59 protein-coding genes (2 of these 59 only partly in view) are annotated in these 55,093 nt (G+C 60.4%); 22 read left to right on the top strand and 37 right to left on the bottom strand.

Annotation, left to right across the window (positions count from 1 at the left end; translation table 11 throughout):
- Window positions 1-1,009 carry the 5' end (the start) of a catalase HPII gene (katE, locus tag AACY36_RS13700; protein WP_370467901.1) on the bottom strand. It extends 1,154 nt beyond the left edge of the window, so 1,009 of the gene's 2,163 nt are visible here — the first part of the coding sequence; its start codon is at window positions 1,007-1,009; the stop codon falls past the left edge of the window.
- Between the two features lie 245 nt (window positions 1,010-1,254).
- Here katE and AACY36_RS13695 point away from each other — a divergent pair, with 245 nt between their 5' ends.
- From AACY36_RS13695 to AACY36_RS13685, 3 genes are read left to right on the top strand one after another with little or no spacing between them, the layout of a single operon-like run.
- Complete coding sequence (locus AACY36_RS13695) at window positions 1,255-2,262, top strand: methionine ABC transporter ATP-binding protein (RefSeq protein ID WP_339419196.1); 1,008 nt, start codon at window positions 1,255-1,257, stop codon at window positions 2,260-2,262.
- Entirely contained in the window at window positions 2,262-2,936 is a 675-nt protein-coding gene (locus tag AACY36_RS13690) for a methionine ABC transporter permease (RefSeq protein ID WP_339419197.1), read from the top strand. Before AACY36_RS13695 ends, AACY36_RS13690 begins: the two co-directional genes overlap by 1 nt.
- 49 nt (window positions 2,937-2,985) lie before the next feature.
- The gene (locus tag AACY36_RS13685) at window positions 2,986-3,756 is read left to right on the top strand and encodes a MetQ/NlpA family ABC transporter substrate-binding protein (RefSeq protein WP_339419198.1); all 771 of its coding nucleotides are present in this window, start codon (window positions 2,986-2,988) and stop codon (window positions 3,754-3,756) included.
- 161 nt (window positions 3,757-3,917) lie between these two features.
- Here the strand turns inward: AACY36_RS13685 and AACY36_RS13680 are convergent, their stop codons facing one another.
- From AACY36_RS13680 to AACY36_RS13660, 5 genes are read right to left on the bottom strand one after another with little or no spacing between them, the layout of a single operon-like run.
- A complete protein-coding gene (locus AACY36_RS13680; protein ID WP_339419199.1) occupies window positions 3,918-4,553 on the bottom strand; it encodes an SCO family protein in 636 nt (211 codons plus the stop codon).
- Window positions 4,550-5,449, bottom strand: coding sequence for a heme o synthase (gene cyoE, locus AACY36_RS13675; protein WP_339419201.1), 900 nt, complete (start codon window positions 5,447-5,449; stop codon window positions 4,550-4,552). Before cyoE ends, AACY36_RS13680 begins: the two co-directional genes overlap by 4 nt.
- The gene (locus tag AACY36_RS13670; protein WP_339419202.1) at window positions 5,437-6,516 is read right to left on the bottom strand and encodes a COX15/CtaA family protein; all 1,080 of its coding nucleotides are present in this window, start codon (window positions 6,514-6,516) and stop codon (window positions 5,437-5,439) included. The genes cyoE and AACY36_RS13670 overlap by 13 nt, the downstream gene beginning before the upstream one ends.
- 10 nt (window positions 6,517-6,526) lie before the next feature.
- A complete protein-coding gene (locus AACY36_RS13665; RefSeq protein ID WP_339419203.1) occupies window positions 6,527-7,111 on the bottom strand; it encodes a hypothetical protein in 585 nt (194 codons plus the stop codon).
- Window positions 7,077-7,841: an SURF1 family protein gene (locus AACY36_RS13660; RefSeq protein ID WP_339497236.1), complete on the bottom strand. Its 765-nt coding sequence runs from the start codon at window positions 7,839-7,841 to the stop codon at window positions 7,077-7,079. Before AACY36_RS13660 ends, AACY36_RS13665 begins: the two co-directional genes overlap by 35 nt.
- 28 nt (window positions 7,842-7,869) lie before the next feature.
- Here AACY36_RS13660 and AACY36_RS13655 point away from each other — a divergent pair, with 28 nt between their 5' ends.
- The gene (locus AACY36_RS13655; protein WP_339427752.1) at window positions 7,870-8,073 is read left to right on the top strand and encodes a twin transmembrane helix small protein; all 204 of its coding nucleotides are present in this window, start codon (window positions 7,870-7,872) and stop codon (window positions 8,071-8,073) included.
- 6 nt (window positions 8,074-8,079) lie between these two features.
- On the opposite strand, the gene AACY36_RS13650 is transcribed toward AACY36_RS13655, so the two are convergent.
- The 4 genes from AACY36_RS13650 to coxB all read right to left on the bottom strand — a co-directional run bounded on the left by AACY36_RS13650 (window position 8,080) and on the right by coxB (window position 12,465).
- A complete protein-coding gene (locus AACY36_RS13650; RefSeq protein WP_339436881.1) occupies window positions 8,080-8,967 on the bottom strand; it encodes a cytochrome c oxidase subunit 3 in 888 nt (295 codons plus the stop codon).
- A gap of 35 nt (window positions 8,968-9,002) precedes the next feature.
- Window positions 9,003-9,554 carry a cytochrome c oxidase assembly protein gene (locus AACY36_RS13645; protein ID WP_339419209.1) on the bottom strand — a complete coding sequence of 184 codons (552 nt, stop codon included), beginning with the start codon at window positions 9,552-9,554 and terminating at the stop codon, window positions 9,003-9,005.
- A 138-nt stretch (window positions 9,555-9,692) separates the two neighbouring features.
- Entirely contained in the window at window positions 9,693-11,279 is a 1,587-nt protein-coding gene (gene ctaD, locus AACY36_RS13640) for a cytochrome c oxidase subunit I (RefSeq protein ID WP_065875623.1), read from the bottom strand.
- Window positions 11,280-11,337: 58 nt separating this feature from the next.
- On the bottom strand, window positions 11,338-12,465 hold the full coding sequence (gene coxB, locus AACY36_RS13635) for a cytochrome c oxidase subunit II (RefSeq protein ID WP_339497234.1): 1,128 nt from the start codon (window positions 12,463-12,465) through the stop codon (window positions 11,338-11,340).
- A gap of 368 nt (window positions 12,466-12,833) precedes the next feature.
- Between coxB and AACY36_RS13630 the strand changes: the two genes are divergently transcribed.
- Complete coding sequence (locus tag AACY36_RS13630) at window positions 12,834-13,481, top strand: hypothetical protein (RefSeq protein WP_339419213.1); 648 nt, start codon at window positions 12,834-12,836, stop codon at window positions 13,479-13,481.
- Window positions 13,482-13,606: 125 nt separating this feature from the next.
- Here AACY36_RS13630 and AACY36_RS13625 read toward each other — a convergent pair whose 3' ends face one another.
- The 8 genes from AACY36_RS13625 to prlC all read right to left on the bottom strand — a co-directional run bounded on the left by AACY36_RS13625 (window position 13,607) and on the right by prlC (window position 23,789).
- Complete coding sequence (locus tag AACY36_RS13625; protein WP_339419215.1) at window positions 13,607-15,154, bottom strand: SulP family inorganic anion transporter; 1,548 nt, start codon at window positions 15,152-15,154, stop codon at window positions 13,607-13,609.
- Window positions 15,155-15,239: 85 nt separating this feature from the next.
- On the bottom strand, window positions 15,240-15,971 hold the full coding sequence (locus AACY36_RS13620; RefSeq protein WP_339419217.1) for a carbonic anhydrase: 732 nt from the start codon (window positions 15,969-15,971) through the stop codon (window positions 15,240-15,242).
- 227 nt (window positions 15,972-16,198) lie between these two features.
- Window positions 16,199-17,257 (bottom strand): PA0069 family radical SAM protein, encoded by a 1,059-nt coding sequence (locus tag AACY36_RS13615; protein WP_339419219.1) that lies wholly within the window; start codon window positions 17,255-17,257, stop codon window positions 16,199-16,201.
- A gap of 81 nt (window positions 17,258-17,338) precedes the next feature.
- The gene (locus AACY36_RS13610) at window positions 17,339-18,637 is read right to left on the bottom strand and encodes a cytochrome c (RefSeq protein WP_339419221.1); all 1,299 of its coding nucleotides are present in this window, start codon (window positions 18,635-18,637) and stop codon (window positions 17,339-17,341) included.
- A 12-nt stretch (window positions 18,638-18,649) separates the two neighbouring features.
- A complete protein-coding gene (locus AACY36_RS13605) occupies window positions 18,650-20,434 on the bottom strand; it encodes a GMC family oxidoreductase (protein WP_339419223.1) in 1,785 nt (594 codons plus the stop codon).
- 2 nt (window positions 20,435-20,436) lie between these two features.
- The gene (locus AACY36_RS13600) at window positions 20,437-21,189 is read right to left on the bottom strand and encodes a gluconate 2-dehydrogenase subunit 3 family protein (protein WP_339427747.1); all 753 of its coding nucleotides are present in this window, start codon (window positions 21,187-21,189) and stop codon (window positions 20,437-20,439) included.
- A 276-nt stretch (window positions 21,190-21,465) separates the two neighbouring features.
- Window positions 21,466-21,741, bottom strand: a complete 276-nt coding sequence (locus tag AACY36_RS13595; protein ID WP_339419227.1) for a YheV family putative zinc ribbon protein — start codon at window positions 21,739-21,741, stop codon at window positions 21,466-21,468.
- Window positions 21,738-23,789, bottom strand: coding sequence for an oligopeptidase A (gene prlC, locus AACY36_RS13590; protein WP_339419229.1), 2,052 nt, complete (start codon window positions 23,787-23,789; stop codon window positions 21,738-21,740). The genes AACY36_RS13595 and prlC overlap by 4 nt, the downstream gene beginning before the upstream one ends.
- Window positions 23,790-23,890: 101 nt before the next feature.
- Between prlC and AACY36_RS13585 the strand changes: the two genes are divergently transcribed.
- Together AACY36_RS13585 and AACY36_RS13580 are read left to right on the top strand one after the other, a co-directional pair.
- On the top strand, window positions 23,891-24,433 hold the full coding sequence (locus AACY36_RS13585) for a gamma carbonic anhydrase family protein (protein WP_339419231.1): 543 nt from the start codon (window positions 23,891-23,893) through the stop codon (window positions 24,431-24,433).
- Entirely contained in the window at window positions 24,430-25,089 is a 660-nt protein-coding gene (locus AACY36_RS13580; protein WP_339497232.1) for an HAD family hydrolase, read from the top strand. Before AACY36_RS13585 ends, AACY36_RS13580 begins: the two co-directional genes overlap by 4 nt.
- A gap of 86 nt (window positions 25,090-25,175) precedes the next feature.
- On the opposite strand, the gene AACY36_RS13575 is transcribed toward AACY36_RS13580, so the two are convergent.
- Window positions 25,176-26,219 carry an aminopeptidase gene (locus AACY36_RS13575; protein ID WP_339427745.1) on the bottom strand — a complete coding sequence of 348 codons (1,044 nt, stop codon included), beginning with the start codon at window positions 26,217-26,219 and terminating at the stop codon, window positions 25,176-25,178.
- Window positions 26,220-26,361: 142 nt separating this feature from the next.
- On the opposite strand from AACY36_RS13575, the gene AACY36_RS13570 reads away from it, so the two are divergent.
- Complete coding sequence (locus AACY36_RS13570; RefSeq protein WP_339419235.1) at window positions 26,362-26,784, top strand: PA0061/PA0062 family lipoprotein; 423 nt, start codon at window positions 26,362-26,364, stop codon at window positions 26,782-26,784.
- Here the strand turns inward: AACY36_RS13570 and AACY36_RS13565 are convergent, their stop codons facing one another.
- Both AACY36_RS13565 and AACY36_RS13560 read right to left on the bottom strand, forming a co-directional pair.
- On the bottom strand, window positions 26,785-27,024 hold the full coding sequence (locus tag AACY36_RS13565; RefSeq protein WP_339419237.1) for a DUF1161 domain-containing protein: 240 nt from the start codon (window positions 27,022-27,024) through the stop codon (window positions 26,785-26,787).
- Window positions 27,025-27,192: 168 nt separating this feature from the next.
- A complete protein-coding gene (locus AACY36_RS13560) occupies window positions 27,193-27,624 on the bottom strand; it encodes an OsmC family protein (protein WP_065875609.1) in 432 nt (143 codons plus the stop codon).
- A 217-nt stretch (window positions 27,625-27,841) separates the two neighbouring features.
- Between AACY36_RS13560 and AACY36_RS13555 the strand changes: the two genes are divergently transcribed.
- The gene (locus AACY36_RS13555; RefSeq protein ID WP_339497230.1) at window positions 27,842-28,843 is read left to right on the top strand and encodes an LLM class flavin-dependent oxidoreductase; all 1,002 of its coding nucleotides are present in this window, start codon (window positions 27,842-27,844) and stop codon (window positions 28,841-28,843) included.
- A 58-nt stretch (window positions 28,844-28,901) separates the two neighbouring features.
- On the opposite strand, the gene AACY36_RS13550 is transcribed toward AACY36_RS13555, so the two are convergent.
- Entirely contained in the window at window positions 28,902-29,126 is a 225-nt protein-coding gene (locus tag AACY36_RS13550; RefSeq protein WP_049710777.1) for a DUF1161 domain-containing protein, read from the bottom strand.
- A gap of 113 nt (window positions 29,127-29,239) precedes the next feature.
- A complete protein-coding gene (locus AACY36_RS13545) occupies window positions 29,240-29,455 on the bottom strand; it encodes a dodecin (protein ID WP_049710778.1) in 216 nt (71 codons plus the stop codon).
- Between the two features lie 155 nt (window positions 29,456-29,610).
- Here AACY36_RS13545 and AACY36_RS13540 point away from each other — a divergent pair, with 155 nt between their 5' ends.
- Complete coding sequence (locus tag AACY36_RS13540) at window positions 29,611-29,937, top strand: DUF883 family protein (protein ID WP_032885107.1); 327 nt, start codon at window positions 29,611-29,613, stop codon at window positions 29,935-29,937.
- On the opposite strand, the gene AACY36_RS13535 is transcribed toward AACY36_RS13540, so the two are convergent.
- On the bottom strand, window positions 29,934-30,830 hold the full coding sequence (locus tag AACY36_RS13535) for a LysR family transcriptional regulator (RefSeq protein ID WP_339419242.1): 897 nt from the start codon (window positions 30,828-30,830) through the stop codon (window positions 29,934-29,936). The two genes, AACY36_RS13540 and AACY36_RS13535, sit on opposite strands and share 4 nt — an antisense overlap.
- Window positions 30,831-30,941: 111 nt before the next feature.
- Here AACY36_RS13535 and trpB point away from each other — a divergent pair, with 111 nt between their 5' ends.
- From trpB to AACY36_RS13520, 3 genes are all read left to right on the top strand, one after another.
- Window positions 30,942-32,168: a tryptophan synthase subunit beta gene (gene trpB, locus AACY36_RS13530; RefSeq protein ID WP_339419243.1), complete on the top strand. Its 1,227-nt coding sequence runs from the start codon at window positions 30,942-30,944 to the stop codon at window positions 32,166-32,168.
- Entirely contained in the window at window positions 32,168-32,977 is an 810-nt protein-coding gene (gene trpA / locus AACY36_RS13525) for a tryptophan synthase subunit alpha (RefSeq protein ID WP_339419245.1), read from the top strand. Before trpB ends, trpA begins: the two co-directional genes overlap by 1 nt.
- Before the next feature lie 136 nt (window positions 32,978-33,113).
- Window positions 33,114-33,554: an anti-virulence regulator CigR family protein gene (locus AACY36_RS13520; RefSeq protein WP_339497229.1), complete on the top strand. Its 441-nt coding sequence runs from the start codon at window positions 33,114-33,116 to the stop codon at window positions 33,552-33,554.
- 146 nt (window positions 33,555-33,700) lie between these two features.
- Here the strand turns inward: AACY36_RS13520 and AACY36_RS13515 are convergent, their stop codons facing one another.
- The 6 genes from AACY36_RS13515 to AACY36_RS13490 form a co-directional block, all read right to left on the bottom strand.
- Window positions 33,701-35,011, bottom strand: coding sequence for an MFS transporter (locus tag AACY36_RS13515; protein WP_339419248.1), 1,311 nt, complete (start codon window positions 35,009-35,011; stop codon window positions 33,701-33,703).
- Window positions 35,012-35,135: 124 nt separating this feature from the next.
- Window positions 35,136-36,284: a galactonate dehydratase gene (gene dgoD, locus AACY36_RS13510; protein ID WP_339419250.1), complete on the bottom strand. Its 1,149-nt coding sequence runs from the start codon at window positions 36,282-36,284 to the stop codon at window positions 35,136-35,138.
- Window positions 36,285-36,332: 48 nt separating this feature from the next.
- Complete coding sequence (locus tag AACY36_RS13505) at window positions 36,333-36,953, bottom strand: 2-dehydro-3-deoxy-6-phosphogalactonate aldolase (RefSeq protein ID WP_339419252.1); 621 nt, start codon at window positions 36,951-36,953, stop codon at window positions 36,333-36,335.
- Between the two features lies 1 nt (window position 36,954).
- Window positions 36,955-37,914 carry a 2-dehydro-3-deoxygalactonokinase gene (locus AACY36_RS13500; RefSeq protein ID WP_339497228.1) on the bottom strand — a complete coding sequence of 320 codons (960 nt, stop codon included), beginning with the start codon at window positions 37,912-37,914 and terminating at the stop codon, window positions 36,955-36,957.
- A gap of 164 nt (window positions 37,915-38,078) precedes the next feature.
- A complete protein-coding gene (locus tag AACY36_RS13495; protein WP_339419256.1) occupies window positions 38,079-38,405 on the bottom strand; it encodes a DOPA 4,5-dioxygenase family protein in 327 nt (108 codons plus the stop codon).
- Between the two features lie 31 nt (window positions 38,406-38,436).
- Entirely contained in the window at window positions 38,437-39,387 is a 951-nt protein-coding gene (locus tag AACY36_RS13490) for a choline sulfate utilization transcriptional regulator (protein ID WP_339419258.1), read from the bottom strand.
- A 103-nt stretch (window positions 39,388-39,490) separates the two neighbouring features.
- On the opposite strand from AACY36_RS13490, the gene betC reads away from it, so the two are divergent.
- The 3 genes from betC (at window position 39,491) to AACY36_RS13475 (ending at window position 43,604) form a co-directional block, all read left to right on the top strand.
- Window positions 39,491-41,008 (top strand): choline-sulfatase, encoded by a 1,518-nt coding sequence (betC, locus tag AACY36_RS13485; RefSeq protein WP_339419260.1) that lies wholly within the window; start codon window positions 39,491-39,493, stop codon window positions 41,006-41,008.
- Between the two features lie 14 nt (window positions 41,009-41,022).
- A complete protein-coding gene (gene choX / locus AACY36_RS13480) occupies window positions 41,023-41,937 on the top strand; it encodes a choline ABC transporter substrate-binding protein (protein ID WP_339419262.1) in 915 nt (304 codons plus the stop codon).
- 98 nt (window positions 41,938-42,035) lie between these two features.
- Entirely contained in the window at window positions 42,036-43,604 is a 1,569-nt protein-coding gene (locus tag AACY36_RS13475; protein WP_339419264.1) for a SulP family inorganic anion transporter, read from the top strand.
- A 39-nt stretch (window positions 43,605-43,643) separates the two neighbouring features.
- Here AACY36_RS13475 and aroE read toward each other — a convergent pair whose 3' ends face one another.
- Together aroE and hemF are read right to left on the bottom strand one after the other, a co-directional pair.
- Window positions 43,644-44,462, bottom strand: a complete 819-nt coding sequence (aroE, locus tag AACY36_RS13470; RefSeq protein WP_339419266.1) for a shikimate dehydrogenase — start codon at window positions 44,460-44,462, stop codon at window positions 43,644-43,646.
- Window positions 44,462-45,394, bottom strand: a complete 933-nt coding sequence (gene hemF, locus AACY36_RS13465) for an oxygen-dependent coproporphyrinogen oxidase (protein WP_339419267.1) — start codon at window positions 45,392-45,394, stop codon at window positions 44,462-44,464. The genes aroE and hemF overlap by 1 nt, the downstream gene beginning before the upstream one ends.
- 159 nt (window positions 45,395-45,553) lie before the next feature.
- Between hemF and AACY36_RS13460 the strand changes: the two genes are divergently transcribed.
- Window positions 45,554-46,531, top strand: a complete 978-nt coding sequence (locus tag AACY36_RS13460) for a quinone oxidoreductase family protein (protein ID WP_339419269.1) — start codon at window positions 45,554-45,556, stop codon at window positions 46,529-46,531.
- Window positions 46,532-46,598: 67 nt separating this feature from the next.
- Here the strand turns inward: AACY36_RS13460 and AACY36_RS13455 are convergent, their stop codons facing one another.
- The 3 genes from AACY36_RS13455 to AACY36_RS13445 all read right to left on the bottom strand — a co-directional run bounded on the left by AACY36_RS13455 (window position 46,599) and on the right by AACY36_RS13445 (window position 49,145).
- The gene (locus AACY36_RS13455) at window positions 46,599-47,156 is read right to left on the bottom strand and encodes an L-threonylcarbamoyladenylate synthase (protein ID WP_012721468.1); all 558 of its coding nucleotides are present in this window, start codon (window positions 47,154-47,156) and stop codon (window positions 46,599-46,601) included.
- 54 nt (window positions 47,157-47,210) lie between these two features.
- Window positions 47,211-48,305, bottom strand: coding sequence for a DNA-processing protein DprA (gene dprA, locus AACY36_RS13450; protein WP_339419270.1), 1,095 nt, complete (start codon window positions 48,303-48,305; stop codon window positions 47,211-47,213).
- Window positions 48,306-48,368: 63 nt separating this feature from the next.
- Window positions 48,369-49,145, bottom strand: coding sequence for a peptidoglycan-binding protein (locus AACY36_RS13445; RefSeq protein WP_339419271.1), 777 nt, complete (start codon window positions 49,143-49,145; stop codon window positions 48,369-48,371).
- A gap of 135 nt (window positions 49,146-49,280) precedes the next feature.
- Between AACY36_RS13445 and def the strand changes: the two genes are divergently transcribed.
- The 5 genes from def (at window position 49,281) to AACY36_RS13420 (ending at window position 53,842) form a co-directional block, all read left to right on the top strand.
- Entirely contained in the window at window positions 49,281-49,787 is a 507-nt protein-coding gene (gene def, locus AACY36_RS13440; RefSeq protein WP_339419273.1) for a peptide deformylase, read from the top strand.
- A gap of 69 nt (window positions 49,788-49,856) precedes the next feature.
- Entirely contained in the window at window positions 49,857-50,810 is a 954-nt protein-coding gene (fmt, locus tag AACY36_RS13435; protein ID WP_339419275.1) for a methionyl-tRNA formyltransferase, read from the top strand.
- Complete coding sequence (gene rsmB / locus AACY36_RS13430; protein WP_339419277.1) at window positions 50,807-52,117, top strand: 16S rRNA (cytosine(967)-C(5))-methyltransferase RsmB; 1,311 nt, start codon at window positions 50,807-50,809, stop codon at window positions 52,115-52,117. The genes fmt and rsmB overlap by 4 nt, the downstream gene beginning before the upstream one ends.
- A gap of 21 nt (window positions 52,118-52,138) precedes the next feature.
- On the top strand, window positions 52,139-53,512 hold the full coding sequence (gene trkA / locus AACY36_RS13425; protein ID WP_339419278.1) for a Trk system potassium transporter TrkA: 1,374 nt from the start codon (window positions 52,139-52,141) through the stop codon (window positions 53,510-53,512).
- Between the two features lie 18 nt (window positions 53,513-53,530).
- Window positions 53,531-53,842: a hypothetical protein gene (locus tag AACY36_RS13420; protein WP_339419279.1), complete on the top strand. Its 312-nt coding sequence runs from the start codon at window positions 53,531-53,533 to the stop codon at window positions 53,840-53,842.
- Window positions 53,843-53,913: 71 nt separating this feature from the next.
- On the opposite strand, the gene AACY36_RS13415 is transcribed toward AACY36_RS13420, so the two are convergent.
- Window positions 53,914-54,801, bottom strand: a complete 888-nt coding sequence (locus AACY36_RS13415) for a lysophospholipid acyltransferase (protein WP_339419280.1) — start codon at window positions 54,799-54,801, stop codon at window positions 53,914-53,916.
- Between the two features lie 40 nt (window positions 54,802-54,841).
- Window positions 54,842-55,093, bottom strand: the 3' end of a protein-coding gene (locus AACY36_RS13410; RefSeq protein ID WP_339419281.1) for a DNA-3-methyladenine glycosylase I. 306 nt of this gene lie beyond the right edge of the window; only the last 252 of its 558 coding nucleotides appear in the window; the start codon falls outside the window, past its right edge — the gene reads right to left on this strand; its stop codon occupies window positions 54,842-54,844.

Here is a 55,093-nt window from a genome sequence, read left to right as displayed (position 1 = left end):
GCACCAGCTCCTCAGGAATCAGCTTGGTCGGGTCGAGAATGTCGAAGTCAAACGCATGCTCCTTATCCTCAGGAATCACCTGCACGCCCAATTCCCACTCAGGGTAATCGCCCATCTCAATGGCTTCCCAGAGATCGCGGCGGTGGTAGTCGGTGTCTTTACCGGCGAGCTTTTGCGCTTCATCCCACACCAGCGAGCAAGTACCCGCGGTAGGACGCCAGTGGAATTTGACGAAGTTGGATTTACCCTCAGCATTCACCAAGCGGAAGGTGTGCACACCAAAACCCTGCATGCTGCGCAGGCTTTTTGGAATGGCGCGGTCAGACATTGCCCAGATCACCATGTGGGCAGATTCAGGCTGCAACGAGACGAAGTCCCAGAACGTATCGTGAGCCGAGCCGCCTGTAGGAATCTCGTTGTGAGGCTCTGGCTTAACGGCGTGCACAAAGTCAGGGAACTTGATCGCGTCCTGAATGAAAAACACCGGCATGTTGTTGCCCACCAGGTCGAAGTTGCCTTCTTCGGTGAAGAACTTCACGGCAAAACCCCGTACATCTCGCACCGTATCGCCAGAGCCGCGCGGCCCCTGCACAGTCGAAAACCGGGTAAATACCGGCGTCTTGTGGCCTGGGTCACGCAGGAACCCGGCCTTGGTCAGCGCCGAATGGTTCTCATACGTCTGGAAATAGCCATGAGCGCCAGTGCCACGGGCATGCACGATGCGCTCCGGGATGCGCTCATGGTCAAAGTGCGTGATTTTTTCACGCATGATGAAGTCTTCCAGCAGCGACGGGCCACGGGAGCCGACTTTCAACGTGTTCTGGTTATCGGAAATCTTGACGCCTTGGTTGGTACGCAGGGCCTGGCCGGTCGCATCGGAACGGAATTCCTCCAAGGCCTGCAGCTTGGCGTTGGTGTTGCCACGGTCCAGGGTATCGGTGCCCGCGAGCTCACTCTTCGACGGGGTGGCTGGCTTCTTGGTACTCATCAGACAAAACTCCTTATTCAAAGTGGCCAGAGCGATCCCCGGCTCGTTTGAGCAAAAACCCCAGGCACGGCACCTGGGATATCGCGTTGCTTAAGTAGTGACTGATGAGGTTTTGGGCCGTTCCTTTTTTATGACCTTTGATCGCGTTATTGCCAAATCGCTGGTTGAATGCGAAATAAATGCTAAGAAACGCTATACGGACAGGCTAAAATGCGCGCCCGGCTAACCGCTGATCCCTTTTCCATGCGCCCCACAAGGTTCGCTACGTGATCGAGTTTCATAACGTCCATAAAACCTACCGCGTCGCCGGTAAGGATATTCCCGCACTGCATGCCACCAGCCTGAGTGTCGAAAACGGCCAGGTGTTCGGCCTGATTGGCCACTCCGGTGCAGGCAAAAGCACACTGCTGCGCCTGATCAACCGCCTGGAAGAACCGAGTGGCGGCCAGATCACGGTTGATGGCGAAGAAGTCACCGCCCTGGACGCCAACGGCCTGCGCCGTTTCCGCCAGCAGGTCGGGATGATCTTCCAGCACTTCAACCTGCTCGCGTCCAAGACCGTTGCCGACAACGTGGCGCTGCCTCTGACCCTGGCCGGCGAATTGTCGCGCAAGGAAATCGACCAGCGCGTCGCCGAATTGCTCGCCCGTGTCGGCCTGTCAGACCACGCCAAGAAGTACCCGGCGCAGTTGTCCGGCGGCCAGAAGCAACGCGTCGGCATCGCTCGTGCCTTGGCGACCAAGCCAAAGATCCTGCTGTGCGACGAAGCCACCAGCGCCCTCGACCCGCAAACCACCGCTTCGGTGTTGCAACTGCTGGCCGAGATCAACCGCGAGTTGAAGCTGACCATCGTGCTGATCACCCATGAAATGGACGTGATCCGCCGCGTCTGCGACCAGGTGGCGGTAATGGACGCCGGCGTGATCGTCGAGCAAGGCTCGGTCTCCGATGTGTTCCTGCACCCCAAGCACCCGACCACCAAGCGCTTCGTACAAGAATCCGAGCAGGTCGACGAAGGTGAACAGCGCGATGATTTCGCCCACGTCCCAGGCCGCATCGTGCGCCTGACGTTCCAGGGTGAATCGACCTACGCGCCGTTGCTGGGTACCGTCGCCCGCGAAACGGGTGTGGACTACAGCATCCTTGCCGGGCGTATCGACCGCATCAAAGACATTCCCTACGGGCAATTGACCCTGGCCATTACCGGCGGTGACATGGAAGCGGCCTTCGCCCGCTTCACCGCAGCCGATGTGCACATGGAGGTCCTGCGCTAATGGACGTTTTACTGCATTACTTCGACAAAGTTGACTGGGCTGACATCTGGGTTGCCACCGGCGACACCATGCTGATGCTCAGTACCTCGCTGCTGTTCACCGTGCTGGTGGGCCTGCCGCTGGGCGTTCTGCTGTTTCTCTTCAGCCCTCGACAGTTGCTGGAGCAGAAGAACACCTACGCAGTACTGGCATTCGTGGTCAACGCCATACGCTCTCTGCCATTTATCATTCTGCTGATTGTGATGATCCCTACGACGATCTTTATCACAGGCACATCGCTTGGCGTGGCCGGGGCCATTCCACCGCTGGTGGTAGGAGCTTCGACGTTCTTCGCACGGCTGGTGGAAACCGCCCTACGCGAAGTGGACCGCGGCATCATCGAGGCGACTCAAGCAATGGGCGCCACCACCCGGCAGATCATCATCAAGGCGCTTTTGCCGGAGGCTAAGCCCGGTATCATTGCTGCAATCACAGTCACTGCGATCGCACTGGTAGGCTACACCGCGATGGCCGGTGTAGTGGGCGCCGGAGGCTTGGGTGACCTGGCCATTCGTTATGGATACCAGCGTTTTCAGGACGACGTCATGGTCGTCACCGTGGTGATGTTGATTGTGCTGGTACAAATTCTGCAGACCATCGGCGATAAGCTGGTGACGCACTATTCTCGAAAATAACGGCCATTGCCGGCCCCCGCCGGCTATGCCCGAACAAGGAGCTTGCTGGATGAAAAAACTACTGGTTGCTTTCGCCGCCGTTGCCGCGTTTTCCGCCCACGCCGAGACCATTACGGTCGCCGCTTCGCCGGTCCCGCACGCGGAAATCCTGGAATTCGTGAAACCTGCCCTGGCTAAAGAAGGCGTGGACCTGCAGGTCAAAGTCTTCACCGACTACGTGCAGCCGAACGTACAGGTGGCTGAAAAGCGCCTGGACGCCAACTTCTTCCAGCATCAGCCGTACCTGGATGAGTTCAACAAAACCAAGGGCACTCACCTGGTGAGCGTAGCCGGTGTACACCTGGAACCCCTGGGCGCTTACTCCAGCAAATACAAAAAACTGGACGAGTTGCCTGATGGTGCCAACGTGGTGATCCCGAACGACGCCACCAACGGCGGCCGTGCGCTGTTGCTGCTGGCCAAGCACAACCTGATCACCCTGAAGGATCCGACAGACATCCTGTCGACCATCAAAGACATCACCGCCAACCCGAAAAACCTGAAGTTTCGCGAACTCGAAGCCGCCACCCTGCCGCGCGTGCTGACCCAGGTTGACCTGGCGCTGATCAACACGAACTACGCGCTGGAAGCCAAGCTGGACCCGTCCAAGGACGCGCTGGTCATCGAAGGCAGCGACTCGCCTTACGTGAACATCCTGGTCACCCGCGAAGACAACAAAGACTCGGACGCCGTGAAGAAGCTGGTCGCAGCCCTGCACACGCCTGAAGTGAAGAAATTCATCGAAGAGAAGTACAAAGGCGCGATCAAGCCGGCGTTCTGACCTGACTCGATCTCCCAAACACTGGAGATCAAAAAATGTGGGAGCGGGCTTGCTCGCGAATGCGGTGGACCAGTCAACATCTTCGTCGACTGATACCCCGCATTCGCGAGCAAGCCCACTCCCACATTTGTTTTATGGTGTTGGCTGGGTTGGCGTCCGGCCTATTTGCGCTGTAGCAACACCGGCAGTTGCACCACCAGCTTCTGATTGTTCAACGGCGCCCGGATAAACCCACGCTGCGTCCCATCCGGTCCGATCAGCGCCAGGTTGCCGCTGTGGTCGACGGTGTAGTTCGGCTTGCTGGTATCCGCCGGAATGAACGGAATGCTCACCGCATTTGAAACCTTCTGCACATCCTCCACATTCGCGCCGGTCAGGCCCTGGAACTGCGGGTCGAAGTAGCCCAGGTACTGCTTGAGCTGAGTCGGCGTGTCGCGGTGCGGGTCGACGCTGACCAGGATCACCTGCAACTTATCCACAACGTCCTTGGGCAGTTCGCTTTTGATCTGGCGCAGCTGGGCGAGGGTCGTCGGACAGATGTCCGGGCAAAAGGTGTAGCCGAAGAACAGCAGGCTCCACTTGCCCTTCAACTCATTAACCTGCACCGGTTGGCCTTCCTGATTGGTCATGGTCACCGGCGGTAGCTGGCGGCTTTGCGGCAGCAGGATGATACCGGCGTCGATCAAAGCGGTGGGGTCGCCCTGGCCTTTGCCCGAGAGCACTTTGTTGACGGTCAGGCCCATGATCAATGCCACCAGGGCCACCAGGATGAAGACAGTTTTTTGAGTTCGAGTCATAGGTTCAACAGTAGGTAGTGGTCTACGAGCAGGGCGATGAACAGCAGCAGCAAGTACCAGATAGAGTACTTGAACGTGTTGATCGCCGCGTGCGGCCGAGCGCCACGGTACAACACCCAGGCCCATTGCAGAAAGCGCCCGCCCAATATCAGCGCGCACGCAAGGTACAACACGCCGCTCATATGGATCACATAGGGCATCAGGCTCACCGCCAGCAGGGCGAAGGTATAGAGCAGGATGTGCACCTTGGTGTAGTGCTCGCCATGGGTGACCGGCAGCATGGGGATATCGGCCTTGGCGTATTCCTCCTTGCGGTGGATGGCCAGCGCCCAGAAGTGCGGCGGGGTCCAGGCGAAGATGATCAGCACCAGCAGCAGCGGTTCGGCACTGACATGGCCGGTGACAGCGACCCAGCCCAATAATGGCGGCGCAGCACCGGCGAGGCCGCCGATGACGATATTTTGAGGCGTCGCACGCTTCAGGAAACCGGTGTAAATCACTGCGTACCCCAGCAGCGAAGCCAAGGTCAGCCATGCCGCCAATGGGTTGGTAAAGGCCAGCAATAGCGCCAATCCCGCAACAGCCAGGAACAATGCAAAGGCCAAAGCAGCCAACGGCGACACACGCCCCTGCGCCAGCGGCCGCTTATGGGTGCGCGCCATCACCGCATCAATCCGCCGGTCCACCACGTGGTTCACCACCGCCGCGCCACCGGCACACAGGGCAATGCCCAGGTTGCCGAACACCAGCACTGTCCACGGCACACCCGCGCGCGTTGCGAGAAACATCCCCACCAGCGAGGTGATAAGCATCAGCACCACCACTTTCGGCTTGGTCAGCTCCAGGTAGTCACGCCAGATCGCCTGGCCGTGACGCGCGCCGCTCAAGGTCGCCATGGCATCTCTCCTTTAAGGGTGATGAGGCCCGATACGTGTTTGCGCGGGATAAAACGCCAGCCGAACGGCCGTTGATTACGCACCCGGACCAGGCTGGTGCGGGCGTGGTAATTGACCAGCACCAGGCTCAGCAACAACACGGCGCCTCCTGCGTTATGGCCTACAGCTATTGCCAGCGGCAGCCCGAACGCCACATTGCTCAGGCCCAGGCAGATTTGTGCAGCCAGGGCGATCAGCAACAAACCCGCTAGCCGCGTCATGCCGACCGCGCGCAGTTGCCAGGCCAGGCCAAGCAATACCAGGCTGACGATCACGGCGCCGATGCGGTGGGTCAAGTGAATAGCCGTGCGCGCTTCGCTGTCCAACTGCCCGCCAAGGTAATTAGGGCCAATATGCTGGGTAAGATGAAAGCCATTGGCAAAATCCGCCGCCGGCCACCATTCGCCATGGCACGTTGGCAGATCAACACAGGCCACGGCCGCGTAGTTGGAGCTGACCCAGCCGCCCAGCGCAATCTGCCCGATCACCAGCACCAAGCCTGCCGTCGCCCAATATTGCAGGCGCTTGGGGACAATCAACGCAGGCAGCACGCCCGACAATCGCAGGGTCAGCAGAAACAGCAGGCTCAAGGTCGCAAAGCCCCCGAGCAAATGCCCCGTCACCACCTGCGGCCACAGCTTCAACGTGACCGTCCACATGCCAAACGCCGCCTGTGCAAACACTACCGCCAATAGAAACAGCGGCAATTTCACCGGCTGACCGGGATCACGCCGATGGCTCCACGAGCGCGCCGCGAGCAGCAAGATCAGTAGGCCCAAAGTGCCTGCGAAGTAGCGGTGAATCATCTCGCTCCAGCCCTTGTCCGCCTCAACCGGTGTATCGGGGAAATGCAGTTCGGCATGGGCCAGCTGAGTCTCGCTTTGCGGCACGCTGATAAAACCGTAACAGCCGGGCCAGTCCGGGCACCCCAGTCCAGCATGGGTCAGGCGGGTATAAGCGCCCAGCAGCACGACGATCAGCGCCAGCAAGGTGGCAAACAACGCGAGGCGAAATCCAGGTTTGGCCATGACGATGCCCTTATCCGATATTCGACAGTTTCAGCAGATGGCGCAGGTCGTTGAGCACGTCCTTGCCCTTGACCTTGGCGTCATAGCGCAGCACCAGGTTGCCGTGGGGATCGACGATCCACAGCTGTGCATCGCCCGGCGCGCCGGCGTCCTTGGTGAAGGTCGCCAGGTCCAGCGGGTAACGCTGCAGTTGCGGATATTGCGCCTTGAGCTTGGCCTCGTAGTCGGTGGTGACCGGCTGCGCACTGGCCAAGGCGTGGCTGGCACGGGAGGCGTCGCGGCCGAGGCCGATCTGCAACTGGCGCGCGAGGTACACCAGTTGCTGGCAATCTGCGGCACAGGCAGCGGGCGCGGTGACCAGCAGTTGCCAACGCTGTTCATCAGCTTGCACGCCAATATCGGCGCGGGTCTGGCCGTTGCCGATTATCTCGCCATGGTAGCTGCGGCTTTCCGGCACCCAGAACTGCAATTTGTACATGAAGGTCGCCAGCGCCATCGGGCCGATTACCATCATCAGGATCAGCAACAGCTGCCAACGGCCTTTGCGCCGATCAGGCACGTCAGACATGTTGAGTGGATTCATGGCCGCTCCCATGGGGCTTCTCCTTTTTGTTGTGCCATCCGAGGTAGAGGTAAAGCGCCAGCAGGGCCAGCGACATGGCGAACCACTGCACGGCATAAGCCAGGTGTTTTTCGGGCCCCATGGCCACGATGGGCCAGGTGGTTTCGTAGGTGCCGGGGCCTGCTTCGGCCCGTAGCTCGTAGGCGAAACCACTGCGCCCCAGTTCAGCCCACAGCGCGGCCGGATGCAGGGCGGTCAGCAAGCGCGGCCATTGCGCGCTCGTCGGGTCAGCATGCAGTTGGAAGGTTTCGCCGGGGGCGACGTAAACCCAGGCATCCAGGTTCAAGGGCTGCTCAGGGGTGGCAAAGACGGGCGGCGTGCGCCGATCCGGCCAAGGCAGCCAGCCGCGATTGAGCAAGAGCCACAGGCCGCTGGCCTGGTCGTGGAAGGGTTGCAGCAGCTCTACGCCGGCCTTGCCGTCACGCAGGCGGTTATCGAGAAACACACTGTGTTCGGCGTCGAATTGCCCGCGCAGGCGCACACGACGAAAAGCCGGGTCAGCCAGTTCGTTAAGCTGTGCACTGCTGATCGGATCAGCCGCGCGCCGCTCGGCATAACTGTCCACCATCAGCTGTTTTTCATGGCCTCGGGACAATTGCCAGAACCCCAGGCCCACCATCAACCGCAGCAGCACCAACACCACCAGCGTCGGCGCAATCCCGGGGCGAAAGCTTTTTATGGCGCTGGCTATACTTGTTTTCATTGCCCGCCCATCCAATTGGAGCCAGACCATGCTCAAAGCCGCTATTGCCCTGATGCTGATCGCGACTGTCGTGAGCCTGTTCAGTGGCTTGTTCTATCTGGTCAAGGACGAGGGCAACTCCAACCGCCTCGTCACTGCCCTGACCGTGCGCGTGGTACTGGCCGTGATCACCGTGGCGCTGATCGCCTGGGGCTTTTTTAGCGGCCAGCTGGTTTCTCATGCGCCGTGGTAAGGCGCCTCACAGCACATAGACGAAGAAAAACAGCCCGATCCACACCACGTCCACAAAGTGCCAATACCAACTCGCCGCTTCGAAGCCGAACTGGTGCTCGGCATTGAAATGCCCCTTCAGGATGCGCATCAGCATCACGAACAGAATGATGGTGCCGATGGTGACGTGCGCACCATGAAAGCCGGTGAGCATGAAGAAGGTCGCGCCGTACACGCCCGAACCGAGCGTGAGCCCCAACTCTTTATAAGCGTGGATATATTCCTCGGCCTGGAACCCAAGAAATGCAAGGCCCAGCAGCACGGTGATCGCCAGCCAAATCTTCAGCGCGCCGCGATGGCCTTTGCGCAAGGCATGGTGGGCGATGGTGATGGTCACGCTGGAACTCACGAGCAGAATGGTATTGACCAGTGGCAGGCCCCAAGGACTGATGGTGCCTTCCGGCGCCGGATACATTTTCGGGTCTGGGTTGTTGAGCAAAGGCCAGGCAAATTCGAAGTTCGGCCACAGCATATGCGCGATGCCCTTGTGGCCTTCCCCGCCCAGCCACGGGCCGGACATGTGCCGCACGTAAAACAGCGCACCGAAGAACGCGATAAAAAACATCACTTCGGAAAAGATGAACCAGCTCATGCCCCATCGGAACGAGCGGTCCATCTGCGAACTGTACAAACCGGCGCGGCTTTCCTTGATCACCGCGCCGAACCAGCCAAACATCATGTAGGCCAACAGTAGGCCACCGACGAAAAAGATCCACGGGCCGTAGGATTCCGGGCGCGCCGCCTTCAAGTCGTTAAACCACACACCCAAGCCATACACAGTGATCAACAGGCCAAAGGTGGCAATTATCGGCCATTTGCTTTGCGCTGGTACGTAGTACGTATCATGAGTCGACATGTATTCGCTCTCCTGATTGAGCGGGCAAACAGTAGCTAGCCGCCGGTATGGACAGCCACGGGCGGTTGGCGCGCAGTGATGTCAAACAGCGTGTACGCCAGGGTCAGATGCTTCACATCCTTGGGCATGTCGCGGTCGACAATGAAGCGCACCGGCATCTCAATGCGCTGGCCTGGCTGCAGCACTTGCTGGGTGAAGCAAAAGCACTCGGTCTTGTGGAAGTACATCGCCGCTTCAGCCGGCGAAATACTCGGCACGGCTTGGGCAGTCATCGGTTTGTCGGTAGGGTTGTAGGCCACGAACAGCATCTCGGTCACCGCGCCCGGGTTGACCACCACTTCGTCAGCCTTGGCATAAAAATCCCAAACCATGTCGATGGCATTGGTGGACAAGAACTGCACCCGCACCTGGCGTGAGGCGTCCACCACCTGCGAGCCCTCGTACTGTCCGGCCGTCTTGCCGTTAATGCCGAACGCCTTGCACATCACGTCATAGATCGGCACCAGCGCAAAGCCAAAGGCGAACATCGCCACCACCAGGATCAGCAGGCGGGTGACCAGGCGTTTGAGCGCAGCGGAGTCAGCCATGATGCTCACCTGAGACGAACGCGATCAATGTGGGAGCGGGCTTGCTCGCGAATGCGGTTTCACAGCCAATGATGAGGCTGACTGACACACGGTCTTCGCGAGAAAGCCCGCTCCCACAGGGGATTTGCGGCGTCAGGTTCATTTGACCTCCGGCGGCGTAGTGAACGTGTGGTACGGCGCGGGCGAAGGGATGCTCCACTCCAGGCCTTCGGCGCCATCCCAAGGCTTGGCCGGTGCGGGTGTACCGCCACGGATGCACTTGATCACAATGAACAGGAAGAAGATCTGCGTGGCGCCGAACATGAAGGCACCAATCGACGAGACCATGTTGAAGTCGGCGAACTGCAGGTTGTAGTCCGGCACCCGCCGCGGCATGCCCGCCAGCCCGACGAAGTGCATCGGGAAGAACGCCAGGTTCATGCCCACGAAGGACAGCCAGAAGTGCAGCTTGCCCAGGGTTTCGTCGTACATGTGGCCGGTCCATTTCGGCAGCCAGTAGTAGGCCGAGGCAAAAATGCCGAAGATCGCGCCGGGCACCAGTACGTAATGGAAGTGCGCCACCACGAAGTAGGTGTCGTGGTACTGGAAGTCGGCCGGGGCAATCGCCAGCATCAGCCCGGAAAACCCGCCGATGGTGAACAAGATTACGAAGGCCACCGCAAACAGCATGGGCGTCTCAAACGTCAGAGAGCCTTGCCACATGGTGCTGACCCAGTTGAACACCTTCACCCCGGTCGGCACGGCGATCAGCAGCGTGGCATACATGAAGAACAGCTCGCCCACCAACGGAATACCGACCACGAACATGTGGTGCGCCCATACGATGAACGACAGGAATGCGATGCTCGCCGTGGCGTAGACCATCGAGGTGTAGCCAAACAGTGGCTTGCGAGAAAAGGTCGGGATGATCGAGCTCACGGCACCAAACGCCGGCAGGATCATGATGTACACCTCGGGATGGCCGAAGAACCAGAACACATGCTGGAACAGCACTGGATCACCGCCACCGGCCGCACTGAAGAAGCTGGTGCCGAAGTGGATATCCATCAGCATCATGGTCACGCAGCCTGCCAGCACCGGCATTACCGCGATCAACAGGAACGCGGTGATCAGCCAGGTCCAGACGAACAGCGGCATTTTCATCAACGTCATGCCTGGAGCGCGCAGATTGAGGATGGTGGCGACCACGTTGATGGCGCCCATGATCGAACTGATGCCCATCAGGTGAATGGCGAAGATAAAGAACGTCACGCTTTCCGGTGCATAGGTGGTGGAGAGCGGCGCGTAGAAGGTCCAGCCGAAATTCGGCCCACCACCGGGGGCGAACAGGGTCGATACCAGCAGCAGGAATGCCGCCGGCAGCAGCCAGAAGCTGAAGTTGTTCATGCGCGGCAGGGCCATGTCGGGCGCGCCGATCATCAGCGGAATCATCCAATTGGCCAGGCCGACAAACGCCGGCATGACCGCGCCGAACACCATGATCAGCCCGTGCATGGTGGTCATCTGGTTGAAAAACGCCGGCTCCACAATCTGCAAGCCGGGCTGGAACAGTTCGGCACGGATCACCATGGCGAACGAACCGCCGAGCAGAAACATGGTGAAGGCGAACCACAGGTACAGTGTGCCAATGTCTTTATGGTTGGTGGTCAGCACCCAGCGCATCAAACCCTTGGCGGGGCCGTGGGCATGGTCAGCGTGACCATGGTCATCAATCACAGCGCTCATGGCCGTTCTCCTGAGAGCAAGTGGGCAGGGCAGGTCGAGGTAAACGCCATGAAAGAGTTCATTGGCTTTCCGCCTGCTTGATGGCCAGCACGTCTTTAGGCGTGACCACGTCGCCTTTGTTGTTGCCCCACGCGTTGCGCTCGTAGGTCACCACGGCGGCGATATCCACTTCAGAGAGCTGCTTGCCGAACGCGGCCATCGCGGTGCCGGGCTTGCCGTGATAGACGATGCTCAGGTGGCCGTCTTTCGGGCCGATGGCGATTTTCGAGCCTTTGAGCGCCGGGAACATCGGCGGCAGGCCTTGGCCTTCAGCCTGGTGACACGCCACGCAGGTGGTGTGGTAGACCTTATCGCCACGCGCCACGAGTTCTTCCAGGGTCCACTCTTTGGAGGTCAGCTCCTTGAGCTTGGCGGCCTCTGCCTTGCGCTCGCCGAGCCAGGTTTCGTAATCGGCCTTGGACTTGACCTCGACCACGATGGGCATGAAGCCGTGGTCCTTGCCGCACAGTTCGGCGCACTGGCCACGGTAGATGCCGGGCTTCTCGACACGCGTCCAGGCCTCGTTGACGAAGCCGGGAATGGCGTCGCGCTTGACCGCAAAGGCCGGCACCCACCACGAGTGGATCACGTCCGCGGCCGTCACCAGGAAGCGCACCTTGGCCCCCACCGGTAACACCAGCGGCTGGTCGACTTCCAGCAGGTAATGTTCGCCCTTGGTCGCCTGGTTGCGGATCTGTTCGGCGGGCGTGGCCAGGTTGCTGAAGAACTCCACGTCCTGGCCCAGGTATTTGTAATGCCACTTCCACTGGTAGCCGGTGACCTGGATATCGATATCCGATTCACTGCTGTCGTAGATATTGATGAGGGTCTTGGTCGCAGGAATGGCCATCGCGATCAGGATCAGCAAGGGCACTACGGTCCAGAGGATCTCCACGGTGGTGCTCTCGTGGAACTTCGCCGCGACCTGGCCCGTGGACCGGCGATGAACGATCATCGACCAGAACATCGCGCCAAACACGATGATGCCGATCACCACACATATCCAGAAAATGGTCATGTGCAGGTCGAACACAGCGTGACTGACTTCTGTCGCCCCTGGCGCCATATTCGTTGTCCAGGCGGCATGTGCCTGGCCGAATACTGACCACAACAGGAGGCCCATCCAAACGTGTGGATGTCGCATCATTGCGGGTTCCCCTTATCGTTCTTGTTATCCCGCCGGTTTGCACCTGCGTCGAAGGGAGCGGCTTCCATACTGCTTACAACCGCTTAGCCTTGCCTGCTTATGCAGTCTGGCGTCATCAGCTAATCGCGTACAAATCCGAGTATAGACAGGCTCTGCAACCCCGCAATGTGTAGGGGTAAATGAGCTGAAATGAGGCACTTGGGCTTAATGAAACAGGCTGCGGAATCGTTTATGCGGTGCGCTATCGCGATTCGATATAACGCCTGCGCATAACCATGAAATAATTATGACAAATGCGTCTGAGGCGCTCGTACAAACGAGCTACCTTATCCTCTCCCTTTTCCTACACCTGCATCACTGGAGCCTTCATGAACACCGCCGCATTGCGCGAGCAGATTTCCCGTGCCCACCAACACGAAACCAGCACGGGCCAGCTTGCCCAGCAACTGGAAAAACAATTGCCGCACCTGCATTCGGCCATTGCCCTGGCTGACGGTGATCGCAACGTTGTCATGACCCGCTTTGTCACCGCCTACATCGACCTCGTCCCGGATTTGCTCGACGCTGCCAACGACGTAGCCCGCGAGGCCGGTATCGAAAGCCAGATCAAGCCGGTGCTGAAGATCGCCGAGCATTTCTTCCTGCAGCCGCCTGCGATCCTGGCAGGCCACGAGGGGCTCGACGGCCTGCTGGATGAGGCTTACCTGGCCCATCGCCTGGTGGAAGAGGTCAACGATCTGTATATCAAGCATTTCGGTCAGCCGTTGATTCCGGCGGATACCACTGTGGCTAACGTGATTGCCCACCAACTGATTGGCGAAACATTCGCTAATCAACTGGATGAGGCGGTGCATCAAGCAGTGGATGAGATGCTGAACGAAGAGAGCTTTGCGCTGGAGTCGGTGGAGGCTTACCGCGAAACGCTCAAGAGCCCGAACACCGAGGCCGCGTGGAAGCGCTGGCCGTGCCTGTCGCGGCAGTTGGGGGTTGAGTTGGCGTTGGATCAGCCGGCCTAGATCTTAGATCTAATACAAAACCCATGTGGGAGCGGGCTTGCTCGCGAATGCTATGGTTCAGTCAACACTTCCGGTGACTGACACGCCTTCGCGAGCAAGCCCGCACACATTTTGATCCGGTTTCGTCAGCTCACAGATGGCGCCGAACCTATCCCCGTCGTCATTCGCACCCGCCCTTCCAACCGGCGCTTCAACCCACGCGCCTCGATCACCAGCGTCGAACCCTTCGCCGCATTGGCTCGCCCCCATTCTTCCAGTAACTCCAGGCAAGAATGGTCAATATAATTCAGGTTGTTCAGCGGTACGTGCAAGGTCGTCCCAGCGGGCACTGTCGCCAGCACTTGGGTCAATGCCGGCACTTTCAGGAAGGTCGCAGCCCCCGCCAGGCGCAGCTCCATCTCACCGACCTGGGGCAAGTCGATCAGGCTGACTTTAAGCCGTGACGCCTTGAACGCCAGCTTGACCAACGTCAACCCAAAGCCCACCAGCACGCCGGTCAGCAGGTCGGTAAAGATGATCGCCAACGCCGTGGCCGCATAGGTAAACATTGGCATCCGCCCATAGCGCCCCAGCGCCTTGAACGCCTTGATGTCCACCAGCTTGATCCCGGTATACACCAGCACACCCGCCAGGCTCGCCACCGGAATGCTCTGCAGCACACTCGACAACAACAGTACGAACCCCAGCAGCCAGAGGCCATGGAACATCGCCGACAAGCGCGTAGTTGCACCGGCCTGCACATTGGCCGAGCTGCGTACGATCACGCCAGTCATCGGCAAGGCGCCGACCAGGCCGCAGAGCATGTTGCCTACACCTTGAGCGGACAATTCCCTGTCAAAATCAGAACGCTGACCGCTGTGCATGCGGTCGACCGCCGCAGCGGAGAGCAGGGTCTCGGCACTCGCGATAAACGCTACGGCGAACGCGGCGATCAACAGTTGCGGATCAGCGAGGTTCAGCAAGTCGCTGGGACGCAGCCAGTCGATGGCATCGGCGAGATTTTCCGGCACCTCCACACGTTTGACCTGCAACGCCAGCACCAAACTGACAACGGTGGTCAGGCCCACGCCCAACAAGGCGCCCGGCACAAAGCGCAGGCGTTGCGGGCGTAATTTGTCCCAGGTGTACATCACCAGCATTGTCGATAAACCGAGCAACCCCGCCTGCCAGCCCAGGCCGCCGCCCAGGGTCGGGATCGCTTCAGCCAACGCCGCAGGGAAGCCTGCCAGGTTATCCAGCCCCGAAGGTTTGGGCGCGCCGTCGAGCATCACGTGGATCTGCGACAGCACGATCAGCACGCCAATCCCTGCCAGCATGCCGTACACCACCGCCGGCGCCGTAACACGGAACCAGCAGCCCAGACGCAAACGCCCGGCGACCAGTTGCAGAAAGCCTGCCAGCAACAGGATTGGCCCAAGCATCAGCATGCCGTGCTGGCGTACCAGTTCGAACACCAACACCGCCAAACCCGCCGCCGGGCCACTGACCTGCAACGGTGAACCCGCCAACCAACCCACCACCAAGCCACCGATGATCCCGGTAATCAGGCCTTTGGCCGGCGGCATGCCGGAGGCGATAGCAATACCCATGCACAAGGGCAGGGCGACCAGAAACACAACCACCGAAGCGAGCAGCTCCCGTGGCAATACAGCTTTCAATTGAGCAGCACGCATGATGACTCTCCCGAGGCATTGGCCGGGCGCGGTAAAGCCTGGCTGCATCCATGGCAGCCACCGCTAAACCCGGCAGGGAAGTGTTTTAGAAGCGCGCTTTAGGCGTCGCTGAAGGAATCGGCCCTTCGCCGCCCAACGGCAGGAAGGTCGACTGATCCGCATCGTAGGCGCGGATTTCGCTGGTCTCGATGTTGTAGATCCAACCATGGATAAACAAATGACCATTGGCCATGCGCGAAGCCACCGAAGGGTGGGTGCGCAAATGTTGCAGCTGGGCGATGACGTTTTCTTCGGTCAGCACCTTCATGCTCTCGCCTTCGTTGGCGCAGTCGCAGTTGTCATGGACCATGGCCTTGGCGACCTCGGCGTGCCGCAGCCAGGCCCTGACCGTCGGCATCTTCTCCAGGCTATCGGGGTTGAGTACCGCGCGCATGGCGCCGCAATCAGAGTGCCCGCAGACAATGATGTGCTGCACGCCCAGGGCGAGTACGGCGTACTCGATGGCAGTAGAAACGCCGCCATTCATCTGGCCGTAAGGCGGAACCACGTTACCGACGTTACGCGTCACGAACAGGTCGCCCGGAGAGCTTTGGGTGATCAGCTCGGGCACGATGCGCGAGTCGGCGCACGTAATGAACATCGCTCGTGGGCTTTGGGCCGTGGCGAGTTTCTTGAAGAGTTCTTCCTGTTGGGGAAAGACGTCGTGATGGAAATGCAAAAAGCCGTCAACAATATGCTTAAGCGCTGCATCGGCGGTTTCCGCCACCTGAGGGGCTGAAGCCGACGCAGCCAACGGCTGTTTATCCTGGTCACTCATGATTCATCCTCTTGATTAAATACAGGGGAGCTTTCAGGTCAGTTCGACGCCGGGCGTGTGGAACAGTTGCAAAAGCCACAAAGCGGGACGCCGACTCATCAGTCACTCGCAGAACACGTTAACCGCCGAAACTTAACTCAAACTGAATGAACCGCTCTAGTCCGCGGGTTTCAGTGATGTCAAAAAGCGACTATTCCTACACGGACTTCGCAAATCGCCTCTTCAGTCTACAACAAAGCCATCTGCCTGCCTGGCGGACAGAACGCCGTGCAATCCAGATTGAAGCCCTCCCGCTGGTTGAGCCCCAAGCGCTTGATCGCCTTGCTGAAGCGCTGCGCCAGCAGATCGGCAAATGGCCCTTCACCACGCATGCGCACGCCGAAGCGGCTGTCGTATACCTCACCGCCGCGTACCTGACGTACCAAGCTCATCACATGGGCCGCACGCTGCGGGTAATGCGCCGCCAGCCACTCCTCGAACAGCGGCGCCACCTCCAACGGCAGGCGCAGCATCATGTACGCCGCACTCTGCGCGCCAGCGGCGTGGGCTTCGGTCAGCAGGCTTTCCAGCTCACTGTCATTGATCATCGGAATCATGGGCGAACACAGCACGCCCACCGGGATCCCCGCCTCGCGCATTACCCGAATCGCTCGCAACCGCGCCTTCGGCGCCGCCGTGCGCGGCTCCAGGATGCGCTTGAGCTCGTCGTCCAGGCTGGTGAGGCTGATCATCACCGCCACCAGCCGCTGACGCGCCAACTCAGTGAGCAAATCCAGATCGCGCAGAATCAATGAGCCCTTAGTGATGATGGTCACCGGATGCCGGTAGCGCAGCAACACTTCAAGGGTTTGCCGAGTGATCGTGTACTCGCGCTCGATCGGCTGGTACGGGTCGGTGTTGGAACCCAGGTTGATCGGCGCGCACACATACCCCGGTTTCGACAGTTGCTGCTCCAGCACATCGGCGGCGTTGGTCTTGGCAATCAATTTGGTTTCGAAATCGAGCCCCGGCGACATGTCCCAATAAGCATGGCTGGGCCGCGCATAGCAGTAAATGCAGCCATGCTCGCAGCCACGGTACGGGTTGATCGAACGGTCGAACGGCAAGTCCGGCGAGTTGTTGCGGGTGATGAGGGTCTTGGCCGTTTCGATACGCACTTCGGTGCCCTGGGTCGGCGGCACTTCCTGATACCAGCCGTCGTCCTCGACCACGCTGACGGTGGGCGCAAAGCGGTTATGCAGGTTAGTGGCCGTGCCACGGCCACGGGGCGGCAGCGGAGTAGACATGAAAACGCCTCTATACTGTTTTTATATACAGTATCGAGGCGCGAGGTTTCTGACCAGTGCCGTTTGGCGGTCAGGGAAGGATCAGTGCTTTTGCGTCACCTGTCCCAAGTCATCGCCTGAAGTGGTGCGCAGATCTTTCTCGCGCAGGTCCGCCACATCGCTGGCGTTGACCGGCGCGCCCTGATTGCCCCAACTGCCGCGGATGAAACTGACCACATCCGCCACTTCCTGGTCCGACAGGCGCCAGGCAAATGCTGGCATGGTGAAGGTCGACGGCGCCGCGTGCGTGGCCGGCAACGTGCCGCCGTTCAACACGATGTTGATCAGCGACGTGGCATCCGCCGTCTGCAACACCGGGTTGCCCGCCAGCGCCGGGAACACCCGCGTGTAGCCATGGCCGTCAGTACGGTGGCAGGCCGCACAGTTGTCGATGTACACCGACGCACCTGGCTTGCTGTCATCACCTTTCCACAGGGCATCAGCCACCTGCTTGTCGTACTGATGCGGCTGGTCCTTGGGGTCCACCGCCGGCAGGCTCTTAAGGTAACGGGCGATAGCCGTCAGGTCATTTTCCGACATGTACTGCATGCTGTGGACCACAACATCGCTCATGCCACCAAACACCGCACTGCGATCACTGCGGCCGGTCTTGAGGAATTGCACCAGTTGCGCCTCGCTCCAACTGCCGAGGCCGTCCTTGTGGTCGCCGCGCAGGCTCTTGGCGATCCAGCCCTCCAACGGCGCGCTGCCAGACAGGAACGCGTTGCCATCAGTGGCACTCAGGGCTTTTTCCTGCATGGTCAAAGCCCGTGGCGTATGGCAAGCGCCGCAGTGGCCAAGGCCTTCCACCAAATAAGCACCCCGGCTGATCACCGGATCAGCATTAGCCGGTGCCTGGTAGTCTGCCACCTCGGGCGCAAACATCCAGCGCCATGCCGCCAACGGCCAGCGCATGCTCAGTGGCCAGGGAATATCGCTGTCCTTGTTCTCCTGGGCGACCGGTTCAACACCCTTCATGAAATACGCATACAACGCCTGCATATCGTTTTCGCTGACACGTGCGTAAGACGGGTAGGGCATCGCCGGGTAAAGCGTACTACCGCTCTTGGCGACGCCATGGCGCACGGCCTTGTCGAAGTCTTCAAAGCTGTAGTCGCCCAGGCCGGTCTTGTCCGGGGTGATGTTGGTGGAATAGATCACGCCGATGGGGGTTTCCATCGGCAGGCCGCCGGCAAAGGGCTTACCGCCCTTGGCGGTGTGGCAGGCCACGCAGTCACCGGCGCGGGCCAGGTACTCGCCCTGCTTGACCAGGTCGGTTTCAGCCGCGCTGATCGAGCAACTGCTCAATAGGGCAAACGTCGCGATAACAAGTGCTTTCATGGTCATCGCTCCTTATGCCTGAACCAGTGGGCCGGGGTTTTTCAGGTACTGCTCGCGGATCGCCCGGGCCGACCAATAGGTCAGCGCCGCCACCAGGCCGGTAGGGTTGTAGCCCAAACCTTGTGGGAAAGCGGATGCGCCTGGCACAAACACGTTGTGTACATCCCAGCACTGCAGGTAACGATTCAAGGCACTGGTTTTCGGGTCGGTGCCCATGATCGCGCCGCCGTTGAGGTGGGTGGTCTGGTACGACGCGGTGTTGAAGTGCTCACCGACCTTTTTGCCCAGCACGGCAATTGCCTTGGGGTTCATCGCTTCGGCGACTTTGCCCATTTTCTCTACCATGAAGCGGTTCATCTTGATGTCGTTTTCTTGCCAATCGAATGTCATCCGCAGCAGCGGCTGGCCGTAGGCATCACGATAAACCGGGTCCAGATCCAGGTAGTTGCCCCGGTAGGATTGATGGGCGCCATGGGCATCCATCGACACCTGGTGGGTGTAGTAATCGGCGGTCGCGCGCTTCCACGCGCTGCCCCAGGCCGGGGTTCCCGGCGGATTCGAGGTGCCTGCAATAGGCCGACTTCCCGCCTGGTTGACCCACATCGGCGAGCCGCCCACAAAGCCGTGAGGGCCATGGTCGAAGTTGTCGGCATTGAAGTCATCAATGGCCACGCCATTGCCGCCCGCACCGATGAAGTTGTTGGTGTGGGTGTCCTTGTCGAAGAACGCCTTGATGGTCGCCATGTTCTGGTAGGCGAAGTTCCTGCCCACCACACCTTCATTGGTAATCGGGTCGTAAGGCTTGCCGATACCGGACAGCAGCATCAAACGCACATTGTGGAACTGGAACGCGCCGAGGATCACCAAGTCCGCCGGCTGCTCGCATTCCCGGCCCTGGGCGTCGATATAAGTCACGCCGGTGGCCTTGCTCTTGGTGCTGTCGAGGTTGACCTTGAGCACGTGAGAATTAGGCCGCAGTTCGAAATTCGGCACCTGGCGCAACGCTGGCAGGATGTTCACGTTCGGCGAGGCTTTGGAATACATGTAGCAAACATAGCCACTGCAAAACCCGCAGAAATTGCACGGGCCCATCTGCGCACCATAGGGGTTGGTGTAAGGCCCCGAGGTATTGGCCGACGGCAGGTTGTAGGGTTTGTAACCCACATCGCTAGCAGCTTTCTGAAACAGCTGTGCGGAAACGGTGATTTTCTGTGCTTCCAACGGGAACGGATTGGAACGGTCCGGTGCATATGGGTTGCCGCCACGGCCCTCACCAACGACTTGACCTTTCACCGTCCAGGCCTGGCCGGAGGTGCCGAAGACTTTTTCCGCGTAGTCGAAAAACGGCTCCAGCTCTTCATAGCTCACGCCGAAGTCCTGGATTGTCATGTCCTTGGGGATAAAGTTTTTGCCGTAACGCTCTTCGTAATGGCTACGGATGCGCAACTCCATCGGGTCGACGCGAAAATGCACGCCGGACCAGTGCAGGCCTGCACCGCCGACGCCATTGCCCGGCAAGAACGCACCTAACTGACGGTTAGGCAGGGCCACGTCATTCACGCTATGGCGAATGGTCACCGTCTCTTTGGAAATGTCCTGGAAGAGTTTTTTACGCACGCTGTAGGTCAATTCGTCGATGACCTGCGGATAGTTGCCGTCAGGGTAAGTGTCCTGCATCGGGCCGCGTTCCAGCGCGACCACGTTTAGACCCGCTTCCGTCAGCTCCTTGGCCATGATCGCGCCGGTCCAGCCGAAGCCGACGATCACTGCATCTACTTTTTTCATGATGGTCGCCACGTTTATGCCCTCTCGCCGCGGATGGAAACTGCCGGGAAGGGGTATTGCTCGTTGCGTTCAACCCAGTCCATGAAGTCGGCGCGAGCGCCGGGGAAGCCAATCATGGTCCAACCGACCATGCCTTTGTTGCCGCCGTGGATCGGGTCGCAGAAGAAGCCTTCCTTGGTGTTTTGCAACAGCAGGTTGAAGAACATCTTCGGCGGCACCGTCTCGAAATGCGCAGCAACTTCGCTACCGCCAGCCTCGAGGCGGCGCAGCATATCGTCTCGGGTAGCGCTGTCTTGCGCAGCAAAAGCTTTACCGTTGAACGCCTTCGACCATGCATCCGTCGCGGCAATGCCCAGACGATAGATTTCTTTGGGTACCAATTTGCTCTGCCAGCCCATCTCGGGCGGTGCGTCAGCGTTGAACGGGCCTTGCATGAACCACAGGGCACCACTGGCGTAAGGCGTGTTCATCTGCCGGTCGATGTATTCCGGTGCACCCGCTTCCAGGGCACCTGGGCCTTGGGCATCGGCGGGAATCAGGCGCTCGACGGCGGCATTGATAAACGACCATTCCTCGGCGGTGAAATACGTAGGCTCATAGGCTTTGTCGCTGGCCGCAGGCTTGGCGGGCGCGGCCTGCGCTGGCTCTGGCGTAGCCATCAGCATCGAGCCGCCGAGGCCAGTGCTGGCAACCGTGACCACCGGGATCAAGGTCAAGGATTTGCGCAGAAAGTCACGCCGGGGGTTGTCTTGATCTTGATCAGACATGGTGGCACCTCATCATGTGGTCACGGGTTATCAGCTTCTAGTGAGCTTTTTTTTGGCAATCAATAGTTACAAAGGATAGCAGGCTAAGGATGAGGGGAATCGATTCAGTGACCTAAGTCGAGTAAATGCGGGCAAAAAAAGTGGGCGCTGCTTATTTGGGAGCTGGCTTGCCTGCGATGCAAACACCTCAATCGTCCTATCAGGCCGAGGTGATGCTATCGCAGGCAAGCCAGCTCCCCAAACAAGCAGCGCCCACGCTAGATCAGCGAATAACGCCTAGTCTTTTTTCAGCTTCGGGTTGGGGAAAAACTGTACGGCTTGAGTGTTAGGATCAGCCGGCGCTTTCAGCGCTGAGGTGTTGACCCGCGTACCCAATTCCTTGGGCACCGACAGACCCTGGTCATTCAGTGTGTCGGTATAACCGCAGGCCACGCACTCGCGATGCGGCACGTTGTCCTCGGTCCACATTTTCAACTTGTCCGGCTCGCTGCACGCCGGGCAGACCGCCCCGGCGATGAATTGCTTTTTGGTCATCACAGGCCCTTCGCTCATGCTGCCGCGTCCTCACTCAGGCCGCTGTGGCGCAAGAGTGCGTCAATCGACGGCGCACGTCCGCGGAAGTCGACGAACAGCACCATCGGCGCCTGGGAACCGCCACGGGCCAGGATCGCCTCGCGGAAAGCACGGCCGGTTTCGGCATTGAGTACGCCGTCTTCTTCAAACTTGGAGAAGGCATCCGCCGAGAGCACTTCAGCCCATTTGTAGCTGTAGTAACCCGCCGCATAACCACCAGCGAAGATGTGCGCAAAACTGTTGGGGAAGCGGTTGTAGGCCGGCGGACGCATCACCGAGACTTCATCGCGCACGCCTTCCAGTACTTGCGCCACGCTGCGGCCATCACCGTGGGTGGCGTGCAGTTCGAAGTCGAACAGCGAGAATTCCAGCTGGCGCACCATCATCAGGCCGGACTGGAAGTTCTTCGCCGCGAGCATTTTTTCCAGCAGGTCTTGGGGCAGCGGCTCGCCGGTTTCGTAATGGCCAGAGATCAGCGCCAGGCCTTCCGGCTCCCAGCACCAGTTCTCCATGAACTGGCTAGGCAATTCCACCGCATCCCAGGCCACGCCGTTGATGCCGGACACACCGGCATGCTCGACGCGGGTCAGCAAGTGATGCAGGCCGTGGCCGAATTCGTGGAACAGCGTGGTGACTTCATCATGGGTCAGCAGGGCAGGCTTGCCGCTGTCGGCCGGGGTGAAATTGCACACCAGGTTGGCCACCGGGCTTTGCAGCACGCCATCAACCGTGCGGCGACGGTCGCGCGCGCCGTCCATCCAGGCACCGCCACGCTTGTTGGCGCGGGCGTACAGGTCGAAGAAGAAGCGACCGACGTGCTGGCCGCTTTCCTTGATTTCAAACAGGCGGACATCCGGGTGCCAGGTGTCGAAGCCTTTTTGCTCGGCGATCTCGATGCCGTACAGGCGCTGGACGATGGCGAACAGACCACCGAGCACTTTGTCGATGGGGAAGTAGGCGCGCAGGGCTTCCTGGGACACGCTATAGCGCTGCTCACGCAGTTTCTCGCCATAGAAGCCGCTGTCCCAACTTTGCAGGTCGGCGCAGCCTTGTTCAGCGGCGTAAGCCTTGAGCTGTTGCAGGTCTTGGGCGGCAAACGGTTTGCTGCGCTTGGCCAGGTCACGCAGGAAGCTGAGCACCTGGTCGCTGGACTCGGCCATTTTGGTGGCCAGGCTCAGTTCGGAGAAGGACGCGTAGCCCAGCAGTTGAGCCAGTTCCTGACGCAAGTCGAGGATCTGTTCCATCACCGGGCCGTTATCGTTCTGACCGGCATTCGGGCCTTGGTCCGACGCGCGGGTGCAGTAAGCCGCGTAGACTTCTTCTCGCAGCGCGCGATCCTGGGCGTACGTCATTACCGCGTAGTAGCTGGGGAATTCCAGGGTGATCAACCAACCGTCGAGGCCCTTGGCCTGGGCAGCGGCAGCCATTTGCGCCTTGGCCGAGTCGCTCAGGCCGGCGAGGGTGGCTTCCTCGGCAACGTGCTTGGTCCACGCCTGGGTAGCATCCAGCAACTGGTTGGAGAACTTGCTGCCCAACTCGGACAGTTTGCTTTGCACTTGCGCGTAGCGCTTTTGCTGTTCCGGCGGCAAATCGATGCCCGACAGGCGGAAATCACGCAGGGCGTGTTCCAGGATGGTTTTTTGCGCCACGTCGAAACCGGCGGCTTCCGGGCTATTGGCGAGGGCTTCAAAAGCCTGGAACAGCGCGCGGTTCTGGCCCATCTCTGTGGAATAGGCGCTCAACGCGGGCAGGCAGCCTTCGTAGGCTTCGCGCAGTTCAGCGCTGTTGCACACGGCGTTGAGGTGGCTGACCGGGCTCCAGGCGGCACCCAGGCGGTCATTCAGTTCATCCATCGCCAGGACCAGGCCGGCCCATGTCGGATTTTCCCCCTGGCTTTGCAGGATGCCTTCGATGGCAACGCGGTTATCGGCAAGGATCTGTTCGATGGCCGGCTGGACGTGCTCGGCACGGATCGCCGAGAACGGCGGCAGGTCGTAGGACTGCAGAAGAGGGTTGTTCGCGCTCACGGTTGGCACCTTGGCTGAAGAAACTGATAAGACAAAGATGGGGCCATCTTAATTACAATCAACACCCACCGCAGCTATCAGCAGAAGAGAGAGAGGCTATCGTGACCCTTCGCACCTATCAGAACCACACGCCAACCCTGTGCGCCGGGGCTTTTGTCGATGTTTCGGCGGTGGTGATCGGCGATGTCGAAATCGGCGCCGACAGCTCGGTTTGGCCGCTGACCGTGATTCGTGGCGACATGCACCGCATCCGCATCGGTGCACGCACCAGCGTGCAGGATGGCTGCGTATTGCACATTACTCACGCCGGGCCGTTCAACCCGGACGGCTTCCCGCTGTTGATCGGCGACGATGTAACCATCGCCCACAAAGTCATGTTGCACGGCTGCACCGTGGGCAACCGCATCCTGATCGGCATGGGCAGCATCGTGATGGACGGCGCGGTGGTGGAAGATGACGTGATCATCGGCGCCGGTAGCCTGGTGCCACCGGGCAAGAAGCTCGAAAGCGGTTTTTTGTATGTTGGCAGCCCGGTTAAAAAAGTCCGCGCATTGACTGACAAGGAGCGCGCCTTTTTCACCTACAGCGCCGCGAACTACGTGAAGCTCAAAGACCTGCACCTGGCTGAAGGATTCGACCGATGAGCCTGCCCTACCAAACCGTCCTGTTCGACTTGGACGGCACCCTCACCGACCCGCGCGAGGGCATCACCCGTTCGATCCAGTACGCCCTCGGCAAGCTGGGTATCGACGAGCCGGACCTGACAAAGCTGGAGCATTTTATCGGCCCGCCGTTGCTGCAAGCCTTTATGCAGTTCTACGACTTCGATGAAGCCAAGGCCTGGGAGGCGGTGAATTTCTATCGCGAGCGTTTCAAAGTGACCGGTTTGTATGAGAACCGCGTGTTCGACGGCGTGATGCCGCTATTGGATGACCTGAATAGCCAGGGCCGCCAACTGTATGTGGCGACGTCCAAGCCTTGGGTGTTTGCCCGCGAGATCGCCCGGCACTTCGATTTTGCCAGGCATTTTAACGTGATCTACGGCAGCGAGCTGGACGGCACGCGCACCAATAAAGTCGAGTTGATCGCCCACCTGATCAGTGAGGAAGGCCTGGACCGGGCCACCACCTTGATGATTGGTGATCGCAAGCATGACCTGATCGGCGCGCGCAGCAACGGGCTGGATTCGGCGGCGGTGGGGTACGGGTTTGGCAGCTTTGAGGAGTTGAATGCCGAGGCGCCGACTTGGCATTTTGAGACATTGGCCCAGATGCATCAGGCGTTTATGCTGCGTTCTTGAGATAGCGTTCGCAGGCAAGCCAGCTCGCACATTTTGACCGGTGTACACAGGACCCATGTGGGAGCTGGCTTGCCTGCGATGAGGCCCTAAAGCCCAACACCTTCCAACTGTTGCAACGCCGCTCTACGCTGCTCCACCGACAACTCGCCCATCTTCTCCACCGCCGCATAAAACCTCACCCAATCCCCACCCTCCTGCGCAAACAACGCCGCAAACGCCGGTACCCACCTGTCATACAAACCAAACGGCAACAGCCGCGCATTGTTCATCGGCTGGTTGATCCAGGCGTCATACCGCTTATCACCGCCCCACTGGCTATCGCGCAATTGTCGGTAATCACTGCGCAAGCGCTCGAACTGCGCGGCCTTGGCCTGGCGCATCATGGCGGCCGCCAAGGGCTTGGCGTAGAGCGCTTCCAGGCGTTTACGGGTATCGAGAATCAGGCGGATAAATTGGTCGCGCTGCTGCAGTATTGCACTGCTGAGCGGTGCCAAACCTCGCACGGCTCGCCACTGGCGAGTGCCTTCCTGCTCAACGAAGTTGGCAAATGATTCATTGAACTCGGTGTCGTCCTTCACATAGAAGCGCTGGTGCGCCAGCTCATGAAAAATCAGCGTGGCCAGGCGTTCATCCCCCCAGCTCAACATCGAATTCATGATCGGGTCATTAAACCAACCCAATGTGGAGTAAGCCTCGACGCCGCCAATCGACACATCCATGCCACGCTGCCTCAACAACGCCGCCTCGCCCCGCGCCGCGCCCTGGTTGTAGTAACCGCGATAGGCCACGCAACCGGCGATAGGGAAGCAATGGGTTTCAGGTGAAAGGGAAAATTCTTGCGTGGCGAAGACATTCCAGACCACATAAGGCCGGCCGATATCGGCGTACAGCCTGTAACTCTGGTTGTCAGGCAGGTGCAGATGCTCACTGGCGAACGTTCGCGCTTTTTGCGATTGCGCCAAGTGCTCGCGCAGCAGCGGTGGGCGGGAAGGGTCGGCGATGACCTGCGCCACCGGCTCCCGGGCCCGCAGCAATTGCCACTGGCCACTCGCCAATTGGCTGTAATAGCTCAAGCTCGAGCAGCCGCTGAGCAGCACCACCATCAGCCCTGGAAGAAAACGCCTGACCATGCCCCGACCGCTCCTGGGAAATTTGCTCGCCAGACTATCGCGCCTGCGCGGAATTTTTCCATGGCATGACGTGTTTATACTCATAGGGAGTCTGTGGCCGTCGGCGCCAGGCTTAATTCTCTCATCCCGTTGAGTGCCTGCCATGCGTCAGCTCTTGCTTCCCGTCGCCGCCCTATTCCTCAGTGCCTGCACCACAACCCCTGTGCCACCGGCAGACCCGCAACAGGCCTGGGTCGATTTCACTACGCCGACGCCGGGATCCAGGCTGGTGATGGCACAGCGTTTGGACGGTAAGAACCTCAATGATGGGCGTTACTTCCAAATGCCGCCCGGCAGTCACGAATTAATGGTGCGCTTCGATTTTGAAGTGCCGGCAGGCGGTGGTCTGGGCGGACTCAGCTCGATGATGTATCGCACCTGCTTCATGACCCTGCAATACGACCACTTCCAGGCTGGCCAGCGCTATGTGCTGGAAGGGCGCTCGCTGGCCTTCACACCTAATATCCGGCTGTATGACTCGGCGCGTCAGTTGCTCGCGCAAGAACGTAGCGTCAACTGCATCTGATCAGTCGTTGTTCTTCTGGTAGAGGATACGCTTGGTGCCGTTTTCGCACGAACCGACAAGCATCGCCCTGTCGTGATTCTTGGCTTCTTCGGCGGTAATGATTTCCAGAGTGTAGGAGGGAATAGCCTTGGCCTGGATCTTTACCTCGATCTCTTTCCTGAGCTCTTCACAATCTTTCGGAGCGGCCACAGCCGATGTGGCCAATACACCGCAGAAGATCGCCAAGGCAAAACGTTTCATGTGTGAAGCTCCCTGAATGCATTGCGCACGAGTGTGTGGCTAAGGCTGCAATGGCTATAGGACCACATTTGTGAAACACGAGTTCTGATTTAACGCATAACTAAGTGTGGGAGCTGACTTGTCGGATCGACGATTCGACAAGCCAGCTCCCACATTGGATCTGCTGTGTCAGTTAACCAGCGTGCCATCCAGGGTGATGGTTGCATTCAACACCTTGGACACCGGGCATCCTTCCTTGGCCTTCTTGCTCAGCTCATCGAACTGCGCCTGGCTCGCGCCAGGGATCTTGGCCTTGAGGGTCAAGTGCACGGCGGTGATCGCAAAACCACCCTCGACCTGATCCAGAGTGACGTCAGCCTGGGTGTCGATGCTGTCAGCCTTGAGCCCAGCGTCGCCGAGAATCATGGAAAACGCCATGGAGAAACAGCCAGCGTGGGCCGCGCCAATCAACTCTTCAGGGTTGGTGCCTTTGCCGCCTTCGAAACGGGCCTTGAAGCCGTAGGGCGCTTCACGCAATACGCCGGTCTCCGTAGAAATGGAACCCAGGCCAGTCTTCAGGTCACCTTCCCAATGCGCGGATGCTTTTTTAACAATACTCATAGCGGTCTCCTCGAACGGTGGTTTTGCTTCAGTAAGGGTTCTGAGGATAGTTGGCGTGGCAAAGTTCATCTTGTCGGAGAAACCTAGCAATTTAGTAGGAAATTTCCATTCCGCTATTGAATCTCGGGTATATGCCCTCATTGCATAGACCATGCACATGAAGCGGCAGGTTTTGGTTCGTCTAAGAAGCCTGCGCCCCCATTGGAGAAGCAGGCTTATGAAATCGCTGTCCGACGTAAAATTCTCGACCCTTGACCTCGTGCCCGTGCGCGCCAACGGCAGCCCGGCGCAGGCGCTGCGTAATTCCCTGGACCTGGCCCAGCATGTGGAGAAGTTTGGCTATAACCGTTTCTGGGTGGCCGAACACCACAACATGGACGGCATCGCCAGCTCTGCCACCTCGGTATTGCTCGGTTACCTGGCCGGCGGCACCTCGACCATTCGCGTCGGCTCCGGCGGCGTCATGCTGCCCAACCACGCGCCATTGGTGATTGCCGAACAGTTCGGCACCCTGGAAAGCCTCTACCCCGGGCGTATCGACCTGGGCCTGGGCCGCGCGCCCGGCTCCAACCAGATGACCGCCCGCGCGCTGCGCCGTGAACGCTCCGGCAGCGCAGATGACTTCCCCGATGATGTGGCCGAACTGATGGCGTACTTGGGTCCACGCACACCTGACCAACGGGTTATTGCGGTGCCCGGCAGCGGTACCAATGTGCCGGTCTGGCTGCTCGGTTCCAGCCTGTTCAGCGCACAATTGGCAGGCGAACGCGGTTTGCCCTACGCATTCGCCTCGCATTTCGCACCGCGCTTGATGCATGAAGCGATTCGCGTCTACCGCAACCACTTCAAGCCTTCAGCCGTGCTGGACAAACCCTACGTGATGCTCGGCATTCCGCTGGTCGCCGCAGACACTGATGAGCAGGCCGACTACCTGGCCACTTCGGTGTACCAACGCATCCTTGCACTGATGCGCGGCCAGAGCCTGGTGCAGCGCCCACCGGTGAGCACCATGGATGGCCTGTGGCTCCCTCACGAGAAAGACGCGGTCGGCAGCTTCCTGGGCCTGGCGATGGTCGGCGGCCCGGCGAAGATCCGCGCCAAGCTGGAGGTGTTGATCGAGCAAACCGGCGCCGATGAGCTGATTTTCACCAGCGACCTGTACGAACATGCTGACCGGATTCATTCCTACGAGCTGCTCGCGCAAGTAATGAAAGGCTAAAACCGAGGCGAAAAAAACCGACGCACCCGCGTCGGTTTTTTATGTCTGGAGCACGAGATTAACCGCGCTTGTAGACGATTTCCTTGGTGCCGCCTTCGCAGCTACCGACCACTTGAGCGTCGGTAGAAGCGCCTTTATCCACCACTTCGAGGGAATAACCTGAAGCGCCCTTGGCGTCGATTTTCGCTGCGATTTCGCTTTTCAGCTCTTCGCATGGCTTGCCCGCCGCCAGGGCTGTACCTGCAATGCTCAACAGACCGACTGCTAACAGAAACTTCTTCATCCGTTACTTCCTTACGCTGATCGAATAGAACGTGCCGACGCTGTCGCCTCGGCACCCCAACGTTGTAGCGCAGGTTATGGCAATCGGCCAGTCAGCAAGTTCAACTCACAGGATCAACTGCTGGCAATTCGGAACCCTACCTTGAGCGTGACCTGATAGTGCGCGACCTTGCCATTCTCGATATGGCCGCGGGTTTCAGTCACCTCAAACCATTCCAGGTGCTTGATGCTCTTGTTGGCTTCAGCCACCGCATTGTTGATGGCGTCTTCGATACTGGTGGTGGACGAACCCACCAATTCGACTTTCTTGTAGGTGTGATGATCAGACATGGCGTTTCTCCTGAGGTCTCTAGTGAGCGTAGCAGTCAATGTTCCTACTGCTTCTGTCGACGATTCGTCCTCGAAAGTTCAGATTTACTGCACTTTTTGAATAGGCCGCAGTCGGTATCTACACACGCCACTCAATCACTTCAGGAGATGTCCACATGGCCAACACTTCTTTACGCAAAGCATCGCTGGAAAGCATGGAAGCCGAGATTTCGAGCCTGCTCAAGTCCCTTGAGAGCCTCAAGGACGATGCGTCCGACGAGTCGCGCAAAACGTTGAAGGCCCTGAAAAGCAATGCCGAGAATGCCCTCAAGCATTCCCGTCATCTGATCAGCGATGCCTACGAAGAAAGCAAAGTCAAAATTCGCGAAACCAGTGTTGCTACCCGTGATTACGCGCAAGAGCACCCATGGACTACAGCCGGCGTTGCTGTAGGCGCATTGGGTCTGCTGGCGGCCTATCTGCTGTGCAAACGTGGTGACTAAATAGGCTGGCGCAACAGCTCAGCCTTGAGCCACTGCGCCAGTTGCCCGGCGCGCCCGTCTGCGGCGCGCTTGGGTAGCCACAACGCCAGGTGCGCCGGGGTTTCGCTGAACCCCCACGGCGCCACTAGGCGGCCCGCCCGCAAGTCCTCTGCTACCAGCGGTTGCGGCGCAATCGCCACACCCAGCCCGGCCACCGCCGCCTCCAGTAAATAATACAAATGCTCAAAACCCTGGCCGTGTTTCAACGCGTCCGGCTTGATGCCGTGTTGCTGCGCCCAACTGGGCCAAGCTTGCGGGCGCGATGTGGTGTGCAGTAACGCCTCATCGCACAACGCAGCGGCGGGCGCCTCGCGCAAACGCTCGTAGCCAGCAAAACGCGGGCTCATCACCGGGCCGATGCGTTCGCTGGCCAGTTCATACACCTGCATATCCGCCGGCCAAGGCGGTTCGGCAAACACCAGCAGGGCGTCCAGGCCCGGGCGGCGAGGATCAAGATCACCGTCACCTGCCGACAGGTGCAGGCGCAAATCCGGCAGGTCCGCATTCAAGCGACCCAGGCGCGGGATCAACCAACGCGCCAGCAGGCTGCCGGAGCAACCCAGCACGAACGGCGCATCGGCGCTGCTTTGGGTCAGTTCAGCGCATACATCCCGTAATCGCTCAAACGCCTCAGCACTCGCATCCCGAAGCCGCACGCCGGAATCTGTGAGTTTAAGGCCGCGCCCATCCTTGACGAACAAGCTGACACCGAGGTGCTCCTCCAACACCTTCAACTGCCGACTGACGGCGCCGTGGGTCACGTGCAATTGCTCGGCCGCTTGGCTGACGCTGTTCAACCGCGCGGTGGCTTCAAACGCGCGAAGGGCATTGAGGGGTGGAAGGTCTCGGCTCATCTGTGAGTTTTCCTGACAGGTTACGGCGATCTTATCGGTTTTCAGCATAGGCCGTCAGGGGTAGAGTGGCCCTCATTGTTTCTCACACCGATTCTTTTCCTGGAGCGCCCCATGACTCAGTCCCAGACCGATCTACGCAACGGCCCTGACGCCAACGGCCTGTTTGGCGCGTTCGGCGGCCGCTACGTCGCTGAAACCCTGATGCCGTTGATCCTCGAGCTGGCCCGTGAATACGAAGCGGCCAAGATTGATCCGGCTTTCAACGAGGAATTGGCCTACTTCCAGCGCGACTACGTCGGTCGACCAAGCCCGCTGTATTTCGCCGAGCGGCTGACCGAGTTCTGCGGCGGCGCCAAGATTTACCTCAAGCGCGAAGAGCTAAACCACACCGGCGCGCACAAGATCAACAACTGCATCGGCCAGATCCTGCTGGCGCGGCGCATGGGCAAAAAACGCATCATCGCCGAGACCGGCGCCGGCATGCACGGTGTGGCCACCGCCACCGTGGCTGCGCGCTTCGGCCTCGACTGCGTGATCTACATGGGCACCACCGACATCGAGCGCCAACAGGCCAACGTGTTCCGCATGAAACTGTTGGGCGCCAAAGTGATCCCGGTAGTGTCCGGCACCGGCACGCTCAAAGACGCGATGAACGAAGCCCTGCGCGACTGGGTGACCAACGTTGATGACACCTTCTACCTGATCGGCACCGTGGCTGGCCCGCACCCGTACCCTGCAATGGTGCGCGACTTCCAGGCAGTGATCGGCAAGGAAACCCGTGACCAGATGCAAGCCCAGGAAGGTCGCCTGCCGGACAGCCTGGTGGCGTGTATCGGCGGTGGCTCGAACGCCATGGGCCTGTTCCACCCGTTCCTGAATGACACCAGCGTCGAAATCATCGGCGTTGAAGCGGCAGGCTATGGCATCGAAACCGGCAAGCATGCCGCCAGCCTCAACGGCGGCGTACCGGGTGTGCTGCACGGCAACCGTACCTTCCTGCTGCAGGACGACGACGGCCAGATCATCGACGCCCACTCGATTTCCGCCGGCCTCGACTACCCCGGCATCGGCCCGGAACACGCCTGGTTGCATGACATCGGCCGCGCCCAGTACACGTCGGTGACCGACCACGAAGCCCTGGAAGCGTTTCACAAATGCTGCCGCCTGGAAGGGATTATTCCCGCTCTGGAAACTGCCCACGCCCTGGCCGAAGTATTCAAACGCGCACCGACCCTGCCGAAAGATCACCTGATGGTGGTGAACTTGTCCGGCCGTGGCGACAAAGACATGCAGACCGTGATGCACCACATGGAACAGTCCCAGCAGGAGAAACACTAATGAGCCGCCTGCAAACCCGCTTTGCGCAGCTGAAAGAACAAAACCGTGCCGCCCTGGTGACCTTCGTCACCGCCGGCGACCCCGGTTATGACACCTCGCTGGCGATCCTCAAGGGCTTGCCCACCGCTGGCGCCGACGTGATCGAGCTGGGCATGCCTTTCACCGACCCGATGGCCGACGGCCCGGCGATCCAGCTGGCTAACATCCGTGCGCTGGAAGCCAAGCAGAACCTGGCGAAAACCCTGCAAATGGTCCGCGAGTTCCGCAAGGACAACAACGACACGCCGCTGGTATTGATGGGCTACTTCAACCCGATCCACAAATACGGCGTACCGCAGTTCATCGCCGACGCCAAGGAAGCCGGCGTGGATGGCGTGATCGTGGTCGACATGCCGCCTGAGCATAACGGCGAACTGTGCGACCCGGCCCAGGCCGCCGGTATCGACTTTATCCGCCTGACCACGCCGACCACCGATGACGTGCGCCTGCCGACCGTCCTCAACGGCAGCTCCGGCTTTGTGTACTACGTGTCGGTGGCTGGTGTGACCGGTGCCGGCGCCGCTACCCTGGAGCACGTCGAAGAAGCCGTGACCCGCCTGCGTCGGCATACCGACCTGCCGATCAGCATTGGTTTCGGTATTCGTACACCGGAACAAGCAGCGGATATCGCGCGGTTGGCGGACGGTGTGGTGGTGGGTTCGGCGCTGATCGATCACATCGCCAATGCCAGCAATGACCAACAAGCCATTGACGGTGTGTTGACCCTCTGCGCGGCGCTGTCGGAAGGCGTACGTAACGCCCGTAAGTAAAGGCCCCGTAACCAGTAGGTAAAGTTCCTGATACAGAGGAATCAACCCGCTCGGACACAGCCTAAACAGCAAGACCAAGGGATCTCGAACCTCGTTCGAGATCCCTTTTTTGTGTGTGTGCCCTGAGGAATACCCGATGAAAATGCCCAAATCCGTGATTGCAGGCCTTGGCGTGCTAGTGCTCGGCGCCAGCGCCCTGGTGCAAGCCGCGCCATATGACCAAGGCGGCCCTGACCGTGGCGGCCCACAAGGCCAACACGAACAACGTGGCGACGAGCATCGCGGCCCTCAGGACAACCGTCGCGGCGGCCCACCCAAGGACTTCGGCCCGGTGCGGCAGATCATCCACGACAATCACGGCCAGTTCTCCCGTGGCGCACCGCCTCCGCCGAACGTGCGCCTGGTACGTGGCCAGCCATTGCCGCGTGGTTACTACGGTGAACGCCTCGACGGCCGTGCCCTGGCACGCCTGCCGGTGTACCCGGGCTATGAATGGCGCCGTTCGGGGCCGGATGTGGTGCTGATCGCCGTGGGTACGGGCGTCGTCTACGAGATTTTGGATGGTGTGCTCAACTAACGCCGAGTAATAGCTTTGAGCGGGCTTGACCCGCGATGGATGGCGAAGCCGCCCCAATGAAGACACCGCTTTCTGCCTGACAGAATATGGTGTGTGGTTTTGGGCTGCTGCACATCCCAGCGCGGGTCAAGCCCGCTCACTACGCGCTACTCATTCAATTCTATCCGCTCGACCTTGCCGACCAGCAAGATGTAGGACAGCGCCCCAAGCAACGCCAGCACCGCAACATAGGTAATCGCCGGCGCGAACGAATCACCGCTGGCCAGAAAGCCAATCACGATCGGCGTAGCAATCGCCGACAGGTTGCCGATGAAGTTGAACACCCCACCGGTCAAACCTAGCAACCGTGCAGGCGCGAGAGTCGAGACCAGCGACCAGGTGATCGACGCCAGGCCATTACCAAAGAACGCCACGGCCAGGAACGCAATTACCCACGCGGTCGAGTCCACGTAGTTGGCGCCGATGATCGCCGTGGAAATCAACAGCCCGCTGATGATCGGCAACTTGCGTGCGAAGCCCACCGACGCACCTCGGCGAATCAGCCAGTCGGAAAAGATCCCGGAACACAGCACACCAACAAACGCCGCCAGAAATGGCAAGGACGCCAGCAGGCCGGACTTGATGAAGTCCATGCCGCGATACTTCACCAAATAGGTCGGGAACCAGGTCAGGAAGAACCACAGCGTGGAGTTGAGGCAGAACTGCCCCAGGTAGATCCCCCAGAGTTTGCGCTTGCTCAACACGATGCCCAGGTCGACCCAACTGAACGGCGCCTTGACGGTTTTTTCCTGCATGTCCACCAGCCCGCCGCCTTCACGGATCAGCTCGATTTCCGCAGCGTTCGCGCCTTTGAAATCCTTGGGCTCGCGGTACACCGCGTACCAGATCAGCGCCCACACAATGCCCACGCCACCGGTCGCGACAAACACCATGTGCCAACCAAATGCGTGCTGCAGCCAAGCCAGTACCGGCGTGAGAAACGCCAGCCCGACAAACTGGCCCGAGGTGTAGACGCCAATCGCCGTGGCGCGCTCGCGCTCGGGAAACCAAGTGGTGACCACGCGGCTGTTGATCGGGTAGGCCGGCGCTTCCAGCGCGCCCACCGCCATGCGCAGCACGAACAACGCGATAAAGCTGGCGGCGAAGCCGAGCATCACAGTGGCGATGGACCACAACAGCAGCGCAGCGGTGTAGAGGATGCGCGGAGGCACGCGGTCGACCAGCCAGCCACCGGGGATTTGCATGGCGGCGTAGGTCCAGCCGAAGGCCGAGAAGATCAGGCCGACGTGCACCGGGTCGATCCCCAGTTCACTGGTCAGCGCCGGGGCGGCGATCGACAGGTTGCTGCGGTCGAGGTAGTTGATCACCACGGTGATGAACAGCAGCACCATGATGAAAAAACGCTTTCTGGTAGGCGTGACTAAAGACGCCTGCCCGGTGGAGGATGCAGGGTGCATGAGGGGGTGCCTCTTCTTATGTTTATTGAGGTCTGGAATGGCGCTGACTGAAGAAACCGGATCAGAAATGTGGGCGCGAGCAAGCCGGCTCCCACATTTCTGACCGCGCGCCTTCAGTCAGGACTCACCACTCGGCGAAGCTGCCGTCGGCATGGCGCCAGATCGGGTTGCGCCAGCGATGGCCGATGGCCGCGCGTTCGATCACGTATTCCTCGTTGATCTCGATACCCAGGCCCGGTCCGTTAGGGATTTTCACGAAGCCTTTGTCGTAATCGAATACACGCGGGTCCTTCACATAGTCGAGCAAGTCGTTGCTCTCGTTGTAGTGAATGCCCAGGCTTTGCTCCTGGATAAACGCGTTGTAGCAAACCGCGTCCAGCTGCAGGCAAGCCGCCAGGGCAATCGGGCCCAGCGGGCAGTGCAGGGCCAGGGCCACGTCGTAGGCTTCGGCCATGTTCGCGATCTTGCGGGTTTCGGTGATGCCGCCGGCGTGGGAGGCGTCCGGCTGGATGATGTCGACGTAGCCTTCGCTGAGCACGCGCTTGAAGTCCCAGCGCGAGAACAGGCGCTCGCCCAGGGCAATCGGGGTGCTGGTCAGTGGCGCCAGTTCCTTGAGGGCTTCGTAGTTTTCGCTGAGCACCGGCTCTTCGATAAACATCAGTTTGTACGGGTCCAGTTCTTTCATCAGCACCTTGGCCATGGGCTTGTGCACCCGGCCATGGAAGTCGACGCCAATGCCGACGTTCGGGCCGACGGCATCACGCACGGCGGCGACGTTGGCCAACGCCAAGTCGACTTTTTCGAAGCTGTCGACGAACTGCAACTCCTCGGTGCCGTTCATTTTCACCGCAGTGAAGCCACGGGACACGGCTTCCTGGGCAGCACGAGCGGTGTCGGCCGGGCGGTCGCCGCCGATCCACGAGTACACGCGGATCTTGTCGCGCACCTGACCACCGAGCAAGTCGCTGACCGAAACGCCAAGAGCCTTGCCCTTGATGTCCCACAACGCCTGGTCGATACCGGCGAGGGCGCTCATGTGCACGGCGCCGCCGCGGTAGAAGCCACCGCGATAGAGCACGGTCCAGATGTCTTCGATGTTGCGTGGGTCTTTGCCGATCAGGTAGTCGGACAGTTCTTCGACGGCAGCCGCCACGGTGTGGGCGCGGCCCTCTACCACGGGCTCACCCCAGCCGGTCACACCTTGGTCGGTCTCGACCTTGAGGAAGCACCAGCGCGGCGGGACGATAAAGGTCGTCAGTTTGGTGATTTTCATCTGTTATCTCTCTTATAGATGCAGCGCCTGTGGGCGCGGAACTTATAGTCAGCTCAGGGCTTTCCAGGCGGCGACATAAGCCTGGGCGCGGCTCGCTACCTGATCCACTGTCATACCCGGTTTGAACAACCCGGAACCCAGCCCGAAGCCTTTAGCGCCGGCGTCGATGAACACCTGCATGTTGTCCGGGGTGATGCCACCCACCGGCAGCAGCAAGGTGCCTGCCGGCAATACCGCCAGCCACGCCTTGATCACCGCCGGGCCCATTTGCTCGGCCGGGAACAGCTTCAATACGTCGGCGCCTTCGGCCAATGCGGCGAAGGCTTCGGTCGGCGTCGCCACACCCGGCGACAGGAACAGCCCCGCCGTTTTCGCGGCACGCAACACCTTGGCATCGCTGTGAGGCATCACGATCACCTGGCCACCAGCGGCTTTCACCTGCTCGACCTGCTCAGGCAGCAACACCGTACCGGCACCGATCAGGCAATCGGCGGGCAGGCTGTCGCGCAGAATACGAATGCTGGTGTAAGGGTCGGGCGAATTCAGCGGGACTTCGATCACCCGAAACCCGGCCTCGTACAGCACCTGGCCAACGGCCTTGGCTTCGTCCGGGCGGATGCCGCGCAGGATGGCGATCAAACCGTTTTGCGCGAGTGCTTGCTTGAGCATGTCAGGCCTCCGATACAGGTTGAGTGAGCCCCGCCGCCACTGCCAGTTGCCACAGGCCGCGTTCGCTGGCTTCCTGCGCCAGGCTGACGTGGGCGAAGCCGCAGAGGGCGAGGGCGCGTTGATAGCGGGCGCAGAGCGGCGCTGCACCGACCAGAATGATCGGCGTGTGTTTGGCTTTGCCGGGCAAGCCGGCGAGTTCATGGCCGATGAGCAAACCCGAGAGGTAATCGGGCTGTTCGTCTGGGGCGAGTTGGGCGGTGAGCCCAAGGGTGCGCGCGCTGAACAAGGTCGACAGCACGCCGCGCTGGCCGTCTTTGGAGAGCGCCACTTGCACGCCTCGGTCAAACGCTTCGGCCTGGAATATTTCGGACGGTTGCTGGGTACGGCCAAGGATGCTGTGCTTGCTCAGCACTGCAAACAGCTCACCGGTCATGAAGGTATCGAAGTGAGTGATGCAGCCATCGACCACCTCGACCCACTTGGAATGGCTGCCGGGCAGGCCGATCAATACATCGGCGCCCAACCCTTGCAGCACGCCCAATACTTGGGTTTCTTCGCCGCGCATCACGTTGGGCAAACCGCTTTGCTCGATCACACCGGGCACGATATGCACATCAACCCCGCGCTGGCTGCGCACCTTATGCAGCGCCTGGCCCAAGCGGGCGACGTCGACGGGCGTATTGCGATAAGCCGCTTCGCTCCAACCCTGGGCGCTGCCGACCATACCGCAGGCGATCACCGGGAGGTCGGGGTGCGCTTCGAGCCAATCCCCGCATGCCGCGTCGAACGCCAACTCGAAGCCATCGCTGCAGCGCACGCCGGCGATGTCGCGGGGCTCGCAGGGCAAATGCATGATGCCCCACGCCAGCGAGCGCTGTTCCAGCACTACGCCTGCGGGGCCGAGTTTATAAGCACGAAGGGAACTAGTTCCCCAATCGAGCGCGATCAATTGCGCCTGCATCGCTTCACCTGAAATGAGTGGGTGCTGAAAAAAGCAGATGGGCGAATATAAACCTATGACCAGTAATATCTCAATATATAAATACCAGTCCCACATAATGGGAGTTGAGCGCGCAAAATCCCACACCCCTTTAAGGCAGCAGGGGGTTGCGGATTAGAAAGAGGTTACAAAACAGACAGATCCAGCTCGCGCACCGCCCCCATCCACACCGCGTAGTCGGTATGATCCTTCAGCTCATCGCCGGTATTGGGGTGCAGGAACACCACCAGCCCATTGCGATGGATCACCAACCACGGCAACACCACGCCAATGTATTCGGCGTCGAACGCCAGCTGGCAGCTCCAGTCCGGGTGAGGGCCCACGGGCCGTTCGTGTACACGGCCCATGCGCAGCGGGAAGAGTTTGGCGGCGTCTTCGCACAAGGTGCGCGCCTGCTCAATGGTGCTGGCGTCAAAGTAGATATGGGCGTGATAGCCCTTGATACGTTGCATGACCGACTCCGGATCCAATGTGCGCAAAATCCTAGACCGCAATGGACGGCAGGGCCAGCCCGGTCAGCGACTGCGCGCTGCTGGCCTGCTCGGCCACCAGCCAGTCGACAAACCGCTCGACCAATTGCCTCCGGCGTTTGCGCTGTGGCTGCACCACGTAATAGCCGAAACGTGAGATCACCGTACCGCTCACCGGCCGGCACAACCAGCCCTGCTCCAGCAAGTTATCCACCAGGTGGCGCCAGCCGATGGCTACGCCCTGGCCGGCAATCGCGGCCTGGATAAGCAGGGTGTAATTATCGAAGCGCAGTTGGCCGGGTGTGGGTGCAGTGGTGATACCCAGCTCGCGAAACACACCGCTCCAGTCGAACCACTGGCTGTTGTTTTCCTGACGCAGGTGCAGCAGAGGAACATCGTGCAAATTTTGTACAGTCAGCGGTGACGCCTGGTTCTTCAGCCATTGCGGGCTGCACACCGGGAACACTTCTTCGTTGAACAGCCACAGGCTGTCGCCCTGCTTGAAACGGCCATCGCCAAACAGCACCGCCACATCGATATCGCTGCGCAGGGTGGCGTGGTTGCGTTCGCTGGTCACCAGGCTTACGTCTACCTGGGGATTGGCGTGGTGAAAGCGGTGCAGGCGCGGCATCAACCAGTAGGCGGCAAACGCAAAGTCCGTCGCGACTTGCAGCACTTCATGTTGATCCTGTTGGGCGATTGCGCTCAGACCTTGGTTGATGGCCTGCAAGCCACCTTGCACATGCTCGAACAACAGGGCGCCGGCGTCGGTCAGCTCAATGCCACGGTAGATTCGATCAAACAAGCGGTTCGCCAGTTGCTCTTCCAGGCGCTTGATCTGCTGGCTGATGGCCGGTTGGGTGGTGCCCAGCTCCATCGCGGCGGCGGTGAAGCTGCGGTGGCGCGCTGCGGCTTCGAAGGCGCGCAGCAAATCGAGGGACACGTCACCGAGGGCTTCATACATAAGCTGTGCTTATCCTAGACATTGCTTTTCATGGGCTTTACCCCAGTTTGCATGGGCTGCATGCTCATTCGCATAAACATCGCCTATGGAATGCCGAGAACCCATGAAGCGCAAGAACATTCTTTTTATCATGGCCGATCAAATGGCCGCGCCGTTGCTTCCGTTCTACGGTTCTTCGCCTATCAAGCTGCCTAATCTAAGCCGCCTCGCTACGCAGGGCGTGGTGTTCGACGCGGCGTACTGCAACAGCCCGCTGTGTGCACCGTCGCGTTTCACCCTGGTCAGCGGCCAGTTGCCGAGCAAGATAGGCGCCTACGACAACGCCGCCGATTTCCCCGCCGATGTGCCGACCTATGCCCACTATCTTCGGCGCCTCGGCTACCGCACCGCGTTGTCGGGCAAGATGCACTTCTGCGGACCAGATCAACTGCACGGTTATGAAGAACGCCTGACCAGCGACATTTACCCCGCCGACTACGGCTGGGCGGTGAACTGGGATGAGCCGGACGTACGACCCACTTGGTATCACAACATGTCCTCGGTGCTGCAAGCCGGCCCGTGCGTGCGCACCAACCAGCTGGATTTCGACGAAGAAGTGGTGTTCAAGGCGCAGCAGTACCTGTTCGACCACATCCGCGAGGACGGCGACCAGCCGTTCTGCCTGACCGTGTCGATGACTCACCCACACGATCCGTACACGATTCCCAAGCCATTCTGGGACCTGTACGACGACGCCGACATCCCGTTGCCTGCAACACCCGCGCAAGGTGATCTCGACCCGCATTCCCAGCGCCTGCTCAAGGTCTACGACCTGTGGGACAAGCCGCTGCCTGTGGATAAGATTCGTGATGCGCGCCGTGCCTACTTCGGCGCGTGCAGCTACATCGACAGCAATGTCGGCAAGCTCCTGCAAACCCTGGAAGACACCGGCCTGGCCGACGACACGATCATCATCTTCTCCGGCGACCACGGCGACATGCTCGGCGAGCGTGGCCTCTGGTACAAAATGCACTGGTTCGAAATGGCCGCCCGCGTGCCACTGCTGGTGAGTGCGCCGGGGCAATTCGCGGCAGGCCGCGTGTCCAAAGCCGTGTCCACCGCCGACCTGTTGCCGACCCTGGTGGAACTGGCCGGCGGCGAGCTGGACCCGCGCCTGCCGCTGGACGGCCGTTCGCTGGTCCCACACTTGCAAGGGCAGGGGGGGCACGACGAGGTGTTCGGCGAATACATGGCTGAAGGCACCATCAGCCCGCTGATGATGATTCGCCGTGGCGCGTACAAATTCATCTACAGCGAAGACGACCCTTGTCTACTGTTCGATGTACACAACGACCCTCGGGAACAGGAAGAACTCAGCCAGTCGCCGCAGCATCGGGCGCTGTTTGCAGCCTTCCTTGACGAGGCGCGGGCCAAATGGGACATCCCGGCGATCCACCAACAGGTGCTCGCCAGCCAACGCCGCCGCCGTCTGGTGTTTGAAGCACTGACCCAAGGCAAGCTGAAGAGCTGGGATCACCAGCCATGGGTGGACGCCAGTCAGCAGTACATGCGCAACCACATCGACCTCGACGACCTGGAGCGCAAGGCACGTTATCCACAACCTGCCAAAACCAATAAATAGACTGAGGGAAGGCCATGCAAAAGTTGACTGTAGTGCTGGGTATGTTGGTGTTGAGTAGTGCCAATGTGTACGCGGACGCCAGCTGCGAAACGATAAAGATGGCCGATCCAGGCTGGAGCGATATTGCGGCCACCAATGCCATCACCGGTTTTTTACTGACCGGCATGGGCTACAAGGCCAAGGTCGACACCCTCGCGGTCCCGATCATCTTCGGCGGGCTCAAGGACGGCCAGGTGGATGTGTTCCTGGGTAACTGGATGCCGGCGCAGCAAGGCTTTTACGACAAGTTCGTGGCCAACGGCGATGTGGTGCAACTGGGGAAAAACCTCGACGGCACCGAGTTCACCCTCGCCGTGCCCGACTACGTATGGGACGCCGGGGTGCATGACTTCGCCGACTTGAACAAGTTTGCCGACAAGTTCGGCATGAAAATTTATGGCATCGGCTCCGGTGCGCCGGCGAATATCTCGCTGCAGGAAATCATCAAGAAAAACGACTTTGATCTCGGCCAGTGGAAGCTGGTGGAGTCCAGCGAACAGGCGATGCTCGCCGAAGTATCACGGGCTGTTAAGAAGCAGAAATTCGTCACCTTCCTTGGCTGGACCCCGCACCCGATGAACGTGCAGTTGAAAATGCACTACCTCAAAGGAGGCGAGAAATACTTTGGCGACACCGGCAGCGTGTACACCCTGACCCGCAAGGGCTATGCACAGGCCTGCCCGAATGTAGGGAAATTGCTGACCAACCTGAGCTTTACTCAGGAGATGGAGAACGCAATCATGGCGCAGGTGGCCAATAACAAGGTCAGCAACGCTGAGGCGGCGAAGGCGTGGATCAAAGCCAACCCGGCGGTGTTGGACAAATGGCTGGATGGTGTAAAAACACTGGACGGCAAAGACGCACTATCTGCAGTTAAAGCCAAACTCTAAGGCTTGATGCAATCCAAATGTGGGAGGGGGCAAGTCCCCCTCCCACGGGAACTAATCAGTACTGATATTCTGCGCCAAACCTTTAAACCGAGTTCGCGATGCCCCGGCCCAACCGCCATACACTCTTCCCCTTCCTCGCCTGGCTCCCGCGCCAGACCCGCGCCAGCGTCGGTCGGGACGCACTGGTCGGCCTCAGCGGCGCCGTGCTCGCCCTGCCACAGTCGATTGCCTACGCACTGATCGCCGGTCTGCCCCCCGAATACGGCCTGTACGCTGCGATCATCCCGGTGCTGATCGCGTGCCTCTGGGGTTCATCCTGGCACCTGATCTGCGGCCCCACGGCGGCGATTTCCATTGTGCTGTATGCCAGCGTCAGTCCCTTGGCCGTGCCGGGCTCCCAGGACTACATCACCCTGATTTTGCTGCTCACCTTCCTCGCCGGGGTTTTCCAGTGGCTGCTGGGCATGCTGCGCTTCGGCGCGCTGGTGAATTTTGTCTCCCACTCGGTGGTGCTCGGTTTCACCCTGGGCGCCGCCGTGGTGATTGCCGTGGGGCAATTGCCCAACCTGTTGGGGCTGGATCTACCGAGCCAGGCCACGGCGATCAATAGCCTGCTGGCACTGATCCACCACAGCGGCGAATGGGACCACGCATCCCTTGCCCTGGGGCTGGGAACTCTGCTGGTGGGCGCACTGCTCAAGTACCTGGTGCCCCGCTGGCCGACGCTGTTGATCGCGCTGGCTTTGGGCAGCCTGGTGGCGTGGTTGTGGCCGGCGATGTTCGGGCATGTGGCGCTGGTCAGTTCGTTTATTGGCAAGCTACCGCCGTTCAGCCCGTTGCCGATGGACTTGGACATGATCCTGCGCCTGCTGCCCAGCGCCGTGGCGGTGGGCATGCTGGGGCTGGTGACCAGCCTGTCGATTGCCCGCTCGCTGTCGGCGCGTTCGCAGCAATTGCTTGATGCCAACCAAGAAGTTCGTGCGCAAGGTCTATCCAATATCGTTGGCGGATTTTTCTCTGGTTATCTGTCGGCCGGCTCCTTTACCCGTTCGGGCCTCAGCTATGAGGCGGGCGCCTGCTCGCCGTTGGCCGGCGTGTTTTCTGCGCTGTGGGTGGCGTTGTTCGCCTTGTTTGGTGCGGCGCTGATCGCGCACATTCCAATCCCGAGCATGGCCGCGAGCATCCTGCTGATTTGCTGGGGGTTGGTGGACCATCGCGGCATTCGCGCGTTGTTCCGCGTCAGTCGCGCAGAGTTTGTGGTAATGAGCCTGACGTGCGTCGCCACCTTACTCCTAGAGCTGCAAACCGCGATTTACGCCGGGGTGCTGGCATCGCTGTTTTTCTATCTCAAACGCACGTCGCAACCTCGGGTTCAGCAATGGCGAGACGGGGATGAGGATGTGCTGCGGGTGGGCGGCTCAATCTTTTTTGGCGCCAGCCATTATCTGCAAGTACGCCTGCAAAGTTTGCAGGGCGAGCGGGTGGTGATTGAGGCGCAGCAAATCAATTTCATCGATTATTCGGGGGTGGAGATGCTGCACCAGGAAGCGCGGAGGTTGAAGGGGTTGGGGCGAAGTTTGACGTTGCGCCGGGCTAGGCCGCAGGTGGTGGATGAGTTGAAAAAACTTGAGGGGCCCGACAAGTGCCCCCTCCATTTCGAAGACTGAGACCGCACACACATTGACTGTGCCCACATTAGATTTGAGTTAAGCCAACTGCCGGCGCAATTCAGCCAACACCGGCGCCGACGCCGGGCGTACACCGCGCCACAGGTAGAACGCTTCCGCCGCTTGCTCCACCAACATGCCCAACCCATCCATTGCCAAGGCTGCGCCTTGTTCAGTCGCCCAGCGGCAGAACGGGGTAGGTTCCTTGGCATACATCATGTCGTAGCAAAAGGTCTTACCCGGCTCGATCAGGCTGCCAGCAATCGGCGGTACATCGCCTGACAGGCTGGCCGACGTAGCGTTGATGATCACGTCTACCGGCTCACGCAGCCAGTCGAACCCACTGGCAGATACGGGGCCCAGATCGTCAAACAACTCGGCGAGCAACTCAGCCTTTTCCACCGTGCGGTTGGCGATGATCAGCGAAGCCGGCTGTTCGGCCAGTAACGGTTCCAGCGCACCGCGCACCGCCCCACCGGCGCCCAGCAGCAGGATGCGTTTGCCTTGCAGCGTCAACCCGGCGTTTACCTTGAGGTCGCGCACCAGGCCGGCGCCGTCGGTGTTGTCGCCGAGCAAGGTGCCGTCGGCGAGTTTACTCAAGGTGTTCACCGCGCCTGCGCGTTGGGCGCGCTCGGTGAGGGTGTTGGCCAGGCGGTAGGCGTCTTCCTTGAACGGCACAGTCACATTGGCGCCACGGCCTTGTAGGAAAAACTCACGGGCGCAGCCGGTGAAATCCTCCAGCGGCGCAAGCAAGGTGCTGTAGTCCAAGTGCTCGCCCGTCTGCTCTGCGAACATGCGGTGGATCAGCGGCGACTTGCTGTGGCCGATGGGGTTGCCGAACACCACATAACGGTCCATCAGACCGCCGCCTTGGGCGCAGCAAGGCCCAGCCAGTCGCGGTCTTGCAGGAAATAATCGGTAAGGCGCGCTTCTTCGCTGCCAGCCTCGGCCTTCCAGTCATAGCTCCAGCGCACTTGCGGTGGCAGCGACATCAGGATCGACTCAGTGCGCCCGCCCGATTGCAGGCCAAACAGGGTGCCACGGTCGTAGACCAGGTTGAATTCAACATAGCGGCCGCGACGGAATTCCTGGAATTCGCGCTGTTGCTCGGTGTAGGCGATGGCCTTTCGGCGCTGCACGATCGGCAGGTAGGCGTCGATATAAGCGTCGCCGATGGCGCGGATAAAGGCGAAGCAGGTGTCGAAGTCCCACTCGTTCACGTCATCGAAGAACAGGCCGCCAATGCCACGCGGTTCATTGCGGTGCTTGATATGGAAATAACTGTCGCACCAAGCCTTGTAGCGCGAATACACGTCCGGGCCGAACGGCGCGCAGGCCTGCTCGGCCACGCGGTGCCAGTGGATGCAGTCTTCTTCGTTGCCGTAGTAGGGCGTGAGGTCGAAACCGCCGCCAAACCACCACACCGGCTCTTCGCCTTCTTTTTCGGCGATGAAAAAGCGCACGTTGGCGTGGGAAGTCGGTACGTGGGGATTATGCGGGTGGATCACCAGCGATACGCCCAAGGCCTCAAAGCCGCGACCGGCCAACTCTGGGCGATGCGCACTGGCGGACGGTGGGAGACCGCTGCCAAATACGTGGGAGAAGTTAACGCCGCCTTTTTCGATCACCGAACCGCTTGCAATCACACGGGTGCGACCGCCGCCGCCGGCAGGCCGGGTCCAGGCGTCTTCGATAAAGCGAGTGTCCGTCTCGAAGGTTTCCAGGGCGCTGCAAATGCGGTCTTGCAGATCAAGCAGGTAGGCCTTTACGGCCTCGGTGCGGGTAGTCATGGCATCACCTTGAATCGGGCAAAGCTACGCGAAGCCATTGGGCGTCGGCGGCAAATGGGCGCACAGGATAACACCCCACCCCATTGCGCCGCAGTTGACGAAGATCAAGCTTAGGAGTTCGATAGGCGGCTACGCGAGTTCGAACCAAGGAGAAAGCAGATGGCAAAACGTATCCAGTTCAGCGCCCATGGCGGTCCCGAAGTGCTTGAGTATGTCGACTACACGCCTGCGGAGCCTGGCCCGCAGCAGGTTCGCGTGCGTAACGAGGCGATCGGCCTGAACTTCATCGACACCTATTTTCGCAGTGGTCTGTACGCGCCGCCAGCATTGCCTTCAGGGTTGGGCGCAGAGGGCGCCGGCGTGGTCGACGCGATCGGCAGCGAAGTCACCCAATTCAAGGTCGGCGACCGTGTGGCCTACGGCAGTGGTCCGTTGGGTGCCTACAGCCATCTGCACGTGCTGCCCGCCGCCAACCTGGTGCACCTGCCGGACGAGATCAGCTTCGAACAAGCGGCCGGCGCCATGCTCAAGGGCCTGACCGTGCAGTACCTGCTGCGCCAGACCTATGAAGTGAAAGCCGGTGAAACCATCCTGTTCCACGCCGCTGCCGGTGGCGTGGGTTCGCTGGCCTGCCAATGGGCCAAGGCCCTGGGCGTGAAGTTGATCGGTACCGTGAGCTCGCCGGAAAAGGCCGCACTGGCCAAATCCCTCGGCGCCTGGGAAACCATCGACTACAGCAAGGAAAACGTCGCAGAGCGCGTGTTGGAATTGACCGACGGCAAAAAAGTCCCGGTGGTGTACGACGGCGTCGGCAAGGACACCTGGCTGACGTCGCTGGACAGCGTGGCGCCGCGTGGGCTGGTGGTGAGCTTCGGCAATGCGTCAGGCGCGGTGGATGGGGTGAACCTGGGGATTCTGTCGGCCAAGGGCTCGCTGTACGTCACCCGGCCAACCTTGGCGACCTATGCCAATAACCCGCAGAACTTGCAGGCGATGGCTGATGACCTGTTCTCGATGATCAACAGTGGCAAGGTGCGTATTGATATCAACCAGCGGTATTCGCTGGCGGATGCGGCAAAGGCGCAGACCGAGTTGTCGGGGCGACGGACGACTGGGTCGACCATTCTCCTGCCGTAAAGCAATGGATATCTGGAGTCTGTAAGGGCCTCATCGCGGGCAAGCCCGCGATGGCCATGAGGCGGTCTCAGGAAGGCCGCACCACCTCACCCGTCACCAAATCCCGAATCAAGCTTGGGTTCTTGCGCCCACCCAGCGCACCACCCAACACCAGATCCACCTGCCCACGGAAGTATTGCTCAACGCGGATCCGCGTGCGCGCAGCCGGGCGCCCCTGGGGGTTGGCCGAGGTGGAAATCAAAGGCCCTACCAACGAGCACAAATCCCGCACCAGCGGATGGTCAGTGACCCGCACCGCGACGGTGTCGTGCACACCTGTCACCCATTCCGGCAGCAACCCCTGATGAGGCACCAGCCAGGTGTTCGGGCCAGGCCAGGTGCTGGCCATGCGATCGATCCAATCCTGCGGGAAGTCTTCGAACAGAAAGTCGAACTGGCGGATATTGTCCGCCACCAGGATCAGGCCCTTGTCCACCGAGCGGTTCTTGATGGCGAGCAAACGGTCCACTGCTTCTTCATTCCACGGGTCGCAGCCAAGGCCCCAAACCGCTTCTGTTGGATAGGCAATCACCGCGCCTGCGCGAATTTCTCGTGCGGTTTCCAGCACACGCCACCGGTTGACCATTGTTTACTCTCCAGACTAAAGCTCTGCGCAGTTTACCGATCTTCTTTACAAAACCTAGCAGCGCGCAAGCCAGCGCCCATTTTCACAGATAACCTGGTCTTCCAGCTCCAACTCGGTCAGCGTCGCCAGCACTTGGGACAACGGGCGCCCGCTGGCAATCACCAGGGCCTCACTGGTCTGGGGTGCTGCGTGCAACAGCGCCACCAGCGGATGGACGACAGGCATCGGCGCCGGGCGCGACAGCGCTTGCCAGCCACGCAAACCTTCAAGGATGTGCTCGATGGTCTCCACCAGCACCGCGCCGTCGCGGATCAACTGATGACAGCCCTTCGCGCCGGGATGATGGATGGAGCCCGGGATCGCATACACCTCACGCCCCTGCTCGGCCGCCAACTTCGCGGTGATCAGCGAACCACTGGCCATGCCGGCTTCCACCACCAGTACGCCCAGGGACAAACCACTGATGATCCGGTTACGCCTGGGGAAGTTGCTGGCCTGGGGCGGGGCGTCCAGTGGAAACTCGGAAACTACGGCGCTGCCCTGGTCAATCATCGCCTCCGCGAGCCGTCTGTGACGTTGTGGATAAAAATTTTCGAGCCCGGTGCCGAGGACGCCGATTGTCTGACCGCCCACCTCCAATGCCGCTTGATGGGCTGCGCCGTCGATGCCTAATGCAAGGCCACTGGTGATGACAAAACCAGCGCTCGCCAGACTGCGCGAAAACGCAGCGGCGGTGTCCATGCCAGGACGAGACGCGCGACGACTTCCGACCATCGCCAGTTGCGGTCTTTCCAGGATTGCAGGGTCACCGGCGACGAATAAAAGCGGCGGCGCATCATCAATCTCGGCGAGCAGAGCGGGGTACTCCGGTTGGTCCCACATCAGCAAATGCTGGGCCGGGCACGCCAGCCAGGCCAATGCCGCACTGGCGCCGTCGCGGATTTCATGACTGCGCCGGGCATCGGCGCTAATGGCTGGCAACCCCAGCGAACGCCAGGCACTGGCAGGCGCGCTGATGGCCTTTGACGCAGAGCCGAACGCTTCGATCAGTAAGCGAAAACGCTTCGGACCCAGTTCCGGCAGCCTGTGCAAGCGTAGTCGGGCTTCCAGTTCTGACGGGGAGATTTCTTGGTTGTGTATCGGGTGCATTTGATCGTCCTTGACCGGAACAAGCTGTGGATAACTCTGTTGGTAACTTATTTAGCAGGCTATTTATTGTGTTTGATGGGCAGTCTCGAAACGGTCCATGACCGCCAGCGGCCGTGAGGCACTGAGCACCAGGGCGTAACTGAGCTTTTCGTAGGTGCGAAACACCAGCAGGGTGCCGGCGCGTTCATCAGGAAGTTGCGTCGACGCGCCACTAAGGCCATCGCGGACGGTGGCGCCGGTCTTGATCACGCTGAGCAGTTGGCCTTCGACCAGACCATCGCGACGCCCTTTGTTGAGGGTTACGGCGTCGAGCACGCCGATGTGCGTAACACCCTTGGGGATATCGATGATGTGCCCTTCGACAAAGGGCGCGGTGGGCGCGGTCGCAAGGGTTGTCGGGACGATAGGAGGTTGTGCACGCAGCAAGCGGTCTCCGGGGCGCACCTCCTGCGTGACTCGCTGTACGGCCAGGGTAGTAAGGTCGCCCGCCACGACAAATCGCGCAGTGCCAATATCATTGGCGTTGACGCCCAACAGCTCTTTAGTCACCGGGTCGGTGTAAACCTTGCCTCGTCGGAATATTCCGTAATTCGGCTGGGAAGGCTCCAAGTCGCCCCTGGCATATACCCGCTCGCCATTGGCACCCAGCACTCGGCCAGCATCGGCGGCAACGATGTACGGCGCGTTGTCCAGGTCTCGAGGCGAATCAAGAAGGCGGTTATGCAGTAAAAAGCGCTGGATAGCCTGTTGCGTCGGCTGATCCAGCCGCTGCACGGGCGGCGGCAGCAGGGCCATGGCGAACGGGGCCCACAATAGCAAGACGAGTAGCGATTTCCTCATGGGGTGAATCTCCTTTATTATGTGCGTTCGCGTGAAATGCCAGAGCCTTCGTGGCTTTTGGGTGTTTCACACCGGCGGTCTGGGTCCATCCCAACGCCGATTTGCCTCTACCTCACATGTGCAGCAATTACGCTTATGGCTATTTTGAACATCCTCGAATTCCCCGACTCGCGCCTGCGCACTGTCGCCAAGCCGGTGGCCGTAGTGGACGACAAGGTTCGTCAGTTGGTCGATGACATGTTTGAAACAATGTATGAAGCCCCGGGCATCGGCCTCGCCGCGACCCAGGTCAACGTGCATTCGCGTGTCGTGGTCATGGACCTGTCGGAAGACCGCAGCGAGCCGCGGGTGTACATCAACCCCGAGTTCGAACCGCTGACTGAAGAGATGGGCGAATACCAGGAAGGCTGCCTGTCAGTGCCGGAGTTCTATGAGAACGTCGAGCGCCCGATGCGCGTGAAGATCAAGGCCCTGGGCCGCGACGGCAAGCCGTTCGAGCTGATCGCCGAAGGCCTGCTGGCGGTGTGCATCCAGCACGAGTGCGACCACCTCAATGGCAAGCTGTTTGTCGATTACCTGTCGACGCTCAAGCGCGACCGAATCAAGAAGAAGCTGGAAAAAAAGCATCGCCAGCAAGCTTGATGCCCTCCTTCCAAAGGCTTGCTGCGGCAAGCCTTTTTCTTTTGTGACTGCTTTTAACCGAGACCACCCATGACCGAGCCACTGCGCATTGTTTTTGCCGGCACGCCTGAATTCGCGGCCGAACACCTGAAGGCACTGCTTGCCAGCCCTTATGACATCGTCGCGGTGTACACCCAGCCGGATCGCCCGGCCGGTCGTGGACAAAAACTGATGCCGAGCCCGGTCAAGCAACTGGCGCTGGAACACAACCTTCCCGTGCTGCAGCCGCCAACCCTGCGTAACGCCGAGGCTCAGGCCGAGCTGGCTGCCCTGAAGCCGGACCTGCTGGTGGTGGTGGCCTACGGCTTGATCCTGCCGCAAGTGGTGCTGGATATTCCACGCCTGGGTTGCATCAACAGCCATGCGTCGTTGTTGCCGCGCTGGCGCGGCGCGGCACCGATCCAACGCGCAGTGGAGGCGGGTGACAGCGAAAGCGGCGTGACCGTGATGCGCATGGAGGCGGGTCTGGACACCGGCCCGATGCTGCTCAAAGTCACCACCCCGATCACCGCCCAAGACACTGGCGGCAGCCTGCACGACCGCCTTGCCGAGCTGGGCCCGCCCGCCGTAATCCAGGCCATCGCCGGCCTGGCTGCCGGCATCCTGGAAGGCGACGTGCAGGATGACAGCCTGGCCACCTACGCCCACAAGCTGAACAAAGACGAAGCGCGCATCGACTGGAGCCGCCCGGCCGTGGAACTGGAACGCCTGGTACGCGCCTTCAACCCGTGGCCGATCTGTCACAGCACCCTCAACGGCGAAGCCTTGAAAGTACTGGCCGCGACCCTGGCCGAGGGCACAGGCGCTCCGGGTGAAATCATCGGCGCCAGCAAGGACGGCCTGTTGGTCGCTTGCGGCGAACAGGCGCTGTGCCTGACCCGTCTGCAATTGCCCGGTGGCAAGGCGCTGAATTTCAGCGATGTGTTCAACAGCCGTCGTGAGAAGTTTGCCCTGGGCACCGTTCTCGGGATGGTCGCCCAATGAACCCGCGACTGGCCGCCGCCAAGGCCCTTGCCGCCGTGCTCAATGGCAAGGCATCGCTGAACAGTTCGTTGCCCACGCAGATGGATAAGGTTGAAGACCGTGATCGCGGCTTCACCCAGGACCTGGCCTTTGGCACCGCCCGCTGGCAGCCACGCTTGTCGGCGTTGGCGGCCACGTTGTTGCAAAAGCCGTTCAAGGCTGCGGATGCTGACGTCGAAGCGCTGCTGCTGGTAGGCCTCTATCAGCTGCTCTACACCCGCGTGCCCGCTCACGCCGCCATCGGTGAAACGGTCGGTTGCGCCGACAAGCTGAAAAAACCTTGGGCCAAGGCCTTGCTCAATGCCGTGCTGCGCCGCGCCCAGCGCGAGAGTGAAGCGCTGCTGGCCGAACTGGAACATGATCCGGTAGTGCGCACCGCTCACCCACGCTGGCTGCAAAAATCGTTGAAAGCGTGCTGGCCTGAGCAATGGGAAGCCATTTGCGCAGCCAACAATGCGCACCCGCCGATGATCCTGCGGGTCAATCGCCGTCATCACAGCCGCGACGCCTACCTGCAATTGCTCATTGACGCCAGCATCAATGCCACGCCGTGCGTGTACAGCATCGACGGTATCGTGCTCGAAGCGGCCGCTGATGTGCGCAGCCTGCCGGGCTTTGCCGAAGGCTGGATCAGCGTGCAGGATGAAGCCGCGCAACTGGCTGGCGACCTGCTCGACCTGGCGCCCGGCCAACGCGTGCTAGACGCCTGCTGCGCACCTGGCGGTAAGACCTGTCACATTCTGGAAGTCGAAAACGACCTCGCCGGTGTCGTCGCTGTCGACCTCGAAGCCAAGCGCCTGGTGCGCGTGCGGGAAAACCTTGCACGCCTGGGCCTCAGCGCCGAGCTGATCGCCGCCGACGGCCGTGACACTGCCACCTGGTGGGACGGCAAACCGTTCCAGCGCATCCTGCTTGATGCGCCGTGCTCCGCCACCGGTGTGATCCGCCGCCACCCAGACATCAAGCTCACCCGCCAACCCGACGACATTGCCGCCCTGGCCGTGCTACAAGGCGAGCTGCTCGACGCGCTGTGGCCGACCCTGGAAGTCGGCGGCATCCTGCTCTACGCCACGTGTTCCACCTTGCCGACTGAAAACACCGAGGTGATCGAAGCCTTCCTTGCCCGCACCAGCGGCGCCCGGGAGCTGGACCTCGCCACAACCGCCGGCATCAAGCAGCCCCACGGTCGCCAACTGCTGGCGCAAGAAGGCGGACACGATGGCTTCTACTACGCCAAACTGATCAAGATTGCCGCCGCGCGCGGCTAAATGGTTTAAGGGAGTGACCGGATGAAAATCATCATCCTTGGAGCAGGGCAGGTCGGCGGCACGCTGGCTGAACATTTGGCCAGCGAAGCCAACGACATCACCGTGGTCGACACTGATGCCGAGCGCCTGCGCAACCTCGGCGACCGCCTCGACATCCGCACCGTACAAGGCCGCGCGTCGTTCCCGACGGTGCTGCGCCAGGCGGGTGCCGATGACGCGGATATGCTGGTGGCCGTGACCAACAGCGACGAAACCAACATGGTCGCCTGCCAGGTCGCCCACACCCTGTTCCACACCCCGACCAAAATCGCCCGTGTGCGCGAAGCGGCCTACCTGACCCGCGCCGGTTTGTTCGACAACGACGCGATTCCGGTGGACGTATTGATCAGCCCGGAACAGGTGGTCACCCACTACATCAAGCGCCTGATCGAAATTCCGGGCGCCTTGCAGGTGATCGACTTTGCCGGCGGCAAGGCGCAACTGGTCGCGGTGAAGGCCTATTACGGCGGCCCACTGGTCGGCCAGCAACTGCGCCAGTTGCGTGAGCACATGCCCAACGTGGAAACCCGCGTCGCGGCGATTTTCCGGCGTGACCGGCCAATCCTGCCCCAGGGCGATACGGTGATCGAGGCCGACGACGAAGTATTCTTCATCGCCGCCAAGGCGAATATTCGTGCCGTCATGAGCGAAATGCGCCGCCTCGACGAGACCTACAAGCGCATCGTCATCGCGGGCGGCGGGCAGATCGGCGAGCGATTGGCCGAGGCCATCGAAAGCCGCTATCAGGTGAAGATCATCGAGATGAGCCCGACACGCTGCCGGCATTTGTCCGACACCCTAGACAGCACCGTCGTACTGCAAGGCAGCGCCTCGGACCGCGACCTGCTGATGGAAGAAAACATCGCCGACGCCGATATCTTCCTGGCCCTGACCAACGATGACGAAGCCAACATCATGTCCTCCTTGCTGGCCAAACGGCTGGGCGCGAAGAAGGTGATGACCATCATCAACAACCCGGCCTATGTCGACCTGATCCAGGGCGGCGATATCGACATCGCCATCAGCCCTCAGTTGGCAACCATCGGCACCTTGCTGGCCCACGTGCGCCGGGGCGACATCGTCAGCGTGCACTCCCTGCGCCGTGGCGCGGCCGAAGCCATCGAGGCAATTGCCCACGGTGACTCGAAGTCGAGCAAGGTGATCGGCAAGGCCATTCGCGATATCGGCTTGCCGCCGGGAACGACCATCGGCGCGATTATTCGTGACGAAGAGGTGATCATTGCCCACGACGACACGGTGATCGAAACCGGGGACCATGTGATCCTGTTCCTGGTGGACAAGAAACATATCCGCGATGTGGAGAAACTGTTCCACGTGGGGTTGAGCTTCTTCTGATCAAGCGGAGTGACCGACATGCTCGAATCCCTGGAAAAAATGCTCGCCAAAGGTGTGGATAACTCGCTGCTTCGGTTTGGTTTGGGCAAGGGTTATCTGGACGTGAAGGAAAACGCCAAGGCGGCGGAGCATCTGCAGAAGTGCGTCGAGTTTGATCCGAAGTATTCAGCGGCGTGGAAGCTTCTGGGCAAGGCGCAGTTGGGGTTGGAAGATCGTTCGGCGGCGCGGCTGGCATGGGAGAGGGGCATTGAAGCGGCACAGGCCCATGGTGATAAACAGGCCGAAAAAGAGATGACGGTGTTCCTGAAGAAACTCGACCGCCAACCTTGAGCCGATCTTCTGTGGGAGCTGGCTTGCCTGCTCCCACAGAAGATCTTCATGGGTCTTGAGTCAGGGGTGGCTCAGTACCACCGCGCCTCACCCGGCGGGCGTTTCTTGAAGCGCTTCATGCTCCACATGTATTGGCTCGGGTAAGCACCGACATACCGCTCCACCACCTTGCTCATCGCCGCGCAGGACGTGGCAGTGTCGGTGCTGTACATATCTTCCGGCGCCGCTTCCAGGATCACTTTGTAACCCGAACCGTCGGGCAGCCGCAGCGCATGCAGGAACACGCCGACCGCTTTGTGGCCCGCCAACATATTTGGCACAAACTTGCTGGTCAGCGCCTGGGTGGCGAAGAACGGTACGAAGATCCCCGCAGATTCCGCCGGCTCCGGGTCGGCGGGGATACCCACCTGGCCGCCCTTACGCACTTCCTTGATCACACTGAGGATGCCTTCCTTGGTCGACGCCGCCACTCGATTACCCAGTTGCACCCGCTGCTTGCGCAGCAACTCATCCACTGCCTTGAGCTTGGGCGGACGGTAAAAAATGATGGGTTTGCACTGGTTGCAATAGAAATGGTTCAGCACTTCCCAGTTGCCCAAGTGGCTGGTGATGCCGACCACGCCTTTGCCCGAAGCCAGGGCTTCGTGCAGCACGTCCAAGCCTTCGACTTCGCGCACCAGGTCGATTGAGCGTTGGGCTGGCCAGATCCAGGCGCAGGCGCTTTCGGTCAGGGACTTGCCGATGTCCATCAGGCTGCGGCCGACTAACGCTTCGCGCTCGGCGGGGTCCATGTCGGGGAAGCACTTGGAGAGGTTGATCCGCACCGTCTCGCGGGAACGGTTGGGGGTTTTCCACATGACCCAGCCAATGGCCGTGCCGACGGCCTGCACAGCGCGCCAAGGCAGCAGGGCAAACAACCGGAGAGCGCCTACCAGCAAGGCGCCTTTAAACTTTTCCACAGGTCACTCCTGTTCGTGTGTGGTGCGCAAAGCCGGCATTCTAACCGGCGTTGGCCAAGTCCGCGTAACGGTCGCAGTCTTGGGTGTGGTCCATGACCATGCCGCAGGCCTGCATGAACGCGTAGCAAATGGTCGGGCCGACAAAGGTGAAGCCGGCTTTTTTCAGGGCTTTGCTCATGGCTTCGGCCTCGGGCGTGATCGCCGGGACTTCGCTGCGGTCCTTGAAATGATTGACCTTGGGTTTGCCACCGACGAAGGACCAGAGCAAGCCGACCGGATCTTCCAGCGCCAG

Source organism: Pseudomonas sp. EA_15y_Pfl1_P101, assembly GCF_963970835.1.
Taxonomy (GTDB): Bacteria; Pseudomonadota; Gammaproteobacteria; order Pseudomonadales; family Pseudomonadaceae; genus Aquipseudomonas; species Aquipseudomonas tritici.
The sequence above is the reverse complement of the archived record's forward strand: the minus strand, read 5'-3'. Positions and strand labels throughout refer to the sequence as shown.

What these genes read in the sequence shown, in the direction of transcription:
- AACY36_RS13690 (WP_339419197.1), top strand. Translation starts at nt 2,262, where the DNA reads ATGGACGTTTTACTGCATTACTTCGACAAAGTTGACTGGGCTGACATC.
- AACY36_RS13685 (WP_339419198.1), top strand. Translation starts at nt 2,986, where the DNA reads ATGAAAAAACTACTGGTTGCTTTCGCCGCCGTTGCCGCGTTTTCCGCC.
- AACY36_RS13680 (WP_339419199.1), bottom strand. Translation starts at nt 4,553, where the DNA reads ATGACTCGAACTCAAAAAACTGTCTTCATCCTGGTGGCCCTGGTGGCA.
- cyoE (WP_339419201.1), bottom strand. Translation starts at nt 5,449, where the DNA reads ATGGCGACCTTGAGCGGCGCGCGTCACGGCCAGGCGATCTGGCGTGAC.
- AACY36_RS13670 (WP_339419202.1), bottom strand. Translation starts at nt 6,516, where the DNA reads ATGGCCAAACCTGGATTTCGCCTCGCGTTGTTTGCCACCTTGCTGGCG.
- AACY36_RS13665 (WP_339419203.1), bottom strand. Translation starts at nt 7,111, where the DNA reads ATGGGAGCGGCCATGAATCCACTCAACATGTCTGACGTGCCTGATCGG.
- AACY36_RS13660 (WP_339497236.1), bottom strand. Translation starts at nt 7,841, where the DNA reads ATGAAAACAAGTATAGCCAGCGCCATAAAAAGCTTTCGCCCCGGGATT.
- AACY36_RS13655 (WP_339427752.1), top strand. Translation starts at nt 7,870, where the DNA reads ATGCTCAAAGCCGCTATTGCCCTGATGCTGATCGCGACTGTCGTGAGC.
- AACY36_RS13650 (WP_339436881.1), bottom strand. Translation starts at nt 8,967, where the DNA reads ATGTCGACTCATGATACGTACTACGTACCAGCGCAAAGCAAATGGCCG.
- AACY36_RS13645 (WP_339419209.1), bottom strand. Translation starts at nt 9,554, where the DNA reads ATGGCTGACTCCGCTGCGCTCAAACGCCTGGTCACCCGCCTGCTGATC.
- ctaD (WP_065875623.1), bottom strand. Translation starts at nt 11,279, where the DNA reads ATGAGCGCTGTGATTGATGACCATGGTCACGCTGACCATGCCCACGGC.
- coxB (WP_339497234.1), bottom strand. Translation starts at nt 12,465, where the DNA reads ATGATGCGACATCCACACGTTTGGATGGGCCTCCTGTTGTGGTCAGTA.
- AACY36_RS13630 (WP_339419213.1), top strand. Translation starts at nt 12,834, where the DNA reads ATGAACACCGCCGCATTGCGCGAGCAGATTTCCCGTGCCCACCAACAC.
- AACY36_RS13625 (WP_339419215.1), bottom strand. Translation starts at nt 15,154, where the DNA reads ATGCGTGCTGCTCAATTGAAAGCTGTATTGCCACGGGAGCTGCTCGCT.
- AACY36_RS13620 (WP_339419217.1), bottom strand. Translation starts at nt 15,971, where the DNA reads ATGAGTGACCAGGATAAACAGCCGTTGGCTGCGTCGGCTTCAGCCCCT.
- AACY36_RS13615 (WP_339419219.1), bottom strand. Translation starts at nt 17,257, where the DNA reads ATGTCTACTCCGCTGCCGCCCCGTGGCCGTGGCACGGCCACTAACCTG.
- AACY36_RS13610 (WP_339419221.1), bottom strand. Translation starts at nt 18,637, where the DNA reads ATGAAAGCACTTGTTATCGCGACGTTTGCCCTATTGAGCAGTTGCTCG.
- AACY36_RS13600 (WP_339427747.1), bottom strand. Translation starts at nt 21,189, where the DNA reads ATGTCTGATCAAGATCAAGACAACCCCCGGCGTGACTTTCTGCGCAAA.
- AACY36_RS13595 (WP_339419227.1), bottom strand. Translation starts at nt 21,741, where the DNA reads ATGAGCGAAGGGCCTGTGATGACCAAAAAGCAATTCATCGCCGGGGCG.
- AACY36_RS13580 (WP_339497232.1), top strand. Translation starts at nt 24,430, where the DNA reads ATGAGCCTGCCCTACCAAACCGTCCTGTTCGACTTGGACGGCACCCTC.
- AACY36_RS13575 (WP_339427745.1), bottom strand. Translation starts at nt 26,219, where the DNA reads ATGGTCAGGCGTTTTCTTCCAGGGCTGATGGTGGTGCTGCTCAGCGGC.
- AACY36_RS13570 (WP_339419235.1), top strand. Translation starts at nt 26,362, where the DNA reads ATGCGTCAGCTCTTGCTTCCCGTCGCCGCCCTATTCCTCAGTGCCTGC.
- AACY36_RS13565 (WP_339419237.1), bottom strand. Translation starts at nt 27,024, where the DNA reads ATGAAACGTTTTGCCTTGGCGATCTTCTGCGGTGTATTGGCCACATCG.
- AACY36_RS13560 (WP_065875609.1), bottom strand. Translation starts at nt 27,624, where the DNA reads ATGAGTATTGTTAAAAAAGCATCCGCGCATTGGGAAGGTGACCTGAAG.
- AACY36_RS13555 (WP_339497230.1), top strand. Translation starts at nt 27,842, where the DNA reads ATGAAATCGCTGTCCGACGTAAAATTCTCGACCCTTGACCTCGTGCCC.
- AACY36_RS13550 (WP_049710777.1), bottom strand. Translation starts at nt 29,126, where the DNA reads ATGAAGAAGTTTCTGTTAGCAGTCGGTCTGTTGAGCATTGCAGGTACA.
- AACY36_RS13545 (WP_049710778.1), bottom strand. Translation starts at nt 29,455, where the DNA reads ATGTCTGATCATCACACCTACAAGAAAGTCGAATTGGTGGGTTCGTCC.
- AACY36_RS13540 (WP_032885107.1), top strand. Translation starts at nt 29,611, where the DNA reads ATGGCCAACACTTCTTTACGCAAAGCATCGCTGGAAAGCATGGAAGCC.
- AACY36_RS13535 (WP_339419242.1), bottom strand. Translation starts at nt 30,830, where the DNA reads ATGAGCCGAGACCTTCCACCCCTCAATGCCCTTCGCGCGTTTGAAGCC.
- trpB (WP_339419243.1), top strand. Translation starts at nt 30,942, where the DNA reads ATGACTCAGTCCCAGACCGATCTACGCAACGGCCCTGACGCCAACGGC.
- trpA (WP_339419245.1), top strand. Translation starts at nt 32,168, where the DNA reads ATGAGCCGCCTGCAAACCCGCTTTGCGCAGCTGAAAGAACAAAACCGT.
- AACY36_RS13520 (WP_339497229.1), top strand. Translation starts at nt 33,114, where the DNA reads ATGAAAATGCCCAAATCCGTGATTGCAGGCCTTGGCGTGCTAGTGCTC.
- AACY36_RS13515 (WP_339419248.1), bottom strand. Translation starts at nt 35,011, where the DNA reads ATGCACCCTGCATCCTCCACCGGGCAGGCGTCTTTAGTCACGCCTACC.
- dgoD (WP_339419250.1), bottom strand. Translation starts at nt 36,284, where the DNA reads ATGAAAATCACCAAACTGACGACCTTTATCGTCCCGCCGCGCTGGTGC.
- AACY36_RS13505 (WP_339419252.1), bottom strand. Translation starts at nt 36,953, where the DNA reads ATGCTCAAGCAAGCACTCGCGCAAAACGGTTTGATCGCCATCCTGCGC.
- AACY36_RS13500 (WP_339497228.1), bottom strand. Translation starts at nt 37,914, where the DNA reads ATGCAGGCGCAATTGATCGCGCTCGATTGGGGAACTAGTTCCCTTCGT.
- AACY36_RS13495 (WP_339419256.1), bottom strand. Translation starts at nt 38,405, where the DNA reads ATGCAACGTATCAAGGGCTATCACGCCCATATCTACTTTGACGCCAGC.
- AACY36_RS13490 (WP_339419258.1), bottom strand. Translation starts at nt 39,387, where the DNA reads ATGTATGAAGCCCTCGGTGACGTGTCCCTCGATTTGCTGCGCGCCTTC.
- betC (WP_339419260.1), top strand. Translation starts at nt 39,491, where the DNA reads ATGAAGCGCAAGAACATTCTTTTTATCATGGCCGATCAAATGGCCGCG.
- choX (WP_339419262.1), top strand. Translation starts at nt 41,023, where the DNA reads ATGCAAAAGTTGACTGTAGTGCTGGGTATGTTGGTGTTGAGTAGTGCC.
- AACY36_RS13475 (WP_339419264.1), top strand. Translation starts at nt 42,036, where the DNA reads ATGCCCCGGCCCAACCGCCATACACTCTTCCCCTTCCTCGCCTGGCTC.
- aroE (WP_339419266.1), bottom strand. Translation starts at nt 44,462, where the DNA reads ATGGACCGTTATGTGGTGTTCGGCAACCCCATCGGCCACAGCAAGTCG.
- hemF (WP_339419267.1), bottom strand. Translation starts at nt 45,394, where the DNA reads ATGACTACCCGCACCGAGGCCGTAAAGGCCTACCTGCTTGATCTGCAA.
- AACY36_RS13460 (WP_339419269.1), top strand. Translation starts at nt 45,554, where the DNA reads ATGGCAAAACGTATCCAGTTCAGCGCCCATGGCGGTCCCGAAGTGCTT.
- AACY36_RS13455 (WP_012721468.1), bottom strand. Translation starts at nt 47,156, where the DNA reads ATGGTCAACCGGTGGCGTGTGCTGGAAACCGCACGAGAAATTCGCGCA.
- dprA (WP_339419270.1), bottom strand. Translation starts at nt 48,305, where the DNA reads ATGCACCCGATACACAACCAAGAAATCTCCCCGTCAGAACTGGAAGCC.
- AACY36_RS13445 (WP_339419271.1), bottom strand. Translation starts at nt 49,145, where the DNA reads ATGAGGAAATCGCTACTCGTCTTGCTATTGTGGGCCCCGTTCGCCATG.
- def (WP_339419273.1), top strand. Translation starts at nt 49,281, where the DNA reads ATGGCTATTTTGAACATCCTCGAATTCCCCGACTCGCGCCTGCGCACT.
- fmt (WP_339419275.1), top strand. Translation starts at nt 49,857, where the DNA reads ATGACCGAGCCACTGCGCATTGTTTTTGCCGGCACGCCTGAATTCGCG.
- rsmB (WP_339419277.1), top strand. Translation starts at nt 50,807, where the DNA reads ATGAACCCGCGACTGGCCGCCGCCAAGGCCCTTGCCGCCGTGCTCAAT.
- trkA (WP_339419278.1), top strand. Translation starts at nt 52,139, where the DNA reads ATGAAAATCATCATCCTTGGAGCAGGGCAGGTCGGCGGCACGCTGGCT.
- AACY36_RS13420 (WP_339419279.1), top strand. Translation starts at nt 53,531, where the DNA reads ATGCTCGAATCCCTGGAAAAAATGCTCGCCAAAGGTGTGGATAACTCG.